Here is a 56,060-nt window from a genome sequence, read left to right on the forward strand (position 1 = left end):
TGGCACTGGTGCTGTCGTCGGTGGCGTTCAACGGGCTGTACCTCGCGGCGGCCGTCCTCATCAGCGACTACCGCACCTTCATGGTGCTCACCAGCGTGTCGGTGCCCGTCCTCGTCTTCGCCGCGCCGTCGCTGTCCACCTCGCAGCAGCTGCCCACCGTCCTGCGGTGGATCTCGACGGTGAACCCGGTGTCCTACGCCGTCACCGGCATGCGTGACGCCGCGATCTTCGGCCTGGGCAAGGCCTGGCCCTCCCTGGTGGTACTGGCCGTCGTCGCGATCGTCGCCAACTTCGTCGCCGGCCGGGCGCTGTTGCGGCGCACCCGGAACCTCTGACCGGAACCTCTGACCGGAACCTCTGAACCGAAGGAGTTCCCCACCGTGCAGACCGACGACGAGCCCCTGGCCTGGCTCGCCACCCGAGAAGACCGCTCCGTACTGCGCCTCCCGGGCACGGACCGGGCCCAACCACCGAAGGCCACCTGGGAGATGGCGACCCGTGCGGCGGCGAAGGTGGGGGTCACCCGGGTCGCCGACATCACCCGGCTCGACTCCATCGGCATCCCGACCTTCCAGGCCGTCCGGCCGCTCTCCAGGACGCTCGCCGTCTCCCAGGGCAAGGGGATGACCTCCGAACTGGCCAGGCTGTCGGCGGTGATGGAGTCGGTCGAGACCTGGCACGTGGAACAACCGGCCCCACCCGTGGCGACCGCGACCCCGCGCGAGCTCCGTACCCAACTGGGCTACGAGGTCTCCGCCTTGGCGCCCTCCGCGCCGAGCCTGTTGCACGACGGGCTGCCGCTGGACTGGCTCGCGGCCAGATCCCTGGTCGACGGAGCGCGGACCCTGGTCCCTGCGAGCGTCGTCCGGCTGACGCTGGAGGAGCACACCGACTGGCACCCGCCGGTGTTCTTCGAGTCGACGAACGGCCTGGCCAGTGGGAACACCCGGATCGAAGCCGCCCTGCACGCGCTCTGCGAGGTCATCGAGCGCGACGCGATGACGGCGGCGGTCGCCGCGGGCGGGGAGATGGGCGTACGTGTGGACCCGCGGTCCCTCGGGTCGCCGGTGGCCGACGAACTGTGCGAGCTGATCGAGCGGGCCGGCGTCGCCCTGGAGGTGCGCCTCGTACCGTCGCCCACCGGGCTGCCGTGCTTCCTGTCCTGGGTCGCCTGCGACGAGTACCCGGCGCCGATGTTCGGCTTCGGCTGCCACCTCAGCCCGGAGATCGCGCTCACCCGGGCCGTCTCCGAAGCCGCACAGGCCAGGCTCGCGTACATCTCGGGGGCCCGGGACGACCTCCGGGAGGACTTCGGGCAGGTGGACACCGGCCTGCTGCGCAGCGCTCCGTCCGGCCCTGGGGCCGATATCGGGAGCCTCGTCGAGGCCCCTGTCCCGCACGGCAGTCTGGCCGGCGCCCTCGCCCACGCGGTGCACCGGGCAGCCGCCGCCTTCTCCCATCCGCCCCTCGTCGTCGACCTGACGCGCGAGGAGATCGGGGTCCCGGTCGTCAAGGTCGTGGCTCCAGGCAGCCGCATATGCCCGGAGGTGCTGTAGTGAGCGGGTCCAGGGTGATCGTCTATGCGGGGCCGACGATCTCGGCCGCCGAGGTCCACGCGGTGCTCCCGGAGGCGGAGGTACGGCCGCCCGCGGGCCGGGGCGACCTCCTCGCGGACCAGTGGCACCCGGGAGACGTGGTCGTGGTCATCGACGGCTACTTCCGGGAACGGCGCTCCGTCGGCCACAAGGAGATCCTCCAGGTGCTCACGGAGGGCGCGGAGGTGATCGGCGCCGCGAGCATGGGCGCACTGCGGGCAGCGGAGCTCGCCCCGTGCGGCATGCGGGGCCTCGGCCGGGTCTTCACGATGTACGCCTCGGGCGAGATCGACGGGGACGACGAGGTGGGAGTCCTGCACGGTCCGGCCGAGATGGGGTACCCGGCACAGACCGTGGCCCTGGTGAACCTCCGCTACGGCTGCGAGGAGGGCGCCGAGGAGGAGTTGGTCCCGCCCGGCGCCGGACGGCGGATCGTGGCGGCGGCCGCGGCGCTGCCCTTCACCCACCGGGGCTGGAAGGACATCGAGGGGATGCTGGAGCAGGAGGACCACGAGGCCCTGTGGACGCTGGAGGAGATGATCGGCTCGGGCGTCTGGGACATCAAACGGCTCGACGCCATGGCGGCGCTGCGCGGGATCGCGAGCCGGGGCGCCGTGACACCCGGTCCGGTCGCGCCCGAGGTGCACTTCACCGGTATCAGCCGGACCCAGTCCCTGGTCCGCCGGACCCGCCGGGAGCACTCTCCGGGCCGGTGGATGTCGGACCTCGACGTACTGGACGCCGTCCGGCTGTTCGACGAGGGCTACCCCGCGCTGCACGAGGAGGTGCTGACCGGTCTGCTGGAGGAACTCGCCGGCGACAGGGGCATGACGCTCGAGGGGTACGCACGGGCCAAGCTGGGGCTCGACGGCCGTTCGCCGCTGCCGGACTCCCTCGCCCGCTGGTTCACGGAGCAGGAGCTCGCCGCGCTGCCCGCCGTGGACCGGGTCCGGCTCCTCATGGTGCGTGTGTGGCCGGTATGGCAGTCGGTCGACTGGCGGCCCGCGGTCCTGGCACGCCTGCGGGAGTCCGAGCGCTGGGACGAGTGGTGCGCCCTCGTCCGCCGGGCCGACGAGGCCGCCGAGGAGACCCGGCCCAGACTCGTGGTCCCGCCGCCGCCGATGTGCGCGAAGCTCTTCCTGCGCCACTGGCAGGGGCGCGGCACCTCACCGGATGTCGAGATGGCCCGCCGGGGGTTCACCGGCCTCGACGGGCTGGGCTGGGCGGTCAAGAGGTTCTTCGCCCTCGACGTCCTGCGCGGCCGTGAACGCCGCAAGGCCGCGGCGCGGTGACCACGGGCGGGTGACTGCGGCCGGGTCGCTGGGGAGCGGCGTCGCCGACGCGGGCGCCGGTGAGGCGCGGTCTGCGCCGAGCGGGGCGGAGCTCGCGCGCCGGTACTGGACGCAGTCCGAACTCGCCGCGCTGGCGCGCCGGATGGGCCTGCCTTCGTCCGGGAGGTCGGCCCCGGATTCCACTTCGGCGCCGTCATGCGGGAGTACGTCGCCCAGGGCGCGGGGCGCACCCTCGCCGAGGCGGTCGCCCATTGGCACGCCGGCCGGGAGCGGACGGCGGCCCCTCAGGAGATCGGGGCCCGGTTCGCGCTGAACCGGTTCCTCGGGGACTGGCGCATCAGCCAAGCCCTGGACGCCTGGCGCGCCCACTGCTCCCGCCCCCGGACGGCGGCCGTCACCCCCGGGCCGTGGTGGGCTCCGGCTCCGCGGGCTCCGGCAGGCGCCGGGCCAGGGCCCAGGCCAGCAGGGGGAGCGCGGCCAGCGGGAGCAGGGCAGTGCGCAGGGAGGCGGCGTCGGCGGCCGCGCCGATGAGGGGGCTCGCGAGGCCGCCCACGCTGACGGTCAGGCCCAGGGTGACCCCGCTCGCGGTGCCCATGCGGGTCGGCAGGTAGTCCTGGCCCAGGGTGACTTGGAGGGAGAGCGGCACGTACAGCGCGGCGGCGGCCAGGGTCGCGCAGGCGTACACCAGGGGCAGTGGCAGGAAGAGGATGCCCGCGACGGCGGGCACGGCCGCCGCGTAGGAGCGGTGGACGGTGGTGACCCGGCCCCAGCGGGCGGCCAGCCGGGCGCCGAGGAGGGTGCCGCCGGCGCTGCCGGCGAAGAGGGCGAACAGGGCGGCCGCCCCGGCGGTTTCGCCGCCGCCGCGCTCACGGACGTAGAGCGCGATGAAGGTGCTCAGGCCCATGAAGACCACCGAGCGTACGACGACCACCAGGGAGAGCCGGAGGAAGGCCCGCCAGTCGTCGGAGGGCGGCCGGGGCGGAGCGGGGGCGGCAGCCGCCCGGTTCTCAGCCGCACGCTCCGAGGCCGAACGTTTCGCGGACGGCGGCCGGTTGAGGAACACGCCGAGCGCCGCCGGCGCGGCCAGTGCCCACCATCCTGCCGAGCCCGGCAGCGACAGCGCGCCGACGACCAGCAGCGGGGCGCACGCGAAGCCGATGTTGCCGCCCAGCGCGAACCAGCTCATCGCGCCGTGCCCGGGGCCACCCACCGTACGGACCATCCTGGCGGCCGCCGGATGGTAGGCGGCGACGCCCAGCCCGGACAGGGCGACGGCGGCGAGCGTGGCCGCGTACCCGGCGTCGAGGCCGACCAGCGCCACGCCCAGCCCGGCGGCGGCGGTGGCCAGCGGGATCAGCCACGGCATCGGCCACCGGTCGGTGAGCGCCCCGAACAGCGGCTGGACTACGGAGGAGAGCAGCGAGGCGGCCAGCACGATGCCGGACGCGGCGGCGTAACCGTACGAGCGCTCGGCGACGAGGAAGGGGACGAGCGCGGCGACGGAGCCCTGGTAGACGTCCACGCAGGAGTGGCCCGCGGAGAAGGCGGCCGTACGGAGCCGGGCCGGGCCGGGCGCCGGCGTCGGCCCGTGCGCCGGCTTGGGCACAGGAGCCGGCGCGGGCTCGGCCGTGGGCACGGATGTCGTGGGCAGGATCGGTCTCATGGAGGTCACCGCTCGAGAATCGCTCTCGCGGGGGGCGGCCCGCTTCCGATAAATTGCCGGGTGATGCAGAAAATCCGCCACACTCCCCGCGCGGCGACGAGCATCCGCGAACTCGACACCCACAACGGCATCGATCCGCACCGCCACGACGACCACCAGATCTGCTACGCCGGTTCCGGGGTGCTGTCCGTCACCACCGACGCCGGGACCTGGGTGGCCCCGACCACCCGCGCCCTGTGGATCCCGGCCGGCACCGTGCACGAGCACCGCGCCTTCGGCCGCGTGGACCTGCACTGCGTCGGCCTGCCCACCCACCTCAACCCGCTCTCGCTCCGCGCCCCCGCCGTGCTCGCCGTCGGCCCGCTGCTGCGCGAGCTGATCCTGGCCTACACCCGGGCCCCGCAGGACGGCAGCGCCGAGCGCCGCCGGATGCTGTCGGTGCTGCTCGACCAGTTGCGGGCCTCGCCGCTCCAGCCGCTGCACCTGCCCGCTCCCGCCGATCCCCGGCTGGCCGCGGTGTGCGCGCTCCTGCACGCCGATCCTGGGGACCAGCGCGGGCTGGCCGAGCTCTCCGCGCAGGCCGGGGCCGGGGCGGGGGAGCGGACCCTCAGCCGGCTCTTCCGCGCCGAGCTGGGCATGACGTTCCCCCAGTGGCGGACCCAGCTGCGCCTGCACCACGCGCTGCGGCTGCTGGCGGTGGACACCCCCGTGACGGCGGTCGCCCACCGCTGCGGCTGGTCCTCGGCCAGCGCCTTCATCGACGTGTTCCGCCGGGCCTTCGGCCACACCCCGGGCGCACACGCCAGAGGAAGCTGACCCGCCTCCGGACCCGCCTCCGAACCCTTCGTCTGGCCGTCCGCGTCCCGCCGGGTGAGCATGAGAGGAGTCAGCCGATTCGGGGACAGGCGGTTGGGAGACACCCATGGCGCACACCCCGACGACCGACGTACTGATCGTGGGCGCCGGTCCGGTAGGCCTCAGCGCCGCCGCGGAGCTGGTCCGGCGCGGCGTGAGCTGCCGCCTCGTCGACCGGCTGCCGGCCCGCCTTCCGTACGCCAAGGCGGTCGGCATCCAGCCGCGCACGCTGGAGATCTGGGACCGGATGGGCCTGGCGCGTACCGTCATGGAGGCGGCCGTCCCCCTGCACGGCCAGTTGCTCTACGTCAACGGCAGCGAACTCGCCCGGATCGAGCTCGCACTGCCCCCCGAAGTGCCGTACCGGTTCGCCGCGCTGCCGCAGTACGAGACCGAGCGCATCCTCGAAGAGCACCTCAACGCGCTGGGCACCGTCATCGAACGCGGTACCGAGCTGCTGTCGTTCACCCAGGACAGCGGCGGTGTCACCAGCCTGCTGCGGACCGCCTCCGGCGGCGAAGAGGAGCTGCGCACCCGCTACCTGATCGGCTGCGACGGAGCGCACAGCACCGTCCGCAAGGGGCTGGGCCTCTCGTACGAGGGCGGGGCGTTCGCCGAGGAGTACATGCTGGCCGACGTCGTGACCGACTTGGACCTGCCCGACGGCTACGGCCTGCGCTCGCTGCACCAGGCCGCCGACGGGTCCACCGACGACGTACTGGTCTGCGTACCGCTGCCCGGCAAGGGCCGCTACCGCATGTCGATGGTGGTCCCGCCCGAGCTCTCCGCGGCGGGACAGCCGGCCGGGGGCGCCGTGGCCGGCGACGGCGTGGAGCACGGCCTGGAGGGAGGCGGCCGGGTTCCCGAGCTGTCCCACATCCAAGCCGTCGTCGACCGCCTCGCCCCGAGCCCCGCCACGGTCTCCGGGATGCGCTGGTCGTCCGTCTTCCGCATCAGCCACCGCATCGTCGACCGTTACAGCGAGGGACGCGTCTTCGTCGCGGGCGACGCCGCGCACATCCACCCGCCCACCGGCGCCCAGGGCATGAACACCGGCATTCAGGACGCCTGCAACCTGGCCTGGAAACTCGCCCTGGTCCTGCGGGAGTCGGCGGGCCCCGCCCTGCTCACCACCTACGACGCCGAACGCCGCCCGGTCGGCGAAGAGGTCGTCGGCCGGACCGTGCGGCACGCGACGCAGGGCATGCAGAGCGATCCGGACGATCCGCGCACCCTCATGCTCCGCGAGGCCCAACTGCTCGTCGGCTACCAGGACGGGCCGCTCGCCGGCAGTCCGTCCGGGCCGGCCGGCGCGCCCCAGCCCGGCGGCCGCGCCCCGGACTGCACCGGGCTGACCCTGCCCCTCGCCGCCTACCCCTCGCGCCTGCTCGACGTCCTGCGCGGCCGTGCGGAACACGTGGTGCTCCTCTACGGGGCCGACGGCGCGGCCCTGGCCGAGGCCACCGAGCAGGCCCGCGCCGCGGGGCGGGCGCTGACGCGGAGCGGCACGGACGGCGGCGCCACCGGTCCGCAGATCGTGGCCGTGCTCGCCCGCGAGGCCGCGGCCGGCGGGTCCGCCGCCCTGCCCGTCCCCGGATACCGGGACGCCGACGGGGAGTTCGCCCGGCTGTACGGCGCCGACGGCCCGACCGGTTTCCTCGTACGCCCCGACGGGTACCTCGGCGCCCGCTTCCCACTGGCCGACACGGCAGCGGCCCTGACCGGCTACCTCGCCTCACTGTCCGCCGCATCGGCCTGATCCCCGACGGGCTCACCAGCCGCGCGCGTACCGCAGCAGCACCACCCCGTTGCCGAACGCGCGGGTTTCCTCCAGCCGCAGCGGGACCGGGGCGTCGGTGGGCGGGAAGAGGGGCTTGCCGCGGCCGATGCGTACGGGGTGCACGTAGATCCGGTACTCGTCCACCAGGTCGTGGCGCAGGAAGGAGGCGGCGAGGTCCGCTCCGCCCAGGGTCAGATCGCCGCCGGGGGCGGCCTTGAGGGCGGCGACCTCCGCCGGTACGACGTCGCGGACCAGGGTGGCTCGGGGGTCGGCAGGGCCGGTCTCCAGGGTGCGCGAGTACACGTACTTCTCCGCGGAGTGCCAGAAGCCGGCGAACCGCGAGACGTGGGCGGTCGCGGCGGGATCGGCGCCGGCGGTGGCCCAGTAGGCGTCCATCATCTCGTAGGTGACCCGGCCCATCAGCATGCCGCCGGCCGAGCGGAGTTGGTCGTCGATGTACTCGAGGAGATCGTCGTCGACGCGATGCCAGTCGATCTGCCGCTGCGGCCCCTCGATGAAACCGTCGAGGGAAACCGACATCATCAGGATGATCTTTCGCATGCCGGCCCACGCTACGCGCCCTCCATACTGGACGGCGTGAAGACCGAAGCCGACACCGACACCGTCCTGTGCACCGTCGAAGGCCGCACCGGGGTGATCACCCTCAATCGCCCGAGGGCCCTCAACGCCCTCACCCACCCCATGGTGCTCCGCATCGCCGAGGTCCTGACCGGCTGGGAGCGGGATCCGGGCGTGGAGCAGGTGCTCATCCGCGGCGCGGGTGAGCGGGGGCTGTGCGCCGGCGGGGACATCCGGGCCATCCACGACGACGCCAAGGCCGGGACGCGGGACTCGGCCGCCTTCTGGCGCGACGAGTACCGGCTCAACGCGCACATCGCCCGCTACCCCAAGCCCTACGTGGCCCTCATGGACGGCATCGTGATGGGCGGCGGAGTCGGCGTGTCCGCGCACGGCAGCATCCGCGTGGTCACCGAGCGCTCCCGCGTCGCCATGCCCGAAACCGGCATCGGCTTCGTCCCGGACGTCGGGGGTACGCACCTCCTGGCCCGCGCCCCCGGCCTGCTCGGCACCCATCTCGCCCTCACCGGCTCCGCGGTGGGCGCCGCCGACGCGGTTCTGTGCGGGCTCGCCGACCACTTCGTACCCGCCGGCCGGCTGCCGGAGCTGACCGCCGAGCTCGCCGGGGCCCCGGCCCGGGAGGTGCTGGGGCGGTACGCCACCGATCCCGGGCCGGGGGTGCTGGCCGAATGGCGGGGCTGGATCGACCACTGCTACGCCGCCGCCACCGTCGAGGAGATCGTGGAGCGGCTGCTCGAGTACGGGGACCCGGCCGCCAAGGAGGCTGCCGAGACGATCCTCACCAAGTCTCCGACGGCCCTGAAGGTGACCTTGGAGGCAATGCGACGGGCCGCCGTGCTCGGCGGGCTGGAGCCGGTGCTGGAACAGGAGTTCCGGGTCTCCTGCCATGCCCTGACCTCACCGGACCTGGTGGAGGGCATCCGGGCGCAAGTCGTCGACAAGGACCGCAGCCCGCGCTGGTCCCCGGCCACCCTCGGTGAGGTCACCGAGCAGGACGTGGCGCGCTTCTTCGCCCCGCTCGCAGGGGAAGGAACCGCCATCACCTCCGGGTGAACCCGGTGGCGGCCCAGGGATTACCCGCCGTTGGACGCGGCGGCGTCGGCGGCCGGGGTCTCCACCCAGTCGACCACCTCGATGATCACGCCGTTCGGGTCGGCCACCAGGAACACGCGCTCGCCCCAGGGCTCCACGCGCGGCTCCATGACGATCGGGACGCCTGCGGCGCGCAGCCGCTCGTACTCGGCGGGCAGGTCGGCCACGGTGAAGGCGAGCAGCACCCCGGCGGCGCGCTGCTCGCGCAGGTCCTCGGGGAGCACCTCCAGGCCGCGCCGAATGAAGATCACGTTCGGGCCGTCGGGGTGGGAGAGGGAGGCGAAGCCGTCGACGGCCATCGTCTCCTGGAATCCGAAGTGCTTGGTCAGGAACGCGGAAGAGGTGGTGACGTCCTCGACGGTGAGGCAGACGGCGGTGTCGGTGATGCGCATGGGTTCCTCCTGGTGTCCTGTGCTCGGAGTTTTACTGTACACCGTATTCTATACGGCGTACAAAGGTAATTGAGTGGCTGCCCACGGGCGGCGGGAAGGGGCCCGAAGTGACCACGGACCGGAGCGGCGCGGGAGACCCCGTCCGCACGTTGGAGCTGCTGTGGCGCGAGCCGGGGCAGGGGGCGCCCAGCGGGCGGCGCGGACCCCGGCAGGGGCTGACCGTGGACGCGGTCGTCGACGGCGCGATCGCGCTCGCCGACGAAGCGGGGGCCGAGGGCCGGCCGGGGCTGGCCGCACTGACGATGCGGGCGCTGGCCCAGCGGCTGGGCGTCACCCCCATGACCCTCTACACGTACGTCCCCGGCAAGGCCGAGCTGCTCGACCTGATGCTCGACGCCGCGTACCTGGCCATGGACCGGAGCGAGCCGGACGCGAAGGGGGCCTGGCGGGAGGGGGTCACCCGGATCGCCGAGGACAACCGCGCCCTGTTCCTGCGGCACCCGTGGATCGCCGAGCTGTCCGTCACCCGCCCCCCGCTGGGCCCCGGCGTGATCGGCAAGTACGAGCACGAGCTCGCGGCCTTCGACGGCATCGGCCTCACCGACGTGGAGATGGACGCGGCCCTGAACCACCTCCTCGGCTTCGTCCACGCACAGGCGCTCGCCGCCGCCGACACCGCCGCGCACAACGCCCGCCAGAGCGACCAGGATTGGTGGGAGCTCAGCGCCCCGCTGCTGGAGCGGGCCATGGACCCGGAGCGCTACCCCCTCGCGGGGCGGGTCGGCAGCACGGTCGGCGGGTACAGCCCCGGGACCGTATGGGACTTCGGTCTGCGCTGCGTCCTCGACGGGATCGCCCGGCTGCTGGAGCGGGGCTGACCCTCCACCCCGTGGAGACGACCTAGCGGTAGCCGGTGGGGTCGGCCGGGAGCCCCGGGTCCTGCACCTCGACCATGTACCGCCAGGCGTCCGGTCGGCTGCCGTCCACGTCCGTGAAGCCGTAGACCCCGGCGAGCTGTCCGCTGGAGAGCGACTGCCCGTTCCAGCGGGACAGCTCAGGGTCGGCGGCCAGCGCCGCGACCGCGCGGCCGACGTAGAACGGGGTCTCCGAGATGCCGAAATGCGGGACCGCGGTCAGTGCGTCCCGCCAATTCGCCTCGGTGACACCGAAGTTGTCCAGCATTATCTCCGAACGGAGCCAGCCCGGGGTCAGGGCCACCGCCGTCGCGCCGCGCGGGCCCACCTCGTGTCCGAGCGCGAACGCCATGCGCAGCACCGCCGACTTGGCGATGTCGTAGAAGAACGAGACCCGGTAGCGGCTCGCGTTGTACTCCGCCGTGCCGTCCGTCATCTCCACCACCAGCCCGCCCGGCTCGCGCAGCAGCAGCGGGAGCGCGTAGTGGCTGGTGACCGCGTGGGTCTCCACCGCCAGCCGCAGCAGCCGCAGCCCGTTGTCCAGATCGTGTTCCCAGACCGTGCTCTCCCACTCGAAGAGCCGCTCGCCGCCCCAGATGTCGTTCACCAGCACATCGAGACGGCCCCGCTCGGAGCCGATCCGCCCGATCAGGGCCTCGACCTGCTCGGGCACCAGATGGTCCGCGACCACCGCGACCCCCTGTCCGCCCGCCGCCGTGACCAGCTCGGCCGTCTCCTCGATCGTCTCGGGCCGGTCGTACTCCGAGCGCCGGCCCCGCGTACTGCGCCCGCTCACGTACACGGTCGCGCCGCGCGCCCCCAACTCGACCGCGATGCCCCGGCCCGCGCCGCGGGTCGCCCCGGCGACCAGGGCGACCTTGCCTTCGAGAGTCCGCTGTACCTCTGTCATGGCCGCGACCCTACGGCGCTCAGGCGCGGCGGGGGTGGTGCGACGCGCCTGCGCCTTCGAGAGCCGGAGCAGGCGCGCTCTTGAACAACCCGGCCCCGAGGCCGCACTGTTGGTCGAGTCGTATCCATATGGTCAGGAGACCGGTTTGTCCACCGATCCCGCGCGGGTACACGCGCACATGCAGCCCTCGGCCCACCCGGACCCGTCCGCGCAAGCGGTCCCGTACGTGATCGACCCCCTCGGTGGCTGCCCGCACGCCCTCAACGCCCGGCTGCGCGCCCAGGGCTCCGTAGCCGAGGTCGTGCTCCCCGGAGGCGTCCCCGGCGCGGTCGTCCTCGGACACGAGGCGCTGAAGGAGTTCCTCGCCCACCCCGATGTGGCCAAGGACGCCAAGCACTTCCCCGCCCTGCGCGACGGCACCATCCCCCCGGACTGGCCGCTGCGCGTCTTCTCCAACGCCCAGGGCATGCACACCTCCGACGGCGCCGACCACCGCCGGCTGCGCTCCCTGGTGGGCAACGCCTTCACCGTCCGCCAGGTGGAGCGGCTGCGCCCCCGGATCGAGGAGCTGACGGCCGGGCTGCTCGACGACCTGCAGCGGGCGGCGGAGCGATCCCCGGACGGGGTGGCGGACCTGCGCACGCACTTCGCGCTCCCGCTCCCGATGAGCGTGATCTGCGAGCTCCTCGGGGTGAACCCCGAGCACCGGGGGCGGCTGCACGAGCTGTCCAACACCGTCATCGTCGCCACCGACACCACCCCGGCCGAGGTCATGGCGGCCGTACGCGAACTCCTCGAGCTGATCGCCGCCATCGCCGCCAGCCGCCGGGCCGAGCCGGGCGAGGACCTGACGAGCGCGCTGATAGCGGCCCGCGACGGAGCCGGCGACCGGCTCAGCGAGGCCGAACTCCTCGGCACCATGCGGCTGATGCTGGTCGCCGGCCACGAGACCACGCTCAACCTGATCAACAACGCCGTACGCGCCCTGTGCACCCACCGCGACCAGCTCGCACTGGTCCTGGAGTCCAAGGCCAGCTGGTCGGACGTGGTCGACGAGACCCTGCGCTTCGACGGCCCGGTCAGCTGGTTCCCGTTCCGCTACCCGACCCGCGACCTGACCATCGACGGCACCGTGATCCCGCAGGGCACACCGGTCCTGGCCGGGTACACGGCGGCCGGCCGCGACGAGGCCTTCCACGGCCCGGACGCCGACCGATTCGACCTGACCCGCCCCACCGCGGCCCGCAACCTCTCCTTCGGGCACGGCGCCCACTACTGCGTCGGGGCGCCGCTCGCCAGGCTGGAGGCCACCATCGCCCTGGAAGCCCTCTTCACCCGCTTCCCGGACCTGGACCTGGCCGTCCCCGAAGCCGGACTGCCGCACCAGCGCAGCTTCATCGGCAACAGCGTCGAAGCGCTGCCCGTCCGCCTGGTGCGGGAGTAGCTCGGGAGTAGCTCGGGGACGGCTCGGGGGGTGGCTCGGCTACGGGGCTTCGCCGGGCGGTGAGATCTCCGTGCTGAGCCAGCCCAGTGCGTCGGGGTACATCCCGATCCAGGTCTGGAAGTTGTGTCCGCCCTGCGGGCGGACCAGGGTCTTGAGCCGGATCCCGGAATCCTTGGCCGCCTTGGTGAAGGCGGTCAGCTGCTGCGGCGGGCTGTCCTTGTCCTGCGCGGACGTGGCCAGGAACAACCCGACGTCCGTGTTCTTGGTGTGCTCGACCAGCCACATCGGGCTGTTGCGCTCGCGCAGCACCGGATCGGACAGTACGTCCGGGTCGCCGGTCAGCGGGTCCGGGTCCAGGGCCGCGCCCGCCCGGAACACCTTCGGGTACTGGAGCGGCAGCTTGGCCGCGCAGAAGGCCCCGGTCGAGATGCCCATCAGCCCCCAGCCCTTGGGCTCGGGGAGCGTACGGAAGTTCTTGGCGACCAGGTCCGGCACGTCCTGCGCGAGCCAGCTGGCCAGCTTGCGCTGCGGGGTGTTCGTGCAGTCGGTGTTCACCCCTCCGGGATACAGCTCGGGGATCACCAGGATGAAGGGGTGCGCCGCGCCGAGCTGGACGAGCTGCCGCAACGCGCCGGGCATGTCACCGAGGTCGATCCAGGAGCGGGGCGAGCCCGGAAAGCCGTGCAGCAGCATCAGCACGGGGAACCGGGTCTTGTCCGCGCCCGGTGCGTCGTACTCCGGGGGAGTCCACACGATCACCTGGCCGGCGAGCTTCGAGTGGGAGCCGCGGAAGTACGTGGTGCGGGTACCGTCACCGCCGAGGGTGAACTCGGCCCGCCCCACCGGCGGCCCGGTCATGTCGGAGGGGTTCTGCCCGACGTCGGTGCCCAGCAGGTCGTCCCACGAGGAGTAGAGGCCGTAGCTCCCGTTGATCCAGGTGGCGATCACGCAGATGGCGGTGAGCTGGCACAAGCCGATCATCACCAGGCGGGTCGGCCAGCGCACCCAGCCGGGACCCGGGACCCGGTTCCACAGGAGCAGCGCGGCGAGCATCGCGAGCACGGTGACGACGATCAGCGTGACGAGGAACGACGTACTGGTCAGCTCCACTGCGCCGGCTCCTGACGTGCGACGGAATGATGGAGAATTCCGGACAATACGCCAAATTTATGATGCGCACCGCCCCGGGGAGGGGCGGCGCGCATCGTGTCGGGCCCGGCGTCGGACCGGGCGTCGGACCTGTCGTCGTAGGGCGGGCCGGTGTCGGATGAGGAAGCGGTACCGGCGGACCAGCGCGGTCCGGCGCCAGGCCCGGCCGAGCCCGAAGTGGTTGCCGCGGCGGTCGTGGCCACGACCGCACCGGCCACCGCGAGGATCCAGTGGTCGTCGGTGAGGGGGTTGGCCGAGGGCGGCATCGTGACGAGCCACATGAAGCCCATCGTCATCGCGCAGGCTGCGGCGGCGGGGGTGAGCAGAGCGGCCATGACGTGCACCCTTGTCCGCTGCCAGAATCTTGTGAAAGCATTCACAAATTACGCGCTAACCCGGGGGTCGGACGACCTCCCAGGTCAGGACCTTGGTTCTGGGGTAGATTCACCGCCTGTTCACCGCCGTGATTCCGGGGATTTCGGGGATTTCGGGCGGGCTGGTGTCGTATGAGGCATGATCGACGGGGATATGCGGAAGACGCGGAAAACAACGAAACGCCGGATTCGATCCGGAGTGCGGGCCGGCCTGACGCCGATGGCGCAGGCGCGTCCCGGCTACCAGGTCAAGCTGCTGGTCGACCCGGACCGGGTGCTCGACGCCGACGGCCTGCCCACCGCCGCCGCGGCGGACGCGCTGTCGCTCGGCGCGCCCGGCCGCTTCGAGGTCGCGCAGTACATGGATGACGCCGGACGCAGCCTGAACGGGCAGGGCTGGATCGTCCGGATCCGGCGCCACGACGACGAGAACCGGATCCGCCTCGCCTACAAGGCCCGCTTCGAGATCGAGGGCGACGGCGCGGACCCGGCCGCGGTGCGGCGCGTGATGGACCTGGCGGCCGGGCGCAACTTCCGCGCAGGTGAGGGCAATTACTCCGTCCAAGTCAACCTGAGCCACACCCGCGCCACCCTCGACTTCACCAACAAGAAGTGCCGGCCCGTCCCTGGCCTGGCGCCCGGTGAACTCCCCGGACTCGACGCCTCCCGCGCCCTCGTACTGGACCGCCTCCCCGGAAAGCTCGCCAAGTGGGATGCGAAACCTGCTGGTTGGGCAGAGTCCGTCACCGCTTCATCACGACTCCACGGTCCCGTAAAGCAGGCCAACTACCCTGGCCGGATGCTCGATCACCCGATGGAGACGCAAGTCAGCCGGCTGCGGACCGCCTCCGGCGAGCTGACCTGGTTCACCGAGATCACCGCCAAGGGGCGCACCCTGCGGGACGCGGTCGAGCTGCGCTCCGACCTGATGGGCAAGCTCCGCGCCGAGGGCTGGCTACTGGAGCGGGACGCCTTCAAGACCGACCTCATCCTCGGCCCGTGACCACCTCCGCGTCCGCGCCGATACGCGTGGCCCACTTGGCCGACCTGCACATAGGTTCCGCCTTGCAGGGGCTGGCGCAGTACCCCGGGGCGCCCGCGATAGACCGGAGCGCAGCCCCGTACGAGGCCCTGCGCGTGGCCGTGCGCCACATTGTCGAAGGCGGCTACCACGCGGTGCTCATCGCCGGGGACGTCTTCGACCGCCGACACGCCGACGCCCGGGCACTGGCCGCCTGCCAGGACGCGCTGGCCGCCTTCCACGAAGCGGGCCTGCGCACGGTGGTGGTCTCGGGCAACCACGACGCCCAGACCCCGCTGCCCCACAAACTGAACCTCCCGCCCTCGGTGCGCTGGCTCGCCGCCGACGCCCCCGAGTCGGTGGCCTGGCCCGACCTCGGCATCACCGTCCACGGCCAGTCGGTGGCCGAGCCCGACGAGCGCCGCGACCTCGCGGCCGGCTATCCGCGCGCGATACCCGGCGCCGTCAACATAGGGCTGCTGCACACCAGCCTGCACGGCGCCTGGAGCCGCCGGATCTGCGCACCGGCCGACCCGCGGACCCTGGCCCGCGCCGGATACGACTACTGGGCGCTGGGCCACGTCCACCACCGGCTGATCCCCGGCGCCGGGGCTTTCGCCGTCTACCCGGGCAACACGCACGCCCGCGGCCCGGGAGAGCCGGGCGGCCGCGGATTCACCGAACTGCTCATCGAAGGACCCGCATCGGGTCCCGCGCCGGATGCCGGACCGGATCCCGGACCGGGTTCCGCAGCGGCTCCCGGCCCCGGCGGTGACCGCCGCCGCATCACCATCCGCCCGGTGGACACCGCCCCCGTGCGCTACGAGACGCTCCACCTCCCGTACCCGGCGACCGCCGAGGCCGAGCTGAGGGACCGGTTCGCGGCCCTCGCCGAGCCGCCCGCGGGCGGCTGCGTCGTCTGGACCCTCAGCGCCGCCACCCCGCCCGGCCTCCTCCACGAGGCCCGCGCCCTGGCCGGCCCGGCCGCGATGGTCTGCCCCGCCGAGGGCTGAACCCGGTTGAACCCCAGACCCGCCCTACCCCCGGACCCGGACCGTCACCGCGTGCCACCCGGTGGCCCCGTCCGGGACGGTTCCGGCGCGGTCCCCCGTCTGCACGGCGCCGGTACGGTCCGTGGCCCGGACCTCCAGGGTGTGCCCGCCCGCAGCCGCCTCCCAGAGCCACACCCACTGGCGCCAGGTGTCGTCCCCGTCCGCCTCCCCGAGCCGGGCCTCCCGCCACGGACCTGCGTCCACCCGTACCTCCACCCGCGCGATGCCCCGGTGCTGCGCCCACGCCACTCCGGCGACGGCCACCCGGCCCGCCGCGACCCCGGCGAAGGAGCGCGGGGTGTCGATGCGCGACTGGGTCTTGACCGGAGCCCGCCGCGCCCAGGACCGGCGCACCCAGTACGCGTCGTAGGCGGTGAAGGTGGTCAGCCGCAGCTCGCGCAGCCACTTGCACGCGGAGACGTACCCGTACAGGCCCGGCACGATCATCCGGACGGGGAATCCGTGCCGGAACGGGAGCGGCTCACCGTTCATCCCGACCGCCAGCAGGGCCTCCCTGCCGTCCATCACGGCCTCCACGGGGGTGCCGATGGTCATCCCGTCCACCGAGCGGGCCACCAGCTGGTCGGCGCGGCCGCCCTGCGACGGCGGTCGCACCCCCGCCTCGCGGAGCAGATCGGCGAGGCGCACGCCAAGCCAGCGGGCATTGCCCGCGTACGGGCCACCGACCTCGTTGGACACGCAGGTGAGGGTGGCGTCGTGCTCGACCAGGGGGCGGGTCAGCAGCTCCCGCAGATCGAGGGTGAGGGGCCGGGAGACCCCGTCCCCGTACACGCGCAGCCGCCAGGTGTCCGCGTCCACGCGCGGCACGACCAGCGCGGTGTCCACCCGGTAGAAGTCCCGGTTGGGGGTGACGAAGCGGGCGGCCCCGGGAATCCGCAGGTCCGACCCGGCCGGTACGGGCGGGGCCGGCACGGCGGGCGGTGGCAGGACGAGCCCGGCCCGCGAGGCCGTGGCTCCCGCGTCCCCGAAGGCGCCGAGCCGCCGCGCGGCGTAGGCGGTCCCGGCCGAGAGCGCCAGGGCGGCGACGGCGAGACGGCCGAAGCCGCGCCGGTCGACGGCTCCGGGCGCGGCGGCTCCAGGGGATTGCGGATGGGGCCGTCGTGCGGCTCTGACCAGCACATACAGGATTGCGGCGGCCGTGAGGCCGCCCGACAGCGAGGGCAGGGCGTCCTTCCACGTGGCCTCCGGGCGGCTGATCGCGGCCACCGCTCCGAGCGCGCCGAAGGCGGCCGCGAGCGCCGTGCCCGCGGGCAGGTGGCGTACGGCCAGCAGCCCGGCCGCGATCGCCACGGCGGCCAGCGCGGCGCCGATGCCGAGCGTCAGGGCCAGCTTGTCGTCCGTACCGAACTGGCGGATCGCCCACTCCTTGAGGGCGGCCGGGGTGCGGTCGACCACGGCGCCGCCGACGGCGGTGACCGGGGCGGCCTCGGGCCGGACGGCCGTCGCGGCCAGCTGGGCCAGAGCGAGCCCGGCGAGGGCCGCGAGCAGTCCGCTGACGGCGCCGAGCGCGTACCGCCCGGGCCTGCCCGGGTCGGCCCGCCCCGTTTTCGCGCGGATCATGTGGACTCACCACCCGCCCCGCTCGGTGCGTATGTGTTCCCCCGGTTCCAGCGTGCTCCGAACCGGGGGTCCGCGCCTCAGGCGAGCAGGTGGCCGGCCCGCTGCGAGGCTCGCCGGGCCATGGCCGCGAGCCGGCTCTCCGGATCCGCCGGGGCGGCCGCGCGGTGGCCGGCGCTCTGGCGGCGCTTGCGGAGTTCCACGATCCCGGCGGTGAGCCGTTCCCGCGGGTCGGAGCGGTGCGCCAGATCCTGCTCCCGGTACGCGGGCAGATCCTGCTTCCGGTCGGCGGGCGGACGTAACCGGCCGGTGGCGGGCTCGGTTGCCCGGCCGGTGTGGAGCTTCGGGAGCTCCAGCGTGGCGCGGGTGTGGTTCGGGTCGGTCGCGGACATGGCGGGCGTCCTTCCGGCGGTGGCGGCGTCGGAAAGGGCGGTCACCGGAGGATGGCTCCGCTGACCGCCCCTGATCCGTTTCCGTCAGTTTCCTTCAGTGAACCCAGTGCCGCGCTCGAGTGGCGGCCGGTCGGCCCGGTTGTCCCTCATGCGGGTGGGGAGCTTCCCGCGGGAGGGTGAGGGAGAGGTCCTCCGTGTATTCCCACCACCTTTGTGGTGTAGGTCAGTCGACCTCGGGCAGGGTGGCGGCGATGGCGGTCGCCAGGACGTACGGGTCGCCGCTCGGCCGGGCCGGGTGGCGGGTGGTGAGGCGGGCCCAGCCGTCCTCGAAGGCGTGCCAGTCGATCGCCTTCGGCGCGGCCTGCCGCGCCAGCGCCTCATCCAGCGAGGCGAAGTAGGAGGACCAGCGCCGGGCGTACAACTCGCTGATCAGACCGCTCCATTCACGGTTGGCGTAGTCGTGCAGGTGGCCGCCCTCGCTGGTGCTCTGGTGCCCCCACACGCTGAGGACCGAGCGGGCGTCGTACTCGTACCGGTCCTGCTCGGCCTCGTCGGCGCCGTGCGCCCGGGCCGCCGACAGCCAGGAGCCGAGCAGGAAGTTCGGATCGGAGCCGACGAGCTCGTCCAACTGCTTCTCCCGGTGAGCCCAGTCGGCGGTCAGTTCGCGGAACAGCGCCAGGTCCTTGGCCTCGTAGGCCGCCTTGATCCGGGGCAGCAGCACCCGCGAGTGGTTGGCGAGGGCCTGGCGGGCGGTGTCCACCAGGTCGAACCGGTAGGCGCTGGAGCCGCGCAGTCCGGGGTCCACCTTGAGGAGGTGGACCAGGGCCCGGCGTACCGAACCCGCCGGATAGCGCATCCCCTTGGGGCTCCAGTAGGCAGATCCCGCCGCCGTCAGGCTCGGCCGGGCCGAGAACAGGCTGTCCTGGGACTCCGACCAGAGCCCCGAGGAGGTGCTGTACGGCCCCTTGCGCAGCTCGTCCCACGCCGCGGCGGCCTCGGCGTCCGGGGCCCCGTACCGGCGGCCCGCGAAGTCCGCGAACCACTTCTGCTGGTCGACGGGGCCGGGCTCCCAGGCCAGGTCGGTGAAGAGGTCGAAGGCCGCCGGGTTGGTCCCGGTGGCCTCCGGCAGGTAGGCGATGCCGGTCAGCGCACTGTCCGGCTTCGCGCGCCAGGACTGGAAGCGGTCGATCCACACCGAGGTGTTGGCGCCGATCGTCGTGTGCCCGCCGAAGTTGTAGATCGAGCCGATCGCGTACGGGGCCCCGCCCCAACGGGTCTCGCGGTCGAGCCGGTTGTACCGGTCGGAGAGCCCGTCCAGGATCAGCAGCTTCGAGGTGTCCACCCCGGAGAGGAGCTCCTTGGTCGGGTCGTCCTGCCAGCCCAGCACCGCCCACAGCGCGCCCGGGTGGGCCGCCCACAGGGCCTGCTGCACCGCCCCGGCGGCCGCCTTCACATCCACCGAACCGGTCAGCCCGCCCTCGTGCAACGGGCTCATCCGGTACATGGAGCTGTCCCCGAACACCGCACGCTGCTCGGCGTAGTACGCGGCGGCCAGTCGCGCGAAGGGCGGCGAGACCGGGTCCAGCCAGTCCGGCCGGTCGAAGCCCGCCCAGCCGCCCTGCGGAACCGTCGCCGCGCCCGGGTTGCGCTCCGCGAAGGACGGCGGCACGGTCCCGAAGTAGCCCGGCAGCACCGGGGTCATCCCCAGACTGCGCAGCTGGTCGGCGATCCTGCCGCCCAACTCGGCTCGGCCGCGCATCAGTTCCTCGGACACCGGGCCGCCGAAGCCGCTCAGGTTCTGCAGCAGCCACCAGCTCTGGTGACCGGGACCGGGGATCCACTTCCGCAGCTCCTCGGCGGTGTAGCCGAACCGCTGGAGCGCACGGTAGTACGGGTACTCGGCGCCGACCTGCACGAACACCTCGTTGATGCCGTGCAGTGCGAGCAGGTCGATCTGCCGCTGGTGCTCCTCGAAGGTGCGGTACGGGCCGCTGTACCCGTCGTCGGTGTCGTTGAGCGCGTACCGGTGTGCGACGAGCGCGCTGCGGGTGACCGGGGCGGGCACCGCCGGCAGCTCGGCGGGCAGCATGCCGATGCTGTCGCCGGGCCAGCCGATGTCGGCTCCGGCGACGTGCTGGAGGTACCAGCCGACCCCGGTGAGCAGGGTGGCGCCGGTGGAACCCCGGACGGTGATCGCGCCGGCCGTACCGGACACGGTGAAGCCGTCCGGCCCGGCCCCGGGGTCGGACACCAGGGTGAACTGCCCGGCGTGCCGCGGCAGCAGCCGCCGCAGGGAGGCCCGCGCGGGCGCGGCGTCGAAGGCCTGCGGCCGGGGGGCGGGCGCCGCCTGCGCGGCGGGTGCCGCGCCGGCCCGGGCGGGAGACCGGGTGGCGGGAGCGGATGGCTGGGCGGCGGGAGCCGTCGCTCCGGGGGCGGCTCCGGCGACCGCCAGGGTGAGCAGGGCCGCGGGCAGTGCGGCCAGGGTGACCCGGCGGCGCACCTGCCCGGCCCGTCCGCGTGGTGGGATGGGGACCGGCATGCGCTTCGTCCTCGTCTCGGCCGGGTCCGGCGGTGGGGCCGGCTCGCTCGGCTCTGTGGGTGGGTGCTTCCTCGTCTGGTTCCCCATGCGGGCGGGCCGTCAGACCGGCAGGGCCCACGCCTGGTCGACCTGGTGGTCTCCGCAGGGCGTCAGCCGCAGCCGCTCGACGGGCGTGCCCGGGTCGGCGGGGGCCGCCGCCGGGGCCGGCGCGGTCAGGCAGAGCCCGCTCGCATCCTCGACCAGCGCTCCGTCGCGGCGGGGGGTCCAGCTCTGACCGGCCTCGCGGCGCCGCGGTCCGTCCGAGCAGTCGGCCAGCTCCACGAGGTGCTCCTCGCCCGCCGACAGGCACTCGCCGGCCAGCCGCAGGCTGCCGTTGCGGCCCAGGGTCCAGCGCTGGTCGGGTGCGCCCGTACAGGCGCCCATCACGACGGCGCCGACACCGGTGGTGTTCGCCCCGTCGGCGCAGGCGGCGCCCTGGCCGGAGCCCCGGCCGGCGATCTGCCCGGTGGGCACGGCTTCGGCGCAGCCGCTGCGCGGAGTGAGCCGCCAGACGCCCGTGTCGTGTGCGGCCAGGGTTGCGGTCAACGTGTCGGACACCTCCCCGGTTTCACCGTTCCACAGGTTCTTCGCGTCGACGGTGCAGGAGCCGAGGCCGATCTCGTCGAGCGGTACGCGGATGTCGCGGGCGGCGCCGGACCGGTTGAGCACGGCGACCGCCCGGTCCCCGTCCGCCAGCGGACGTACCAGGATGTCGGAGGTGGCGTTCGAGGAGACCACCGCGCCCTGACGGCCCATGGGGTCCTGGTCCAGCGCGATCAGATCGGTGTTGCCGAGGGCGGCGAGCCCGTCCGGGGTGAGCTCGGAAACCTGCGAGGACAGGATGAACGGCGCGGCCATCATGGCCCACAGTCCCACTTGGCTGCGGCTCTCCGCCGCGGTGAGTCCGGGGGCGCCCGCGATCAGGAAGTCGGGATCGTTCCAGTTGCCGGGGCCGGCGTACCGGCCGAGCCAGCGGTTGTAGCCGTAGTTGCCCATGACCGAGCTCCAGCGCGAGGTGTCCGGGGCGGCGGGCTTGTAGACCTTGATGTCCCGGCCCTCGCGCCACAGCTGGCCGGTCTCGCCGACCCAGTCGATCACCTTGTGCCAGTCGGAGCCGCCCCACTCGCCCTGCTGGAAGTAGGCGGGGGCCGAGGCGGACAGCGCCATGGCCCGGCCGCTGTCGCGCAGTGCCTTCGCGACGGAGTTGTAGGCGTCCCGGTAGGCCTGTTCCTTGGTCTTCCCCTCGGGCACCCAGAGGTTGCAGCCGTCCATCTTGACGTAGTCCACCTCCCAGGAGGCGAACTGCCGGGCGTCGCGGGCGTAGTGGTCGGGTCCGCCGCCGTCGGGGGAGCCGCTGCCGGGGTAGCGCTCGCAGGTGAGGGAGCCGGCGTCCTGGTAGATGCCGAACTTCAGCTTCCTGTCGTGCAGGTACCTGCCGAGCCAGTCCATGCCGTGCGGGAACTTCTGTGTGTCTACGACCAGATTGCCTTCCGCGTCGCGGCTCCTGGTCATCCAGCAGTCGTCGATGGTGACGGTGTCGTAGCCCTTGGCGGCCAGACCGGTGGCCACGAGCGCGTCCGCGTTCGCCACGACCTTGGCCTCGTCGATGTCGCACATGTAGTGCGCCCAGTTGTTCCAGCCCATGGGCGGGGTGAGCGCGAGCGGGGTGTCCGAGGTCGCGGTCGGCTCGGCCGCCGCCGGGGCGGGGCAGAGCGCGAGGGCGAGCAGGGCGGCCGCGGTCAGACAGGGGAGCGACGCACGCAGGCGAGGCGGCACGGAGTCTCCTTGACGTGGGGGCTGTCGAGGGCTCAGTGCAGCGGTGTGACTACCCGCTGTCAACATAAGTCGAGGGTTATCGGTCAATGACCAGCAATATGGGTGTAGTCGAGCGCGCTCGAAGGGGTTGATACGCCGTACGAACCGGCGTACGTGACACTGGCTGATACGCTGTATCTCATGCCGAGGAGATCAGCCGCCCTGGACCGTGCCACACCCGCGACGATCGCCGCCGCCGCCCTGCGGATCCTCGACGAGCAGGGGCCCGCCGCGCTCAGTTTCCGCGCGCTCGCCGACCGGCTCGACGTCTCGCACGCCACCGTCCAGCGCCGCTGCACCGACCTCGCCGGCCTGCTCGACCTCTGCACCGAACACCTCGCCGCCCAGCTGCCCGAGATCCGGGCCGACGTGGGCTGGGCCGAAGCCACAGAGCAGCGGTTCACCGCCCTCTACCGGCTCCTCGCGGACCACCCCGGGTTGATGATCCTGCGAGGCGGCCGCCCCTGGCTCGGCCGCCAGCTGCTCGCCCGGCTCGTGGAACCGGCCCTCGCCGACAGCGTGGCCGCCGGGATGACCCCCGCCGAGGCGATGACCGCCTACCGGCGGATGTACCTGCTGACCCTGGGCAGCGCCGCCTTCGTCGACCACCGCGACCCGGCCGCCGCCACCGCCGCATCGCGCGGCGCACTGGCCGCCCTGGATCCCGCCGAGTTCCCCGTGCTCTCCGGCGGACTGGCCGACGTACTGCCCGCCCTGACCGACCACGAGGTGTACTACGGCGCCCTGCGCCAGCTGATCGAGGCGGCCCGGCCCGCCGGAGCCTGAGGGCGGGCCGGGGGGTCAGAAAGGGCGGGCCCGAGAACGACAGGCCCGACCGGCAGTTCCGTACGACAGCGGCGTACGGCAGTTCCGAACGACAGTGCCGTACGGCTTCCGAACGACAGGAGTGCGGGTTCATGGAACAGCAGCTCGACTACGCCGCGGTGCGCGCCGCGGCCGGCCGGATCGCCGGGGCCGTGCGGCCCGTCGCCGTCATACCGGCGGGCGACGGGATCTCGTACGCCCTGGAGTACCTCCAGCACACCGGCTCCTTCAAAGCGCGCGGAGCCCGCAACTTCCTCGCCGCCCACCGTGCCGCCGGCACCCTCCCCGCGGCCGGGGTCACCATCGCCTCCGGCGGCAACGCCGGCCTCGCCTGCGCCTGGGCGGCCCGGGCCGAGGCCGTACCCGCCACCGTGTTCCTGCCGGCGACGGCCCCGCGCGTGAAGGTGGAACGGCTGCGCGGCTACGGGGCCGACGTGCGGCTCGTGGGTGACCGGTACGCCGAAGCACTCGCCGCCTGCCGGGAGTTCGCCGCCGGGAGCGGGGCGCTGAGCAGCCACGCGTACGACCACCCGCTGATCGCGGCGGGCGCCGGGACCCTGCTCGACGAGATCCGCACCGCCCTGCCCGGCCTGGACACGGTCGTCGTCGCGGTCGGCGGCGGCGGGCTGTTCGCCGGCATCGCGACCGCCGCGCGGCAGTACGGCGTACGGGTCGTCGCGGCCGAACCGGAGAACTGCCGGGCCCTGAACGCCGCCCTCGAAGCCGGCCGGCCGGTGGACGTCCCGGTGGACTCGGTGGCCGCCGACTCGCTCGGGGCGACCCGGGTCTCCGCGGACGCCCTGGCCGCCGTACGGGAGCGGAACGCCGTATCGGTCCTGGTCCCCGACGCGGAGATCACCGCCGCCCGGCGCGCGCTCTGGGAGGAGCACCGCATCGTGGTCGAAGCGGGCGCGGCCACCGCCCTGGCGGCCGTACGCGCCGCGCCCGGTCCGCTCGGCGAGCGGGTCGCCGTGGTGCTGTGCGGGGCCAACACGGACCCGGCGGATCTGGGCGGCGCACCGTCCTGAGGGCGGCGCCCCGGCCCACCCTTCAGGCGGAGCCGTCCTCGCGGACCACGACGACCGTGCTGGCCGCGTACTGCACCACCTGCTGGCTGACCGAGCCCAGCAGTGCGCCCTTGATGCCGCCGTAGCCGCGGGTGCCGACCACCGTCAGCGCCGCTTCCTTCGAGGCGTCGACCAGCACCCGCGCGGGCGAGCCCTGTTCGACCCGCCGGAAGACCGGGACGCCCGGCGAGGTGCCGACCGACTCCGCCACGGTGTCGGCGAGCTTCTGCCGGGCCGCGTCCTCGGCGTGGACCAGCTCGATCTGCTCGGCCGGGCTGACGCCGAAGGGGTTGGTGTTCCACTCCCAGCTCATGACGGCGTGCACGCGGCCGCCGATGGCCTTCGCCTGGGCGACGGCCCAGCGCAGGGCCTCCTTCGAGTGGTTCGAACCGTCCACGCCGACGACGATCAGAGGCTCGATGTTCTGGCTCACGATGGTTCCTCACGTTTCGTCCGAATGATCGTTCCCGTCCCTGTATACACGCCGCACCCGGTCCGACCTCGAACGACGATCGTCGCGCGGACCGAAGACTTTGGAGAACAGCACGGGCCGCTCCCGGTTGCGAGAGTCGGGGGGCGGACGGGAGCCGTCCGGCGGATTACAGAGGGACGGGGGGTTCGAAGTGGCGCGACGCAGGGGATGTCTGATCGGCTGTGCGGTGGCCGGGGTCCTGGGGATCGCGGTGCTCGTGGCGCTGGTCTTCGGCATCGGCAAGATCGTGGACGTGGCCGACAAGACCCTCGTGGACCCCAAGGTGTACGAGGCCGTCGAGGCCGGCGAGGCCGAGACGGAGGTCCGCGCCAAGCTGCCGTCCGGCGAAAGCTTCGTCACCTCGGCCCTCAAGGACGGCGGCCCCGCCGAGCCCGCCGGCAGCCAGTGCTCCTGGTACCTGTCCAGCTCGGGGAACGGCGACACGGTGCTGCGCTTCTGCTACAGGGACGGCAAGCTCGCCGAGAAGGCCGACTACCGCGTCAAGTAGGGCCTTCGGCCCCTGCCCGCCGGGTCCGTCCCGCCGGAGGGCGGACGCATGCAGACCAACTCCGCCGGTTCCATCCCCGCCGGCCCCGTCCTGCCCGCGGTGGACGGCTCGGAACACGGCCTGAGGACCGTGGACTGGGCCCTCGACGCCGCCCGCGCGCGCGGAGCGGCGCTCCACGTGGTGCACGCACGGCCGGACGCCCCGCGGGGCCACGCCCCGGGGGAGGCCCCCGTACCGCCGCCCGTCCGGGACGGCGATCCGGTGCTGGACGCGGTACGGGCGAGGCCGGAAGGGCGGGAGCAACTGCCGCCCGTCACCTACGTCTCCCGCGACGCGGCCCCCTCCGCCGCCCTGGTCGAACTCGCGGCGGGAGCGCGGCTTGCACGCGCTGTGCCCGGTGGCGGTCGTTCCCGTACGCCCGTAGGAGACGGCCGCTGCGGACTCCCCTCCCGTGTTTATGATCAGGTCGGCCTGACGGGCCAACAGGGGGAGTGATCGATGGTCATGTTCAGCCATGCGTGGAGCGCGATGGGAGTCGTCGTCCTGATCGGGACGGCGATGGCAGGGTGCACGGCCGGGGGAGGGGCCGGGAGTTCTCCCGGCCGCCCGTCGGGCAGCGCCTCGGGTGGCCCCGCGCAGGCGCTGACTCGGGCTCAGGCCGAGGAGGTCTTCGAGACCTACGTACGGGAGAACGCCGCGGCCGACGAGAAGGGCGACACCGAGGCGGTCGCCCGGGTGGAAGGCGGCCGACTGCTGGAGGAGAGCCGAGCCGAGGCCCGGCTGCACCGGGCCAGGGGAAGCAAGGACAAGCCGCTGCGGTACGTACGGCCGGTGTTTCTGCTCCCACAGGCGCCGCACGGTGCACCGGCTCCTCGGGGGTTTGCCGTGCTGAGCAAGTGGGAGGGAAGGGAGACGGACCGGTCCTCCGTCCTGCACTACTTCACGCGCGGCGAGGACGGCGGGAGCTGGAAGGCCGTGGCGGCCACGTGGGTCGTCACCGAGCCCCCGCCGGCGAACTCGAGCGCCAAGCCGACTCCGTCTCCGGAGCAGGGGAAGATCAAGGTCCGGCCGAAGGTGCTGCCGGCGCTGGCGCAGGACGGGTCCGGGCCCGTCGAGGTGTCGCCGACCGCCGCAGCGGACAGGGCCGTGTGCAGGCGCTACGCGGATTACCTGAGCTTCACCGTCCCTGCGGGGAAGCCGGACAGCCCCCACTTCGAACGGGGCGACTTCACCGACAAACTCGTCGGCTACTTCAACGACTGGGACGAGAAAGAGCTCCTGCGCAGCTTCTCCTACGAGCCGGCCGGAGAGGAACTGCCGGTGCTGCGGCTGAAGAACGGCGGCTCCTTGGTGACGTGCACCCTCGACGGAACGTTCCACGACAGGGGCCGCACCCCGGGAAACTGGATCGAGCCGGCGGCGGGCGGCGACTCCGAGGCGCTGCTGGGCGGCGCCGCCCGCAAGTGGGCCAGCATCGAGGAGCGGTGGAGTGTGACCGCGGTCCTGGAGGTTCCCGAGGACGGCGGCCCCGCGACGGTGCTCTCCACCGATGCCTACAACGCGACGAAGCTGTCCGTGCAGGGTGTCGAGTGGAAGTGACCTCCGGGAACTGAGCGAGCGGCAGAGATCCCGGCCCGGGCGTGCACGGAGAAGCCCGGCCGCGCACGGGGAAGCCCCGGACCGGCCGTCGGCTGCTCCGGGGCCTGCGGACCGTACGCGGGCGGACGGTTCAGTCGGGCAGCCGTTCGCCCGTCGCCGTGTGGAACAGGTGGATGTCCTCCTGGCGCGGGATGACCCGGATGGTCTTGCCGCGCAGGCCTCTTCGCGGCCGTAGCTCCGTACGGTGAGCGGCTCGCTCTCGCCGTTGCCCAGGGGGCGGTCGTACATGGTGCGCGGGGAGTCGCACCGCTGGAGGATGTGACCGCGCCCGTTCCAGGCCGTCACCGTCCGCCTCCACCGGGCCTGCCCCCCCGCGGGGTGCCCCACTCCGGCCGATCGCCGGGGCCGGGGCACCCCGGCCCCGGGTGGGCCGTACTCGAGCGGGTGCCGTATCTTCTGGCTGCCCGCCTCCGTCGGCGGGCTTCTTCATGTCACCGTGCACCCGTGGGGGGTCCCTCGTCATGTCTTTCGCCGCCGCGAAACTGCCTCCGCTCGGCGCGCCTCCGGCGCGCTCGCGGCTCCGCTCGCCCAAGGGTCTGGCAATGGCGCTGACCGTATTGCTCGGCCTGTGCGCCGCGACCCGCCTGCTGGCCGTGGCTGCCGGGGTCAACCGGTACCTGGCCCTCGACAGCTTCACGGAGTTCATGCGGGCTGGAGGCTCCTCGCAGCTGGTTTACATGTCGATGAGCCTGGTCCTGATGGTCATGGTCCCCACGGCGGTGGTCTTCATCGTCTGGTTCCACCGGGTCCGGGTGAACGCCGACGTGTACGCGGCAGGGACGTTCCGAGGGGGTCCGGGCTGGGCCATCGGCATGTGGTTCGTCCCGGTCGTGGGCTGGACCGTCCTGCCCTGCCTCACCGCTCTGAAGGTGTGGGCGGCCGGCGCGTCGAGGCTGTCCGGCACCGCCGCCCTGACCTCTGCCGTCCCCGTCGTCGCCTGGTCCGGAACCTTCGGCGCGGCGATGCTCGCGTCCGCGGGCGCCGGCCGGCTCGAGGGCGCCGCCGTCGGCCAGGCCGAGCTGCGCGACGCCGTGCTCGCCGCAGCAGCGTCCGACCTGCTCTTCGCCGTGGCGGCCGTCCTGGCCGTCGTGTTCGTACGACGCCTGTCGGCCATGCAGTCGGCGACCTGAACCCGTCTATGGCCCCGGAGCCGGAGCCGGAGCCGGAACCGGAACCGGGTCAGGGGCCGCCGCGGAGGTTCAGGCCGCGAGGAAGGCGGTGGCCGCCGCGGTGAACTCGCCAGGCGCGGTGGCGTGGATCAGGTGGCCGTAGGGGAGGGTGATCAGGCGCGCGTCGGGGATGCGGCGGACCAGTTCGTCGATCGAGGCGGGCGCCAGGTGGCTCGTGGGGCCGCCGTACACGACCAGCGTCGGGGCCGTGATCCGGGCGAGGTCCGCGAGCCAGGCGGGGTCGGGGGAGTCGAGCTGGGGCCGGACCGCGAGCACCATCGCCCAGTCGAAGGCGAGTTCACCCTCGGGCCGTACGGGTGCCACGGGCTCGCGGGGGAGCGGCGCGGGCACGTCCTCCAGGACGAGGCGGCGGATCCGGTGCGGCTGTGCGGCGGCGGTCAGACAGGCCACGACGCCGCCCATGGAATGCCCGACCAGGTCCGCCCGGGCCAGTCCGAGCGCGTCCAGGAAGCCCAGTACGTCGTCCCGCATGAGCGGAAGCGAGTACGTGGAGGGCCACGCACTGGCGCCGTGCCCTCGCGGGTCCAGCGCGTACACCCGCCGCTCCCGCGAGAGTTCGTCCCGTACGGGCGCCCAGTCCGCGGCGCTCTCGCCCAGTGCGGGGAGCAGGAGCACCGCCGGTCCGTCCGCCGGGCCCGTGACCTCGTAGGCGAGGCGCACCCCGTCGTTCACCGTCACGGTGTGGTGTTCGGTCGTCCGCGTCATCCGCCCGACGGTACCGCCGCCGGTACCGCCGCCGGTCCCGGGGGCGGCCCGGGGGCCTTGAGTGCCCGGTGCGCTGCCCGCCGGCCGGTCGGTCCGGGCCGGGTTCCTCGCCCCGCGCCCGGTGCCGGGCGCCGGCGACCGGCACCGGGCGCGGGGCAGTGAGCTCCGCCACACGTCCCCGCGGGCCGGGGCGTCGGTCCCGGGCGTGGCGGGCGGGCCGGGCGGGAGGGTCCCGATCCCGATTGTGCACTTAGTTGCAAAATAAGCGGGCGCTCGCTAGAACAGGTTCATCACCCCCGCGCGAGGAGGCGCCCCCCATGAGTTCCCAGAGCCGGTACCCGCACCTGCTGAGCCCCCTGGACCTCGGCTTCACCACCCTGCCGAACCGCGTGATCATGGGCTCCATGCACACCGGCCTCGAAGAGCACGAGCGGGGCTTCGAGCGTCTCGCCGCCTTCTACGCCGAGCGCGCCCGCGGCGGCGCCGGCCTGATCGTCACCGGCGGCATAGCCCCGAACGACGCCGGCCGCCCCTTCGAGGGAGGCGCCCGCCTCACCACCGAGGAGGAGGCCGCCGAGCACCGGGTGATCACCGACGCGGTGCACGCCGAGGGCGGGAAGATCGCGATGCAGATCCTCCACTTCGGCCGCTACGCCTACCACAAGGACCTGGTCGCCCCCAGCGCCCTGCAGGCCCCGATCAGCCCCTTCGTCCCGAACGCGCTCACCGACGCCGAAGTCGAGCGCACCATCGAGGACTTCGTCCGCGCCGCCCGCCTCGCCAAGCTGGCCGGCTACGACGGCGTCGAGATCATGGGCTCCGAGGGCTACCTGGTCAACGAGTTCATCGCCGCCGCCACCAACAAGCGCACCGACCGCTGGGGCGGCGCCTACGAGAACCGCGTGCGCTTCCCGCTGGAGATCGTCCGGCGCACCCGCGCGGCCGTCGGCGAGGAGTTCATCCTCGTCTACCGCCTCTCGATGCTCGACCTGATCCCCGGCGGCTCCACCCTCGACGAGGTCATCCACCTCGCCAAGGAGGTCGAGGCGGCCGGCGCCACCATCATCAACACCGGCATCGGCTGGCACGAGGCCCGCATCCCCACCATCGCCACCTCCGTCCCGCGCGGCGCCTACACCTGGGTCACCAAGCGGCTGATGGGCGCGGTCTCCGTCCCCCTCGTCACCAGCAACCGCATCAACACCCCCGAGATCGCCGAGGAGTTGCTCGCCGACGGCCGGGCAGACCTGGTCTCGCTCGCGCGCCCCTTCCTCGCCGACGCCGACTTCGTCGCCAAGGCCGCCGCCGGGCGCTCCGAGACCATCAACACCTGCATCGGCTGCAACCAGGCCTGCCTCGACCACACCTTCAGCGGCAAGATCACCAGCTGCCTCGTCAATCCCCGCGCCTGCCACGAGACCGAACTCATCCTGTCCCCGACGCAGTTGAAGAAGCGCGTCGCGATCGTCGGCGCCGGCCCGGCCGGCCTTGCCTGTGCGGTCTCCGCCGCCGGACGCGGCCACGCCGTCACCCTCTACGAAGCCTCCGGCCACATCGGCGGCCAGCTCGACATCGCCCGCCGCATCCCGGGCAAGGAGGAGTTCGAGGAGACCATCCGCTACTACGGCACCCAGCTCGCCGAGCACGCGGTCGAGGTCAAGCTGAACACCCGAGCCGACGTGGAGACCCTGCGCGGCTACGACGAGGTCGTCGTAGCCACCGGCGTCACCCCCCGCATCCCCGACATCGAGGGCGTCGACGGCCCGGGCGTCGTGAACTACCTCGACGTCCTGCGCGACGGGGCCCCCGTCGGGCAGCGCGTCGCCGTCCTCGGCGCCGGCGGAATCGGCTTCGACGTCGCCGAGTTCCTCACCGACAGCGGCGAAGGCGCCTCCCAGGACCCCGAGGTCTACTTCCGCCACTGGGGCGTGGACACCTCCTACACCGGCCCCGGCGGCCTCACCGCCCCCGAGCGCCCCGCCCCGCCGCGCCAGGTCCACCTGCTCCAGCGCAAGAGCACCAAGGTCGGCGCCGGCCTCGGCACCACCACCGGCTGGATCCACCGGGCGGAGCTCAAGCACCGCGGTGTCGTCTCCGTCGCGGGGGCCGCGTACGACCGCATCGACGGCGAAGGCCTGCACATCACGGTGGAGGGCGAGCAGCGCCTCGTACCCGCCGACACCGTGGTGCTCTGCACCGGCCAGGAACCGCGCCGCGACCTGTACGAGGCCCTGCGCGCGGCCGGCATCGACGCGCACCTGATCGGCGGCGCCGACGTGGCCGCCGAACTGGACGCCAAGCGGGCCATCCGGCAGGGCACGGAACTGGCCGCCACGCTCTGAAAGGACCGGCCGCGAAAGGGTGTTGTGGCGGCCTCGGCCGGGCCGCCACAATCATCCGGTGACGACGCTGACACCGGCAGACGCGGACAAGATCCTCCACGACAACTTCGCCCCCTGGGTGCTCGCCCTCGGGCTCACCGTCCAGGAGACGGGCGAGCGGCACGCCGTATTGCGGCTGCCCTGGTCCGACGCCCTCGCCCGGGACGGCGGGGGCCTCAGCGGCCAGGCCCTGATGGCCGCCGCGGACACCGCCACCGTCATCGCGATCTCCGCCGCGCGCGGGGCCTACGGTCCTATGGCCACGGTCCAGCAGTCCACCAGCTTCCAGCGGCCGGTGGTCGGCGCCGACGTGCTGATCGACGTGCGGATCACCAAACTCGGCAAGCGGATGGCCTTCGCCGACATCACCATGACACCCGAGGGCGGCCAGGAACCGGCCGCGAAGGCCTCCACCGTCTACGCCCTGCTGGGGTGAGCCGCCCGCGCAGCGGACTGCGCCACAACCGCCCCTTCACCGTCTTCTGGTTCGGCCAGGCCCTGTCGGTGCTGGGCGGCTCCGTATCGCTGCTCGCGCTGCCGCTGCTCGTCCTCGAAGTCACCGGGTCCCTGGTCGGGATGGGCCTGATCACCGCCGTCTCCGGGGTCTTCGCCATCGCGACGGGAACCTTCGCGGGCCACGTCGTGGACCGGGTGGACCGCCGCCGGCTGATGATCGGCTGCGACCTCGCGCGGGCCCTGCTGATGGGCTCCGTACCGCTGATGTGGTCCTTCGGCGGCCCCCGGATCTGGCTGCTGTACCTGGTGACCGCGCTGGTCAGCGTACTGAAGACGCTCTTCGACGTGGCCTACGTGACCGCCGTGCCCGCCCTGGTCGGACCCGATGACCTGATCGCCGCCAACGGACGGCTGATGGGCACCTTCGCCCTCGGCACGCTCCTCGGGCCGGTCGTGGCCGGCTTCCTGGTGGCCGGGGTCGGCGGCGCCTGGGCGCTGGCCCTGGACGGCGCCGGCTTCCTGGTCTCGGCGGCCAGCCTGGGGTGGGTCCGGTTCGCCGCACGGGAGAAGGCGGCGCCGGGACCGGAGGGCACCTCGCTGCGCGAGGTGTTCGTGGTGGGCTTCCGCTTCCTGTGGGGGCACGCCCTGCTGCGGCCGCTGACGGTCCTGCTCACGCTGCTGACCTTCGTCACCGTGGGCGCCACCGACCTGCTGATCTTCCGCCTGCAGAGCGACCTCGGCCGCGACGCGGCGACCGTCGGCTACGTGATCGCCGTGAGCGGCGCCGGCGTCGTGTGCGCCTCCTTCGCCGCCGGTCCGCTGCGCCGGACCCTCGGCTTCGGCCCGTGCTGGCTCGGTTCGACCGCGCTGATCGGCGTGGCAGTGGCGGCCGTCGGGACCGGCCGCAGCGTGCCGCTGATCGCGGCGATGGCCGCCCTCCTCATGTTCGGGCTGACGGTGGGCGGCATCTGCTCCATGACCCTGCGCCAGGAGGTCACCCCGGACCACCTGCTCGGGCGGGTCACCTCCGCGTTCTGGACGGTGCACAACGCCTCGGGCCCGGTGGGCGCCGCCGCGCTCACCGCCCTCGCGGCCCGGCACGGGATCCCCTCGACGAGCCTGGCCGCCGGCGCCCTGTGCCTGCTGATCGCCGCATCGGGTCTGCTGACCCCGCTGCGCGGCAGCCGTCCGGGCCCGTCGCGGGAGCCGGTGGCGGGCTCGGGCAGGGCCCCGTTGGAGCCCGGTGTCGGCGAGCCACGCAGACAGCCGGGGCCGGGCCGACGCGGTTGAGGGCCTGCGCCAGGTACCACGGCGGCGGCCCGGGACCACAGAGGCGGCCCGGGACCACGGCGGCCGCCCGGGGCGCAGGCCCCTGACCGGGTGTGCCTGATTCGGGCGGTCGGGCTCAGTGCTGTTCTTCGCCCGCGACGAGGAGTTCGCCCACTTCGTCCGCGAGGGCGGAGCGGGCGGGGGCGGCCAGAGCGGCGTCGGTCACGAACCAGTCGGCCTGGTGGAGGGCGGCGAAACCGCTGAGCCCCACCACCCCCCACTTGCTGTGGTCCGCCACGACGGCGACCCGGCGTGCGGAGGCGACCAGAGCCCGGTTGGTCTGGGCCTCCATGAGGTTGGGGGTGGTCAGCCCCGCCCCCTGCGCCACCCCGTGCGCGCCGAGGATGAGCAGGTCCACGTGGAGGGAGCCGATCGCCAGATCGGCGAGCGGCCCGACCAGAGCGGCCGAGGGGGTGGGGGAGCCGCCGGTGAGCAGCAGGGTGGGGGCGCCGGCCCCCCGGTCACGGCCGTCGGCCCACACCAGTTCCGCCACCGGGAGGGAGTTGGTGACGATCGTGAGCCGCGGTACGCCGAGCAGCCGGGCGGCGACGGCGTGCGCGGTGGTGCCGCCCGAGACGGCGACCACGCTGCCCGGTTCCACCAGGGTCGCGGCCGTGTCCGCGATGGCGGCCTTGGCCTCGCCCTCCAGATCCGACTTGGCCTCGAATCCGGGCTCGTGCCCGCTGGCCCCGGCCGGGGCGACGGCTCCGCCGTGCACCTTCTCCACGGCGCCGCGCCGCGCGAGGGCGTCCAGATCCCGGCGGACTGTCATGTCCGAGACGCCGAAACGGTCGACCAGCTCCGCCACGCGTACCGCGCCCTCGCGGCGGACCGCCTCGAGGATGAGAGCGCGTCTCTGGTGGGCCAGTTGGGCAGCCTGTTCGGCCACGGGTCGCTCCCGGGAATCGGCGAATCCGGTCAGAAGGCAGCAAGATAACACGGCAATGTTGTTGAAGTATGAGGAAAATCGGGCCCAAGGCTGGTGGATCCTGTTGGAAAATGTTTATTCTCGGGGGGTGAAGAAGACCCTCGCGAAACTCGCGGACGGCCGCGAACTGATCTACTTCGACACCGACGAAGGTGCCGTGCGCGACGCGCCCGACCTGCGCCCACTGGACCCGGTGGACAGCCGGCCGGAGCTGCGGCGGGACGCGGCCACCGGTGACTGGATCACGATCGCCTCCCACCGGCAGGGCCGGACCTACCACCCGCCCGCCGGCGAATGCCCGCTCTGCCCCTCACGGGACGGCCGGCTCAGCGAGATCCCCGCCGCCGACTACGAGGTGGCCGTCTTCGAGAACCGCTTCCCCTCCCTGGCGGGCGAGGCCGGACGCTGCGAAGTCGTCTGCTTCACCCCGGACCACGAGGCCGGCTTCGCCGACCTCACCCCGTCCTCCGCCCGACTGGTCCTGGACGCCTGGACCGACCGCACCGCGGAACTCTCCGCCCTCCCCGGCGTCGAGCAGGTGTACTGCTTCGAGAACCGGGGAGCCGAGATCGGGGTGACCCTCGCCCACCCGCACGGCCAGATCTACGCCTTCCCCTTCGTCACCCCGCGCACGGCCAAGATGACGGCCGCCGCGGCGGCCCACCGCGCGGCCACCGGCCGGAACCTCTTCGAGGACCTGCTCGCCGGGGCCCGCGCCGCCCCGCAGCGGGTGGTGACGGCCGGGGAGCACTGGACCGCCTTCGTGCCGTACGCCGCCCGCTGGCCCTACGAGGTCCACCTCTACCCGCACCGCCGGGTCCCCGACCTCACCTGCCTGACCGAGGCCGAACGGGCCGAGTTCCCGGAGATCTACCTCGATCTGCTGCGCCGCTTCGACCGGCTGTTCCCCGTACCGGAGCAGCCGCAGGGGCCGGCCCCCACCCCGTACATCTCCGCATGGCACCAGGCGCCCCGTACCCACGGGGAGGAACTGGCCCTGCACCTGGAGCTGTTCACCATCCGCAGGGCACCCGACAAGCTCAAGTTCCTCGCCGGGACGGAGTCCGGGACCGAAGCCTTCATCAACGACGTGGCCCCCGAGACGGCCGCGCGGCGACTGCGGGAGGCCCTGGCGTGAACCGGACCGTTCGGCGAGGCGACGAGGACGGCTGCCGGGCGAGCGGCGACGGGGGACGGGCCGAGCAGGCCGCGGACGCCTTCGGGAAGCTCTTCGGCGGCTCCCCCGACGGGGTCTGGGCGGCGCCCGGCCGGGTCAACCTGATCGGGGAACACACCGACTACAACGACGGGTTCGCCCTCCCCATCGCCCTACCGCAGACCACTCTGCTCGCCGCCCGCGCCCGTACGGACGGGCGCCTGAGGCTGCACAGCGCACAGGGCGACGGCCGAATCACGGAACTGGCCGTGGCAGCCCTGGCGCCCCCGGCCGTGCCGGGCTGGGCCGCGTACCCGGCCGGAGTGGTCTGGGCCCTCGCCGAGGCGGGACACCCGGTCGGCGGCGCGGATCTCCACTTCGACAGCACCGTGCCCACCGGCGCCGGCCTTTCCTCGTCCGCCGCGCTGGAGTGCGCGGTCGCCGTCGCCTACGACGAGCTGTACGGACTGCGGCTGCCCGGGCCCGAACTCGCCCGGATCGCCCAGCGCGCGGAGAACGCCTTCGTCGGCGTCCCCTGCGGGATCATGGACCAGATGGCCTCCGTGTGCTGCACCACCGGGGCCGCCCTGCACCTCGACGCCCGTACCCCGGAGCGCCACCGGCAGGTACCCCTCGACCTCCCGGGACAGGGGCTCGGGCTGCTCGTGATCGACACCCGGGTCTCCCACGACCTGGGCGACGGGGCGTACGCCGCCCTGCGCGCCGGCTGTGAACGGGCGGCCGTACTGCTCGGGCTGCCCGCCCTGCGGGACCTGCCCGCCGGTGACCTCCCCGGGGCCCTGGCCGTCCTTCCGGCGGAACTCGTACCGCTGGTCCGCCACGTGGTGACCGAGAACGGCCGGGTCGTCGAGGCCGTCGCCCGGCTGCGCGACGGCGGGGCGGCGGCCCTCGGCCCGATCCTCACGGCCGGTCACGCGTCACTGCGCGACGACTACCGGGTCTCCTGCCCGGAGACCGACCTCGCGGTGAGCGCCGCGCTGGACGCCGGGGCCCTCGGAGCCCGGATGACGGGAGGGGGCTTCGGCGGCTCCGTCATCGCACTGGTGGAATCGGGAAGCGAGGCCGCGGTGGGCGACCACGTGACGGCAGCCTTCGAGGCTGCCGGCCACCGGCCCCCGCGCCTCCTCACCGTCACCCCGGCCGCGGGCGCCCACCGCCTGGCGCCGGAGCCCGGGCGCCGGTAGCCCGGCGCCGGGAAGCCGGTGGACCCGCCACGCCGAGCAGGACGACAAGCAGGACGCTGGAAGACGGCCGGAGTGCGGCTGACCGGAATCGCGAAGCGTTGTAGGGTGCCCGGAACGCCCTTGACCTGCGTAACGCGGGCAGGGAGCAGACCTTCCGGGAGTTGTCTCATGCTTCGTACCATGTTCAAGTCCAAGATCCACCGGGCCACCGTCACCCAGGCCGACCTGCACTACGTCGGTTCCGTGACCATCGACGCCGACCTCCTCGACGCGGCGGATCTGCTGCCCGGCGAGCTCGTGCACATCGTGGACATCACCAACGGGGCACGGCTGGAGACCTACGTCATCGAGGGCGAGCGCGGTTCGGGGGTCATCGGGATCAACGGAGCCGCCGCGCACCTCGTGCACCCCGGTGACCTGGTCATCCTCATCAGCTACGCGCAGGTGGACAACGCCGAGGCGCGGTCGTTCGAGCCGCGCGTCGTGCACGTCGACGGGGAGAACCGCATCATCGAGCTGGGTGTGGATCCGTCCGCCCCCGTTCCGGGAACGGACCAGGAGCGCAGCCCCCACGCCGTGGCTGTCTGAGGGGAGTCGAGGCGATGTCGCAGAACGGGTCGGTCAAGTTCGTGGACGACCGTGCGTCCGGGAGGCTGCGGGCCGTCGAGGACGGGGTGGTGGCCGGAACCATCGCCTACTTCGTGCTCGCCGAGGCCCCGCACGCCCTCGTCGCGGTCCACACCGTTGTCGAGCCGGGGCACGAGGGCCGCGGGATCGCCGGGAGCCTGGTGAAGACCTTCTACGGGATCGCGGCCGACGAGGGCGTGCCGGTCGTCCCGCTGTGCCCGTATGCCGCCGCCTGGGCCGCCAAACATCCCGAGCAGGCGCCCGAAGCGCCGGCCGGGGTGGTGGCCGCCGCCAAGGCGCAGCTCGCATCGGACCCCGGCCTGTGGTGACACCGCCCGCACGGGGCCTGACCCTGCTGCACACCTCGCCCGTGCACGTGCCGGTCTTCGACGCCCTGCGCGACCGCCACCACCCGGGCGTCGTCCTGCGTCACCTGGTGGCGGCGGAACTGCTGGAGCGGGCCCGTGAGCTGGGGCCCGAGTCGCAGGCCCCGGCCGTGCGGGAGCTGCTGGCGGGCTCCGAGGGGCCCGTCCTGGTCACCTGCTCCACGATCGGGGCCGTCGGCGAATCGCTGGCACGGGAACTGGGCGTCCCGGTGCTCCGCGTCGACCGCCCGCTGGCCGCCGACGCGGTCCGTAGCGGGCCGCGGATCCTTGTACTGGCCACGGTGGAGTCGACGCTGGCCCCGACGGCGGAGCTGCTGGAGGAGGAGGCCGGGGAGGCCGGCCGGCCGGTGTCGGTCCGTACCCGGCTGGTCGACGGGGCCTGGGACCGTTTCGCGGCGGGCGACGCCGCCGGCTGTCACGGGCTCGTGGCCGCCGCGGCGGACGCCGTCACCGACGCGGACGTGATCGTGCTCGCCCAGGTCTCCATGGCGGGCGCGCAGGACCTGGTCACGACGGCCGTGCCCGTCCTTTCCAGTCCCGCGTCCGGGCTCGCGGCAGCCCTGGAGAACCAGCCCAGCGGGTAGCGGGACCGGGTCTGGGGCAGGGTGGAGGTATGACACAGCCTCCCGTGCCCGACCCGGCCCCGGTGCCCGGTCCGTTCCCCGATCCGGCGCCCCTGCCCCGGCCCGAGCCCCCGACGCCCGGTCCGGTGCCGGAACCCGATCCGGTTCCGCCACCGCCCGGCCCCGCGCCGCAGCCCGCGCCCGAGCCACTGAGCTGATCCGGAGCCGCCGCCGCGGCCGCCCGGAGCCCCGGGCCGCCGCGGGCGTCGGCCTGTGCGTCGCGCGTCAGTCCGTACGGACTTCGGAGCGGTCGCCGCTCCACAGCGTGTGGTACGAGCCCTCGCGGTCGGTGCGCCGGTAGGTGTGCGCACCGAAGAAGTCGCGCTGGCCCTGGGTCAGAGCCGCCGGGAGCCGCTCCGAGCGCAGGGCGTCGTAGTACGCCAGCGAGGCCGCGAAGGCCGGCATCGGAATGCCCTGGCGGACCGCCGCCACCAGCACCTCGCGCCAGTCGTGCTGCGCGGCGCCGATCTCCTCGGCGAAACCGGCGTCGGCGAGCAGGCTCGGCAGCTCGGGCCGGGCGTCGTAGGCGGCGCGGATCCGGTCCAGGAAAGCGGCCCGGATGATGCAGCCGCCGCGCCACAGCGAGGCCACGGCGCCCGGGTCCACGCCCCAGCCGTACTCCTCGCTGCCGGCCTGGATCTGGTGGAAGCCCTGCGTGTACGAGACGATCTTCGAGGCGTACAGGGCCTGCTCGACCTGGGCGGCGAAGGCGTCCGCGGCTTCGGCGGAGAGCGGCTCGGCCTTCGGGCCCGCCAGGCCCCGCGCGGCCGTGCGCAGCTCCCCGTGGCCCGACACCGCGCGGGCGAAGACGGCCTCGGCGATGCCCGACACCGGCACGCCCAGGTCGAGGGCGATCTGCACGGTCCAGCGGCCGGTGCCCTTCTGCTCGGCGGCGTCGGCGACCACGTCCACGAACGGCCGACCGGTCGCGGTGTCCGTGTGCGCGAGCACCTCGGCGGTGATCTCGATCAGGTACGAGTCCAGCCGGCCCTTGTTCCAGGCGCGGAAGGTCTCGGCGATCTTCGCGGGTGAGTAGCCGGCCACCTCGCGCAGCAGGTGGTAGGCCTCGGCGATGAGCTGCATGTCGGCGTACTCGATGCCGTTGTGCACCATCTTGACGAAGTGCCCGGCGCCGTCGGGGCCCACGTGCGAGGTGCAGGGGGTGCCGTCGGCGGCCTTGGCGGAGATCTTCTCCAGCAGTGGGCCGAGCGAGGCGTAGGACTCCTCGGAGCCGCCGGGCATGATGCTCGGGCCGAGCAGCGCGCCCTCCTCGCCGCCCGAGATCCCGACGCCCACGAAGTGCAGGCCCTGCTCGCGAAGCTCCTTCTCGCGGCGGCGGGTGTCCTCGAAGTGGGCGTTCCCGCCGTCGATGATCACATCGCCCGGCTCCAGCAGCGGGGCGAACTCGCGGATCACCGTGTCCGTCGGCTCACCGGCCTTCACCATGATGATCAGACGGCGCGGGCGCTCCAGCGCGTCCACGAACTCCTTCGCGGTCCCGGCGGCGACGAAGGAGCCCTCGTGGCCGAACTCCTCCACGAGCGCCGTGGTCTTGGCGGTGGTGCGGTTGTGGACGGCGACGGTGAATCCGTTGCGGGCGAAGTTGCGGGCGAGATTGCTGCCCATCACCGCGAGGCCGGTGACGCCGATCTGGGCCGTGCTGCTGGTCATGTGCGTGCGCTCCTGAGTGCGTCGACAGTGCATTCGATGTGCGGAGGAATGCAGGAGTTCCGACGCTACATCGGTGGAGATCCTTGGCGGTGTCCTACATTCGGCGGGAAATCAACTTCCGCCCGAACGCTTCTTGTTGTGCGCCTTGTCATGTTCCGGTCGCGGCGTTAGGTTGCGAGGCTCCTGATGTCTTCGATGGGGGCTCCCATGGGTGTACGGGGCCGGCACCGCCGGTATCAGCCGAGCAGCATCAACCGCGCTTCGCTCGTCGTCACCGCCGGCGGCGCCGGGATCGCGCTGCCACTGATCGGCGCGGGCGCGGCGCACGCCGCCTCGGTGGACACCTGGAACAAGGTCGCCGCCTGCGAATCCACGAGCAGCTGGCACATCAACACCGGCAACGGCTACTACGGCGGACTCCAGTTCAGCCAGAGCACCTGGCGCGCCTTCGGCGGGACCGCGTACGCCGCCCGCGCCGACCTGGCCACCAAGGCGCAGCAGATCGCCGTGGCGGAAAAGGTGCTGAAGGGTCAGGGGCCGCAGGCCTGGCCGGTCTGCGGGAAGAAGGCCGGACTCAGCCGCAGCGGCCCGGCGCCCGCTCTCGGCGCGGAGGGCAAGGCCGCCGCCCCGGCGAAGGCGGCTCCCAAGGCGGCTCCCAAGGCCGATCCGAAGGCGGCCCCGCAGGGCACGGCGGCCCGTCCCGCCGCAACCCCCGTGCTGCCCGACTCCTACGTCGTCGCCTCCGGGGACTCGCTGTCGGCGATCGCCACCGAGCGCAGCGTCGAGGGTGGCTGGCAGTCCCTGTATGCGACCAACCGGGCCACCGTGGGCGCGGATCCGGACCTGATCTTCCCCGGACAGCGGCTCAACCTGCGCATCACGGCCGCGCCGCCGGCGCAGGACCCGCAGAAGCCGCCGCGCACCGCCGAACCGGTCAAGCCCGTCGAACCGGCGGCGCGCACACCGGAGGCGAAGCCCTCGCAGAAGCCGCGGCCGGAGCCCGTGACGGTCCAGCCGCAGTCACCCTCGGGAGCGTTCAGCGCCCCCGTGGACGCGGGCCTCGGCACCGCCTACCACGTCTCGGGTTCGTCCTGGTCCAGCGGCTACCACACCGGCGTCGACTTCCCGGTGGCCACCGGGACGACCGTCAAGGCCGTCGGCAGCGGGCAGGTCGTCTCAGCGGGCTGGGCCGGGGCGTACGGGTACCAGGTCGTCATCCGGCACACCGACGGCCGGTACTCCCAGTACGCGCACCTCTCGGCGCTCTCGGTCAAAACCGGCTCGGCGGTCTCCGGCGGACAGCGGATCGGCCGCTCCGGCTCGACCGGCAATACGACCGGGCCGCACCTGCACTTCGAGATGCGCACGGGACCCGGCTACGGCACCGACATCGACCCGCTGAAGTACCTGCGCGCCCACGGCGTCCACATCTGAGGCAGGGGCCGGGGCCGGGACCGGAGCCGGGGCAGTGGCCGGAGCCGGTCCCGACCGTACGAGCCCACGCGCTTCCCGGGGCGCGAGGGTGAGCAGGACCAGCCCGGTCGCCGCCGCCGCCGCGCTCACCAGCGCCGCGGCGGCGCCGGCCGCCCCGTAGCGGAAGCCCTCGTCGAACAGTGCGATGCCGACCGCCGCCGCGACCACCGGGTTGGCCACCGTCAGGGTGGCCAGCGGCGCGGTCAGCCCGGCGCCCCGGTAGGCCGCCTGCGACAGCAGCAGCCCGGTGGCGGCCAGCGCGGCGATCGCGGCCAGTTCCGGCCACAGCGTGACCAGGGCGTCCGGGGCGAAGCTCTCGGCCACCGACTTCGTGGCCGCCGACTTCGTGAACGTCGATCCCATCCCGAAGGCCGCCCCGGCCGCCGAGGCCAGCAGGACACTGCGCGCGCTCACCCGCCGCACCCGGCGCGAGGCGAGGAACAGCACGGCCACCAGGACCCCGGTCGCCGTCAGGAGAAGATCCTGCTCGCCGCCCGACAGGGACTGCTCGTCCCGCCCGCCCCCGCCCGTCAGGGCCAGCAGCCCGGCCAGCCCGGCCGTGGCCAGGACGGCCCCGCGCCAAGCGGCGGCGCCCGCCCGGCGCCGTACGAAGACGGCCGCCAGCGGGAGTGCGAAGACGATGGTGAGCGCCCCGAGCGGCTGCACCAGGCTCAGCGGCCCGTAGGCCAGCGCCACCACGTGCAGCAGGGCTCCGAGGCCGTTCAGCGCGATCGCCGCGTACCAGGCGGGCCGGCGCACCGGGGCGTACGAACCGCCCGTGTCGGCGGACGCGACCCGTTCCTGCACGATCGCTCCGGCCGCGTACGCCACGGCGGACACGAGGCAGAGCAGGACCGAAAAGGCGAGGGCACTCATAAAAGTCACAATGCCCGAGTCCGGAGAGCTATTCCTCCCCCTACAGGCGGGGCCGCATACGACCGTGGTCGTACTCCGTACGCAGTAGTCGGGGACGGGGGAGTGCGTTTGTCTTCCCGCGTGAGGGATCCGTACACTAGCCCTTTTGGGGACTTCCGCAGCCGGCGGACGCGGACGACTGATCAAGGAACGACAGCGGTATGACGGTGACCGAAGACAGCCAGGAGCAGGGCCACGCCTTCGGGCCGGGTATCGACCCCGACCGCCTGGCGCTCTGCCTCAGCGTGCTCGACGAGCTCGACAAGATCGACGTCGACCACCCTGACGCGATCACCGTGCGCCGCGCCACCGCCGGTGTGTACCGGACGGTCAAGCAGCGCCGCCGCCAGGACCGCCGCGCGGCCAAGACCGCCAACGACAAGGCCGTCACCGAGGCGACCGCGACCGGCTCCGCCGAACGCATCGACGACGAGACCCAGGGCAACGCCCTGAGCGCCGCCACCACGGGTCCGATCGCCGGAATCCTGCAGCGTCCGCGCTCCTGCTACGTCTGCAAGACCCGTTACGTCGAGGTCGACGCGTTCTACCACCAGCTCTGCCAGGACTGCGCCGCCTTCAACCACGCGCGCCGCGACGCCCGCACCGACCTGAGCGGCCGCCGCGCCCTGCTCACCGGCGGCCGCGCCAAGATCGGCATGTACATCGCGCTGCGGCTGCTGCGCGACGGTGCGCACACCACGATCACCACCCGCTTCCCCGGTGACGCGATCCGCCGCTTCAAGGCGATGCCCGACAGCTCCGAGTGGCTGCACCGGCTGAAGATCGTGGGCATCGACCTGCGCGACCCGGCCCAGGTCGTGGCACTGGCCGATTCGGTGGCCGCCGAGGGCCCGCTCGACATCCTGATCAACAACGCGGCGCAGACCGTACGCCGCTCCCCGGGTGCCTACAGCGAGCTCGTGGCCGCCGAGGGCGCCCCGCTCCCGGCGGGAGAACTGCCGAGCTCCGAGGTCATCGGAACCTTCGGCAGCGGCAGCGTGGACCGCGTGGCCGCGCTGCCCACCGGCAAGGGCGAGAAGCTCAGCGCCCAGGACATCACCGAGCTCGCGCTGGTCTCCGGCTCGGCCTCGCTGGAGCGGATCGCCGCGGGCACCGCGATCGACGCGGGCGGTCTGGTCCCCGACCTGCACGACACCAACAGCTGGATCCAGACGGTGTCCGAGGTGGATCCGATCGAGCTGCTCGAAGTGCAACTGTGCAACTCCACCGCGCCGTTCATCCTGATCAGCAAGTTGCGTCCGGCGATGACCGCCACCGAGGCCGGCCGCCGCTACGTCGTCAACGTCTCGGCGATGGAAGGCGTCTTCAGCCGCGGCTACAAGGGCGCCGGCCACCCGCACACCAACATGGCCAAGGCCGCGCTGAACATGCTCACGCGCACCAGCGCCCAGGAGATGTTCCAGAAGGACCAGATCCTGATGACGGCCGTCGACACCGGCTGGATCACCGACGAGCGCCCGCACCCGGACAAGATCCGCCTCGCCGAGGAGGGCTTCCACGCCCCCCTCGACCTGGTCGACGGCGCGGCCCGGGTCTACGACCCGATCGTTCGCGGCGAGCTCGGCGAGGACCTGTACGGCGTCTTCCTCAAGGACTACGCGCCCGCCAACTGGTAGGCCGCGTCCCCGCATCCAGCGCGCGCCCCCGCTCCCCCTCCCAGAGGGGGAGCGGGGGCGCGCGTCGTTGAGGCGGTCGGCCGTAGGCCCCCGCGCCGTGACCAGTTCCAGCGCCGGGCGCAGTCCTCCGGTACGCCCGCGTCCAGGCCCGTCGCCCGACCGCGTATCACCCGTATGGCGCCGTCGAGCGGATCGGCCGTTTGCGACGCCCCGCCGTGCGAGGTGATGGACTCGTGGCGAAAGCAAGCTGCCGGAGTGGATTTTACCTTTCCATCGAGCGGGGGTGCGCTCATATGTGTACTCTGATCGCCATGAGGGCCCCAACACGGGCCTCGCTCCACCAAGGCGCCACCGCGTCCGGTAATCCTCTCTTCCCGCACCGGCGTGCGGTTCGCCCGCCGGGTTACGCGACACAAAGGAGTGCGCGGTGACACCAGAACTAACGAAGACCGATAAGGCGCTGAAGGAACGAACGGGGTCGCGGAGCAGCAAGCGCCCCGAGACCCTCGGCAATCTGGAGGTCTGGGCCCGGTCCGCTCCGATCCGTCTCGCCGGCTACGAGGACGACCTCGCGGAGCCGCACATCCTGCCCGGCATCGACTAGTCCCGCCCAGTCCGCCCGTCCGCCCGGTGTGCACCCCGGGAGGGCGGGCGGCGGCGTGCGCCGGCTCCTCCGAGCAACCGGCAGAATGTGCGCCCGATGCCGTACACGGCCCCGGAGTTCCCCGGATCCGTACGCCGTCGGCGTCATCGCCGAGAGCGATCAAGGGTTCCGCGCACCACCGGTCCCGTCCAGGCTGACCTGCATGAAGCTTCTGATGCTGGGTGGAACCGAATTCGTCGGGCGCGCGATCACCGAAGACGCCCTGAACCGCGGTTGGGAAGTCACCGTCTTCCACCGCGGGCACCACGCACCCCCGGCCGGCACCACGGCCTTGCACGGGGACCGCACCGCCCCCGGCGGCCTGGACGCCCTCGCCGAGGGGAAGTGGGACCTCGTCGTCGACACCTGGGGCGGCGCCCCCACCGCGGTGCGCGACAGCACCCGGCTGCTCGCCGGCCGGACCGGCCGGTACGTGTACATATCCAGCCGCTCCGTGCACACCTACCCCCTCCCGGCCGGTACGGACGAGGACGGCCCACTGGTCGAAGGCTCGCCCGACGCCTCCTGCGTTTCCTACGCCGAGGACAAGCGCGGCAGTGAGATCGCCGCCGTGGAGGCCTTCGGCGACCGTGCCCTGCTGGTCCGCGCCGGACTCATCATCGGCCCGTACGAGAACGTCGGCCGGCTGCCCTGGTGGCTGAACCGCACCGCCCGCGGCGGCCCGGTGCCCGCCCCCGGACCCCACGGCCTCGCGCTCCAGTACGTGGACGTGCGCGACCTCGCGCACTGGACCCTGGACGCCGCCGAGGCCGGGCTCGGGGGCCCGTACAACCTGGTCTCCCCGGTCGGCCACGCCACGATCGGCAGCTTGCTGGAAGCCTGCGCGGCGGTGACCGGCGGGCGGGCGGAGCTGCGCTGGACCGATCCGGCGCGCATCGAGGAGGCGGGCGTACAGCCCTGGACGGAGCTCCCGGTCTGGGTGCCCGTGGGGGAGATGCACGACTACATGTACGGCGGCGACGTCACCAAGGCGCTCGCGGCGGGCCTGAAGTGCCGCCCGGTCCAGGAGACCGTCGCCGACACCTGGGCCTGGCTCCAGGAGCTCGGCGGAGTCGCTCCGCAGCGCGCCGACCGGCCCTCCCCGGGCCTGAGCGCGGAACAGGAGGCCGCCCTACTCGGGCTCTGACCGGGCGGCCGAGTCGAGCCGGGTCGGCGGCAGGTACTCGCGCACCAGCGTGCGGTGCCACCACGCCCCGGTCTCGCGCAGTTCCCGCCAGGTCGTGAACCGGTAGCGGTACACCCGCGCCCGGACGTAGCGCGGCGGCGCGTCCGGGAAGGGGTTGTACCGGATCAGCCGCAGGGTGTCCCGGTCACCCGCCAACAGCCGCTCTACGAACGGCCCGAACCAGTCGCGGGCATAGCCGGGGGAGAGCGCCGCGAACCACATGAGCCAGTCCAGGCGCAGGTGGTACGGGGCGAACTGGCGGGGAAGCCGGCGCACGTCACCCGGCTTGCCCTTGAACCCGTACTCCCGCCACGCCCCGTCCTCCCGGGGTCGCCGGTCCGCGGTGCCCTCCACCACCACCTCCTCGCGGATCCGGCCCACCGTGCCGAAGGCCCCGTAGGTGTTGACCAGGTGGAGGGGATCGAAGGACCGGTTCATGACCTGGCCGCGCGAGACCATGTTGGCCACCGGATGCCGGCTCAGCACCAGCACCAGCGCGGTCACCGCGCACACCAGCACCAGGTACCAGAGCGGCCCCTGCCGGGAGGCGGCCGGCGGCGGCCCGCCCGCGAGTCCCCGGAAGTCGACGGCCGGCAGCGCCGCCGTGATCGTGATCCAGTTCAGCCAGGCGAAGTTCCCCGACACCACCAGCCACAGCTGGGTCGCCACGATGATCCCGGCGGCGTACGAGGCCACCGGCTGCGGGGTGAACAGCAGGACCGGCAGGATCAGTTGGGTCACGTGGTTGGCGGCGCACTCCACCCGGTGGAGCGGCTTGGGTAGATGGTGGAAGAACCAGCTCAGCGGACCGGGCATCGGCTGCGTCTCGTGATGGAAGTCCAGGCAGGTGAGCCGGCGCCAGCACGGGTCGCCCCGCATCTTGATCAGCCCCGCGCCGAACTCCACCCGGAAGACCACCCAGCGCAGCAGCCACAGCACCAGCACCGGCGGCCCGGCCCGCGCGTTGCCGAGGAAGACGGCCAGGAAGCCGACCTCCAGCAGCAGCGACTCCCAGCCGAAGGAGTACCAGGTCTGCCCCACGTTCACGACGGACAGGTACAGCAGCCACAGCAGCGCCCACATCGCCATCGCGGCGCCCAGCGGCACGGCGTCCCCGGCTCCGGCGGCGAGCGCCGCCGCCAGGGCAGCCCCGGCCCAAGCGCAGGCGGCGAAGAACCGGTCGGAGTAGTGGAGGTGGAACAGGCTCGGGGCACGCCGGAAGGGCACGTACCGCACGTAGCGCGGCACGGGCAGCATGCCGTGCGCCCCGATCAGTGCCCGGAACTGCAGGGCGGCCCCGGCGAAGGCGACGAGGTAGACGCCGGCCAGGGCCCGCTGGAAGATCAGCCGTCCGAGCCAGTATCCGGGCGCCGTGAACCAGTCCATCCCCTCCAGTATCGGGCCGGCCGGGCGTCCGTGGCGAGGCGGCGTACGCACCGCCCGAGCCGACGGGCGTAGACCTGCTGGAGGAAGGGAAGGACCGGGCCCGCCACGCGGGTGTACCAGCTCCCCGGGCGGCTGAAGGCACTCACCTCGAACCACACCGAGCCGTCCGCCTCCATGTCCACCACGAAGGACTCCTCACCGCGCGCGGGATGCCCGGTCAGCGTTCCGTAGGCGAAACCGGTCCGCCGGGGCTCGTACGCGGTCCAGATCACCTCGCACGGGGCGTCGATCCGCGCCGGGCCGATCCCGATCCCCACCACGACCCGGTCGCCGGGCCGGACGGGGCGGGCTCCGGCCGTGACGAGCATGCCCGAGGTGCGGTGCGCGCGGAAGGTGGTGACGGCGGCCCCGGCAGCGTCGAAGGCTGCCTGCCCGTGCCCGATCCGGATGCGGTGGTGGGTGATGTTGTATCCGGCGGGCAGCGGCTGCCGGGCCGTGGCGCCCCGGTCGGGGTAGTTGAAGGTGCTGTGGCCCGCACTGGCGCGGCCTTCGCTGATGAGGCGGGTCATGCCGGGATCTCCGTTCGGTCGGGCAGGGCGGCCGGTGCGGGCGGCCCGTTCTGCTGGGCGTTCAGGCGGCGCCAGGCCAGTAGCGAGCACAGGGCGAAGCCGAGGGCGTTGCCGAGGCCGTGGGTCGCCGCCATCCAGGTCAGGGTGGGGTGCACGATGCCGGTGGCCTCGCCGAGGGCCCACCACAGGGCGAGCAGCATGGTGGCCACCAGCACGGCCGCGGAGGCCGCGAGCAGCGCGCCGGTGAGCCGGTCCCGCTCGCGGGCCCCGGGGCGAACGCCCCGCCAGGTCAGCAGGGCCACCGCCCACATCCCGCCGGTCAGTGTCACCGCGCCCACCAGCTCGGCCCAGTCGTCGATGAAGTAGCCGAGGAGGACGAGCAGCGTCCCGGCGGGAACGCTGTACGCCGCCCAGCGTGCGAGGGCTCCGGTGGCGGTGGCCCGGCACACCAGTCCGGCGACCAGGGCCGCGGCGAAACCGGCGAAGTGGAAGTGGGGCACCGTCAGGGCCAGGATGTCGAGGTCGAAGCCGAAGAGCCGGTATCCGGCGCGTTCGGCCACCAGGGCGGTCCCGGCGACCGAGGGCGCCGCCAGTGCGGTGAGCACGGCCACCTCGGCGGGTCCGAAGGCCCGCCAGGGAGGGCCGGTGCGGTCCCGCCGGGCCAGGGTCCGCGCCGCGAGGACCAGGGCCTGAGCCGCGAGGGCGAGTGTGGCGGCTGCGTAGAGTGCGCCGAGGGCCGCGGCCGGGGCTCCCCGCGGCAGCCACAGGCAGAGCGCTCCGGGGGCCGCGAACAGCGGCCAGAGCGCGGCCGTCCGCCGGAACCGGACCGGATCGATCAGGCGCAGGCCGGCCGGGACGACGTAGAGCATGCCCAGGGTGACGATCGGATTCACCAGCACGATCATCGCGGATCCCCCCTTCAGGAAACGAACGCCTTGAACGCGTTCAACTCACGATCGTGAGCCTAGACGTTCTGTTGAACATGTTCAAGAGAGTCTCTAATCAGTGGTCTCCGGTTGCGGCCACCCCGTACATACGGCAGACAAGAGGCATCAACCGGGGCGAAAAGGGAGATTCAACGTGTACGCACCGACACCTCGTCAGGCGCCGCGTCGTCACGCACCGGCCCGTGCGGCCGTCCTCACCCTCCTCGGACTCCTCGCCGCGGCCTGCGGGGCCGCCGGCGGTGAGGGACCGGCCAAGGGCCCCGCCGCCGAGAGCCAGGACGTCCACCTCCAGCCCGTGGCCTCGGCCGGCCCGGACCCCTTCACCACCTCCTCCGCCACCGGCGAATCGGCTCCCGTCCAGCCCCCGCTGCCCAACGCTTCCGGCCAGGGCATCCGGACCGTCAACGCGGCCACCCCCGGCCTGTACGGCGGAACCCAGCGGCTCGGCAGCTGCGACGTGGAAGCGCAGGTCCAGTCCCTGACCGCCGACGACGCAAAGGCCCGCGCCTTCGCCGAGGCCTCCCAGGTGGAGCAGGAGCAGATCCCCGAATTCCTGCGCGGCCTCACCCCGGTCGTGCTGCGCGCCGACACCCGGGTGACCAACCACGGATTCGCCGACGGCGCCCCCGACGCCTTCCAGTCCGTCCTGCAGGCCGGCACCGCCGTCCTCGTGGACGGCCACGGAATGCCCCGCGTCCGCTGCGCCTGCGGAAACCCGCTGCTCGCACCGCGCGCCGCCAAGGGAGCACCGGTGCTCAAGGGCGACCCCTGGACCGGCTACCGGCCCAACCAGGTCGTGGTCATCGAGCCGACCGCGCAAGTGATCAACAACCTGGTCATCGTCAACATCGCCGACAACACCTGGATCGAGCGCAGGACCGGCGACGACGGGGCCCAGGACCGCCCCCCGCAGACGCCGCCCCCCTTCGACCCGGCCGCCGGGATCCCCAGCGGGCCCGCGACCCCGCCCGGCGCCTCGCCGACCGTTCCCTGCCCGACCCCGGACAGCAACAGCCTCGCCCGCACCGAGCCGCCGCCCTCCGGCCCTCCGGCCCCCGGCCGCAGCCCCGCCCCGAGCGCGGCCGACTGCCCGCCGAGCCCCCCGCAGACGGCCCCGAACACCCCGGTGGCCCCCGACCAGCCCTCGTCCGGCATCCCCTCGGGCCCGCCCACGGCCCCGCCGCCCGGCACGGACCAGCCCTCGGACGTACCCGGCGACATCCCCACCGACATCCCCTCCGACCTGCCCGGCCAGAACCCGAGCGACCCGGGGGCCCTGGTGGGCCCCGACGGAGTGTCGCCGCAGCCGAGCGATCCGTTCGGCCCCGAAGACCCGTACGCGGACCCGTACGCCGACCCGTACCCGGTCCCCGAGCGGCAGCCCTCGGCCCCGTACGACGGCCAGTCCCTGGAGAGCGCCTGACCTGGGGGGCGCCCGATCCGCCGGTGTGTCATGGTGGACCGGTGCCGACCGCCGTATCGCTGCCGGACGACTGGCCCGCACACCCGGACCGGTCGCTCTCGCTGAACCGCATGGGCAGTTTCGACTGGGACCTGGTCACCGGTCTCATGCACATGGACTCGGCCGCCCTCGAAGTCTTCGACACCGCCGTCGAGGAGTACGACGGCCGGCCCGAGTCCCTCTCGCCCCGGGTCCCGCCCGCCGAGAGCATCCGGCTCGACGCACTGGTCTCCTCGGCCCTCAAGAGCGGGGTCGACAGCTACGGCGCCTACTTCCGCATCCGCTGCCACGACGGCCGGTTGCGCTGGACGCACACCCAGGGCCGGGTCATGCGCGGCCCGGACGGCCGCCCGTACCGGATCATCGGCATCGTCCGCGACGCCACCGAGGAGCTCAGCCATTCGGCGGAGCGCCTCGGACTCGACGAGGAGCGGCGCCGCCAGACGTCCGTGGTCGAGAGCACCACCGCCGCGCTCGCGCACGCCCGTACCGTCCAGGACGTCATCGACGCGCTCGGTGACGCCCACGGCCTGGAACGGCTCGGGTCGATGGGCATGGTGATGGGACTGGTCGAAGCCGGCCGCATCCACCTCGTGGCCGAGGGCCCCGCGGGCAGTTTCGTCCCCGGCACCCGCTACACCCGCATCGACGAGCAGTACCCGATGAGCGAGGTGGTCCGCTCGCTCCAGCCGCGTTTCCTGGACTCCGCAGCCGAGTTCGCCGCCGGGTACCCCGGGCTCTGGGCGAAGATCTCGTCCATGCACATCTCGGCGGCCGCCTACCTGCCGCTGATCGCCCAGGCCCGCCCGATCGGCGCGATCGGCCTGCTCTACCGCGACAAGGACGGCTTCACGCAAGAGGAGCGCAACCTGCTCGTCGCGCTCGGCAGCAGCATCGCGCAGAGCCTGCAGCGGGCGATGCTGCTGGAGCAGGAGCACGACCTGGCGGAGGGGCTCCAGCAGGCGATGCTGCCGCGCCGGATCCCCTCGGTGCCGGGCGCCGAGATCGCCGTACGGTACCGCTCGGCCCGGATGGGCCGGGACATCGGCGGCGACTGGTACGACGTCATCCCGCTGCCCGGCGGCCGGGTCGGCGCGGTCATCGGCGACGTCCAGGGCCACGACACCCACGCGGCGGCGGTCATGGGCCAGCTGCGCATCGTGCTGCGCGCCTACGCCGCCGAAGGGCACTCACCGGCCACCGTCATGGCCCGGGCCTCCGTCTTCCTGCACGAGCTGGACACCGACCGCTTCGCCACCTGCACGTACATCGAGGCCGACCTCTCGACCGGGGTGCTGCAACTGGTCCGGGCCGGCCACATCGACCCCCTGCTGCGCACCCGGGACGGGGGCTGCGAGCGCCTCGCGCTGGAGGGTGGGATGCCGCTGGGGCTGTCCGCGGAGTTCGGTCGGCTGGAGTACCCGGTGACCACGGTCGAGATGGGACCGGGGGAAACGCTTCTGCTCTGCACGGACGGCCTGGTGGAACAGCCCGGAGCCGACCTGGACGACGGCATCGAACTGCTCGCCTCCCTCATCCGCACCGGCCCCACCGACCTGGCCCTGCTGGCGGACCGGCTCTGCGAGGTCGTGGACGACCGGGGCGGCGACGACGACATGGCGCTGCTGCTGCTGCGCCGGGACGCCGTGGAGGCCCAGCAGGCCGGCGGCCGGCTCCAGCAGCACGTGGCCCCCGGCGATCCGGAGGCCCTCGTATCGGCCCGCCACATGATCGGCGCGGCGGTACGGGCCTGGGGCGCCCGGGACCGGGCGGACGAGATCGAGCTGATCGCGGACGAGCTCATCGTCAACGCACTCATGCACACCGACGGCCCGGCCATCGTGACCCTGCGCGTGCTGACCGGCCCCCAACGCCGGCTCCGCGTGGAGGTCGAGGACCGCTCCAGCGCTCTGCCGCGCCGCAGGGAGGCGGGCGACTCCGGGGTCTCCGGGCGCGGCCTGATGCTGGTCGACCGCCTCGCGGACGTCTGGGGCGTGGAATCGCGGGGGAGCGGCAAATGCGTCTGGTGCGAGTTCACGATGCCGTGACCGCCCGGTACGCCCCGAACCGGACCCAGCGCGCCGGCCGCAGCCGAAAGTCCGTTGCGGGGGAGCGGCCGGGACCCCGATGATCGGTGGCGATGACCGACGCCACGGATGATTTCCGCACACTGTTGAAGTCCGGCGATCTGCCGGCCGCCGTACGATCGCTGCGCCCGCACGCCGAGACCCTCCCCCTCGCCGAACTCGCCCGGGCCGTCCGGGCCCTGGGCGAAGCCGCCGGGTTCAAGGACCTGGCCAAGGCGGCAAAGACCGCCGCCAAGCGGCCCGAGGACCCCAAGGCCCTCTACGACCTCGGCTACGCCTGCGTCGAGCGCGGCATCGCCTTCCTCGGCATAGCCCCGCTGCGCGCCGCGCTCGCCCGGGTCCCCGGCTCCCGCACCCTGCTCGCCGAGCTCGTCGCCGCCCTGGCGGACGGGGAACGGCACGCCGAGGCCGCGGCCCTGCTCGCCGCCCGCGGGGACCTGCTACCCGCCTGGCCCGAGACCTACCTGCTCGCGCACCACACCCTCCTCGCCGGGGACCTCCCCGGGGCCCGTGCCGCCGCCGGCCGGCTGACCGCGCCCGAGGACGACACCTGGAGCTGGGCCCACGCCCGCCAGCGCCGGATCCTCGCCCGCGCCGAACTCGCCGCCGCCGCCGGGCCGCTGGACTCCACGGACCTGCGCGGCTGGCAGTTCGCGCTCACCGGGACCCTGCTCGCCACCCTCTCCCCGTACGGCTACGACGCCGGCATGAGCGGCCGCTTCGCCTTCCTCGGCGACACCCACGACACCTGCCGCCGCGGCCTCGCCCGCCTCGCACTGGCCCTGGACGCCACCGGACGGCGCCCCGCCACGGTCTCGCTGCTCCCCGGCCGGTCCGACCGGATCCTGGGCCTCGCCGCCGCGACCGTGCTCGCGCTGCCCGCAGTGCCGTACGAGCCCACCCGGACGGACACCCTCGTCGTCGCCTACCAGCTCGGCGAGGAGGACCTGGCGCTGCAGGAGCGCACCGACGGGCAGATCGTGTACGAGCACGCCACCCGGTGGACCGGCCCGCCGCCGGTCAGCGCCGACTTCAGCGCGCTGCAGGCACAGTTCGTCACGGAGCCGTGGAAGGAAGACACCCGGCCCGAGGAGGAGATCGCCCGCGACATCGCGGCCGCCGACCCCACCGCGGACGAGGGCGACGGGGCGACCCCGCCCGATACCGACGAGGCCTTCCGGGCCTACGCCGCGGCCCTCGCGCCCGGCTGGCTCACCGGCCCCCGTGACCGGATCGGCTCCGCGGGCCCGGTGCCCAGCTCGCGCTTCGCCTGAGGCCACGGCAGGCTGGGGGCATGCCCGAGCTGCCCGAAGTCGAGGCCCTGAGGGAGTTCCTCGAAGAACACCTCGCCGGGCGGGTGGTCGAGCGCGTCCTCCCGCTCGCCGTGAGCGTGCTCAAGACGTACGACCCGCCGCTGACCGCACTCGAGGGACAGCGGGCCGGGGCCACGGCCCGCCACGGCAAGTTCCTCGCCCTGCGGATCGGCGAGCTCCACCTCGTCACCCACCTCGCCCGGGCCGGCTGGCTGCGCTGGATGGACACCGTTCCCGCGCAGCCGCCGCGCCCCGGCAAGGGGCCGCTCGCCCTGCGCCTCGTCCTGCAGGGCGGAGGCGGGTTCGACCTCACCGAGGCCGGGACCCAGAAGCGGCTCGCCGTGTACGTGGTCCGCGATCCGCAGGAGGTCCCGGGCATCGCCCGGCTGGGTCCGGACCCGCTCGCCGAGGCCTTCGACCGCGCGGCCTTCGGCGAGCTGCTCGCCGGGGAACGCCGCCAGATCAAGGGCGTGCTGCGCGACCAGAGCGTCATCGCGGGGATCGGAAACGCGTACAGCGACGAGATCCTCCACCACGCCAAGGTCTCGCCCTTCAAACTGGCCGCCTCATTCGACGAGGCGCAGGTGGACCAGTTGTACGAGGCCCTCCAGGACACGCTGCGCGCGGCCGTCGAGCGGGCGCACGGGGTGGCCGCCGGACGGCTCAAGGCCGAGAAGAAGAGCGGGATGCGGGTCCACGGCCGTGCGGGCGAGACCTGCCCGGTGTGCGGGGACACCGTCCGCTCGGTGTCCTTCGCCGACTCCTCGCTCCAGTACTGCGCCACGTGCCAGACCGGTGGGAAGCCGCTCGCGGACCGGCGGCTGTCCAAGCTGCTGAAGTAGGCCCCCGGGCCCTTCGCGGGAGGGCCCGGCCGGCCGGGCTCCGGTTAAACTCCGGCCCATGTCCGAGGAGCAGGAGCCGCAGCCGCCCCGGCGCGAGGTCGTCACCGGGGTCCCGCGCGGCAGCCGCCGGCCGCCCGCGCACACCCCGGCCCGCTCCGAGATCTCCGAGCAGACCACCCTGGGCGCCACCTATGTACGGTCCCTCATGCGCAGCCAGCTCCGCGCCGGACTCGGCGCCCTGGCCGCGCTCGTCCTCCTGGTGGGGCTGCTGCCGCTGCTGTTCCTGCTGCCGCGGGTCGCTTCGGGCCCGCTGGTCTGGGTCGCGCTCGGGGTCCTGGTGTACCCGGTGCTGTGGTGCGTGGCCCGTGCGTACGTGATCCGGGCCGAGCGCAACGAGGCCGATTTCACCGGCCTGGTCACCGATCCGACGGAGCTGCCGGGGCCGCGCCGGCCGGAGTAGCGGGCCGGGGGTACGGGAGTTCGCCCGTGCTCGGCACTCGGGGTCAGAACAGGTGCATCGCCAAGTGCCCGAGCGGCAGGCCGAGTTGCCAGGCAGGAGTCCAGACCCGGGCGTTCTCGTCCAGGCCCGGCGGGGTGTCGGCGTGGCCGTGGCGTCCAGGGTCGAGGTTGGTGGCGAACAGCTCCGTGCGGTCCAGCCAGCGCCAGGCCGCCCGGGCCAGTTCCAGGTCGGGGTCCTCGCCTTCGCCGCGTTCGCGGGCCTCCTCGCCCAGCGCCAGGAACCGGGTGTGGACCCAGTCGCGCCAGGGGTGGCCGTACGCCGTCAACGACATCCACTCGTCAAGTTGCGAGACGACCCGGATCCCGGAGAGCTCGCCGGCCGCGTCCGAGAGGTAGATGGTCAGCGCGAGCGTGTCGCGTCCGGCGCGGAACTCCAGGGTGCTGACCGGGATCAGCCGGCCCGTGCGCAGCAGTTCGTCGGCGATGTACTCCGCGTAGAGCCATGCCATGGGCACCGCGAGCCCACCGTCACTGGTGCCGTTCGTACCCTCGGGCTGCACCGTCCCACCTTCTCCCGCATACGTCGTCGAGCCTTCCCGCCGTCAGCGCCGAGCCTTCCTTGCGCGGCTCGGGGAGCGGGGGATGTTTACTCAACTTGAACGCTCCAATGCCGATTTCGATGCGGTTCGTGTCCGGTTCGTGGGCGTTCAGGCCATTCTTTGACGCGTTTGCTGTGAGTCGGGCCGTGTGGGCCTCCTCGTGACGCTCAGGCGCCGAGTCCGTACCCGTAGCCCTGAAGGCCTTTTCGCAAGGCGCGCAGAGCGTAGTGCGTACGGGACTTGACCGTCCCGGCCGGAATGCCGAGCTCCGCCGCGGCCTCGGCCACCGAGCGGTCCTGGAAGTAGACCTGCACCAGCACGTCCCGGTGTTCCGGCCCCAGCGATCCCACGGCCCGCCGTACGTCGATGGCCGTCACCGATCCCGCCACCGCGTCCCCCGGCGCCGGTGCCTGCTCCAGCCCTTCCGGGTCCACCTCCAGGGGCCTGGACAGGCGCGCCCGCCGGGCGTCGATGGCGAGGCGCCGGGCCACCGTGAACAGCCAGGGGCGCAGGGACTCGTAGCCGCTCGCCAGGACCTCCGGATGCTGCCAGAGCCGTAGGAGCGTCTCCTGCACGAGGTCCTCGGCGCGCTGGGCGTCCCCGGCCGTGAGGCCCAGCAGGAATCCGAACAGGGCCCGGCCGTGTTCGCGCTGGAGTCCGGCCAGTGCTTCGGGGTCGGTGCGTCGGAGCGTGGGGGCAAGGGGCACGGGTGGCTCCTTCCGGGGGCCGGTGGGGGGTCCGTTCTAGGTCGACGGATCCACCCTGACCTGCACCGGGCCGCCCGGGAACCGTCCCGTCCGGACGGTGCGCCCAAGCACCCGGGTCATCCGGTGGGCGGCTGCGCGGGGCGGTGAACGG

At 73.3% G+C, this 56,060-nt stretch carries 52 protein-coding genes and 1 pseudogene (1 of these 53 running past the window's edge); 33 read left to right on the forward strand and 20 right to left on the reverse strand.

Features of this window, described 5'->3' with window-relative positions:
• The 3 genes in view from OTB20_RS20950 to OTB20_RS20960 are tightly spaced (at most 45 nt apart) and all read left to right on the forward strand, a layout consistent with a single transcriptional unit that may run on beyond the window.
• Positions 1-335 carry the end of an ABC transporter permease gene (locus OTB20_RS20950; RefSeq protein ID WP_267819614.1) on the forward strand. 475 nt of this gene lie to the left of the window's left edge, so 335 of the gene's 810 nt are visible here — the last part of the coding sequence; the start codon falls outside the window, past its left edge; the stop codon is at positions 333-335.
• 45 nt (positions 336-380) lie between these two features.
• Positions 381-1,556 (forward strand): YcaO-like family protein, encoded by a 1,176-nt coding sequence (locus OTB20_RS20955; RefSeq protein WP_267819616.1) that lies wholly within the window; start codon positions 381-383, stop codon positions 1,554-1,556.
• Positions 1,556-2,887: a TfuA-like protein gene (locus OTB20_RS20960; protein ID WP_267819618.1), complete on the forward strand. Its 1,332-nt coding sequence runs from the start codon at positions 1,556-1,558 to the stop codon at positions 2,885-2,887. The genes OTB20_RS20955 and OTB20_RS20960 overlap by 1 nt, the downstream gene beginning before the upstream one ends.
• A gap of 394 nt (positions 2,888-3,281) precedes the next feature.
• On the opposite strand, the gene OTB20_RS20965 is transcribed toward OTB20_RS20960, so the two are convergent.
• Positions 3,282-4,559: an MFS transporter gene (locus tag OTB20_RS20965; protein WP_267819621.1), complete on the reverse strand. Its 1,278-nt coding sequence runs from the start codon at positions 4,557-4,559 to the stop codon at positions 3,282-3,284.
• 54 nt (positions 4,560-4,613) lie between these two features.
• Between OTB20_RS20965 and OTB20_RS20970 the strand changes: the two genes are divergently transcribed.
• Positions 4,614-5,366, forward strand: coding sequence for an AraC family transcriptional regulator (locus OTB20_RS20970; RefSeq protein WP_267819623.1), 753 nt, complete (start codon positions 4,614-4,616; stop codon positions 5,364-5,366).
• Between the two features lie 106 nt (positions 5,367-5,472).
• Positions 5,473-7,164: an FAD-dependent monooxygenase gene (locus OTB20_RS20975; protein WP_267819625.1), complete on the forward strand. Its 1,692-nt coding sequence runs from the start codon at positions 5,473-5,475 to the stop codon at positions 7,162-7,164.
• A 12-nt stretch (positions 7,165-7,176) separates the two neighbouring features.
• Here the strand turns inward: OTB20_RS20975 and OTB20_RS20980 are convergent, their stop codons facing one another.
• Positions 7,177-7,746: a dihydrofolate reductase family protein gene (locus OTB20_RS20980; RefSeq protein ID WP_267819626.1), complete on the reverse strand. Its 570-nt coding sequence runs from the start codon at positions 7,744-7,746 to the stop codon at positions 7,177-7,179.
• Positions 7,747-7,782: 36 nt separating this feature from the next.
• Here OTB20_RS20980 and OTB20_RS20985 point away from each other — a divergent pair, with 36 nt between their 5' ends.
• Complete coding sequence (locus tag OTB20_RS20985; protein WP_267819627.1) at positions 7,783-8,838, forward strand: enoyl-CoA hydratase/isomerase family protein; 1,056 nt, start codon at positions 7,783-7,785, stop codon at positions 8,836-8,838.
• Between the two features lie 20 nt (positions 8,839-8,858).
• Here OTB20_RS20985 and OTB20_RS20990 read toward each other — a convergent pair whose 3' ends face one another.
• Positions 8,859-9,269, reverse strand: a complete 411-nt coding sequence (locus OTB20_RS20990) for a VOC family protein (protein ID WP_267819628.1) — start codon at positions 9,267-9,269, stop codon at positions 8,859-8,861.
• Positions 9,270-9,376: 107 nt separating this feature from the next.
• On the opposite strand from OTB20_RS20990, the gene OTB20_RS20995 reads away from it, so the two are divergent.
• A complete protein-coding gene (locus tag OTB20_RS20995) occupies positions 9,377-10,147 on the forward strand; it encodes a TetR/AcrR family transcriptional regulator (protein ID WP_267819629.1) in 771 nt (256 codons plus the stop codon).
• Between the two features lie 22 nt (positions 10,148-10,169).
• Here OTB20_RS20995 and OTB20_RS21000 read toward each other — a convergent pair whose 3' ends face one another.
• A complete protein-coding gene (locus OTB20_RS21000; protein ID WP_267819631.1) occupies positions 10,170-11,093 on the reverse strand; it encodes an SDR family oxidoreductase in 924 nt (307 codons plus the stop codon).
• 178 nt (positions 11,094-11,271) lie between these two features.
• Here OTB20_RS21000 and OTB20_RS21005 point away from each other — a divergent pair, with 178 nt between their 5' ends.
• A complete protein-coding gene (locus OTB20_RS21005) occupies positions 11,272-12,537 on the forward strand; it encodes a cytochrome P450 family protein (RefSeq protein WP_267819738.1) in 1,266 nt (421 codons plus the stop codon).
• A 39-nt stretch (positions 12,538-12,576) separates the two neighbouring features.
• On the opposite strand, the gene OTB20_RS21010 is transcribed toward OTB20_RS21005, so the two are convergent.
• Positions 12,577-13,647: an alpha/beta hydrolase gene (locus tag OTB20_RS21010; protein WP_267819632.1), complete on the reverse strand. Its 1,071-nt coding sequence runs from the start codon at positions 13,645-13,647 to the stop codon at positions 12,577-12,579.
• Complete coding sequence (locus OTB20_RS21015; protein ID WP_267819633.1) at positions 13,638-14,021, reverse strand: hypothetical protein; 384 nt, start codon at positions 14,019-14,021, stop codon at positions 13,638-13,640. The genes OTB20_RS21010 and OTB20_RS21015 overlap by 10 nt, the downstream gene beginning before the upstream one ends.
• A 259-nt stretch (positions 14,022-14,280) precedes the next feature.
• Here OTB20_RS21015 and OTB20_RS21020 point away from each other — a divergent pair, with 259 nt between their 5' ends.
• Together OTB20_RS21020 and OTB20_RS21025 are read left to right on the forward strand one after the other, a co-directional pair.
• Positions 14,281-15,063 carry a hypothetical protein gene (locus OTB20_RS21020; RefSeq protein WP_267819636.1) on the forward strand — a complete coding sequence of 261 codons (783 nt, stop codon included), beginning with the start codon at positions 14,281-14,283 and terminating at the stop codon, positions 15,061-15,063.
• Entirely contained in the window at positions 15,060-16,094 is a 1,035-nt protein-coding gene (locus OTB20_RS21025) for a metallophosphoesterase family protein (RefSeq protein ID WP_267819637.1), read from the forward strand. Before OTB20_RS21020 ends, OTB20_RS21025 begins: the two co-directional genes overlap by 4 nt.
• A gap of 24 nt (positions 16,095-16,118) precedes the next feature.
• Here OTB20_RS21025 and OTB20_RS21030 read toward each other — a convergent pair whose 3' ends face one another.
• The 4 genes from OTB20_RS21030 to OTB20_RS21045 all read right to left on the reverse strand — a co-directional run bounded on the left by OTB20_RS21030 (position 16,119) and on the right by OTB20_RS21045 (position 22,457).
• Entirely contained in the window at positions 16,119-17,714 is a 1,596-nt protein-coding gene (locus OTB20_RS21030; protein ID WP_267819639.1) for a molybdopterin-dependent oxidoreductase, read from the reverse strand.
• Positions 17,715-17,791: 77 nt separating this feature from the next.
• The gene (locus OTB20_RS21035; RefSeq protein WP_267819641.1) at positions 17,792-18,103 is read right to left on the reverse strand and encodes a hypothetical protein; all 312 of its coding nucleotides are present in this window, start codon (positions 18,101-18,103) and stop codon (positions 17,792-17,794) included.
• 223 nt (positions 18,104-18,326) lie between these two features.
• Entirely contained in the window at positions 18,327-20,642 is a 2,316-nt protein-coding gene (locus OTB20_RS21040) for an alpha-N-acetylglucosaminidase (protein ID WP_267819643.1), read from the reverse strand.
• Positions 20,643-20,741: 99 nt separating this feature from the next.
• Positions 20,742-22,457, reverse strand: a complete 1,716-nt coding sequence (locus tag OTB20_RS21045) for an alpha-galactosidase (RefSeq protein ID WP_267819645.1) — start codon at positions 22,455-22,457, stop codon at positions 20,742-20,744.
• Positions 22,458-22,637: 180 nt separating this feature from the next.
• Between OTB20_RS21045 and OTB20_RS21050 the strand changes: the two genes are divergently transcribed.
• Both OTB20_RS21050 and OTB20_RS21055 read left to right on the forward strand, forming a co-directional pair.
• Complete coding sequence (locus OTB20_RS21050; RefSeq protein WP_267819647.1) at positions 22,638-23,282, forward strand: TetR family transcriptional regulator; 645 nt, start codon at positions 22,638-22,640, stop codon at positions 23,280-23,282.
• 131 nt (positions 23,283-23,413) lie between these two features.
• Positions 23,414-24,349 carry a serine/threonine dehydratase gene (locus OTB20_RS21055; RefSeq protein ID WP_267819649.1) on the forward strand — a complete coding sequence of 312 codons (936 nt, stop codon included), beginning with the start codon at positions 23,414-23,416 and terminating at the stop codon, positions 24,347-24,349.
• A gap of 22 nt (positions 24,350-24,371) precedes the next feature.
• On the opposite strand, the gene OTB20_RS21060 is transcribed toward OTB20_RS21055, so the two are convergent.
• Positions 24,372-24,821 (reverse strand): universal stress protein, encoded by a 450-nt coding sequence (locus tag OTB20_RS21060; RefSeq protein ID WP_267819651.1) that lies wholly within the window; start codon positions 24,819-24,821, stop codon positions 24,372-24,374.
• A 190-nt stretch (positions 24,822-25,011) separates the two neighbouring features.
• On the opposite strand from OTB20_RS21060, the gene OTB20_RS21065 reads away from it, so the two are divergent.
• The 4 genes from OTB20_RS21065 (at position 25,012) to OTB20_RS21080 (ending at position 28,157) form a co-directional block, all read left to right on the forward strand.
• Complete coding sequence (locus tag OTB20_RS21065) at positions 25,012-25,368, forward strand: hypothetical protein (RefSeq protein WP_267819653.1); 357 nt, start codon at positions 25,012-25,014, stop codon at positions 25,366-25,368.
• A 48-nt stretch (positions 25,369-25,416) separates the two neighbouring features.
• Positions 25,417-25,863 (forward strand): universal stress protein, encoded by a 447-nt coding sequence (locus OTB20_RS21070; RefSeq protein ID WP_267819655.1) that lies wholly within the window; start codon positions 25,417-25,419, stop codon positions 25,861-25,863.
• A gap of 3 nt (positions 25,864-25,866) precedes the next feature.
• Entirely contained in the window at positions 25,867-26,967 is a 1,101-nt protein-coding gene (locus OTB20_RS21075; protein ID WP_267819657.1) for a hypothetical protein, read from the forward strand.
• Positions 26,968-27,569: 602 nt separating this feature from the next.
• Positions 27,570-28,157, forward strand: a complete 588-nt coding sequence (locus OTB20_RS21080; protein WP_267819659.1) for a DUF4328 domain-containing protein — start codon at positions 27,570-27,572, stop codon at positions 28,155-28,157.
• Positions 28,158-28,226: 69 nt separating this feature from the next.
• Here OTB20_RS21080 and OTB20_RS21085 read toward each other — a convergent pair whose 3' ends face one another.
• Positions 28,227-28,922 carry an alpha/beta fold hydrolase gene (locus tag OTB20_RS21085; protein ID WP_267819661.1) on the reverse strand — a complete coding sequence of 232 codons (696 nt, stop codon included), beginning with the start codon at positions 28,920-28,922 and terminating at the stop codon, positions 28,227-28,229.
• Between the two features lie 317 nt (positions 28,923-29,239).
• On the opposite strand from OTB20_RS21085, the gene OTB20_RS21090 reads away from it, so the two are divergent.
• From OTB20_RS21090 to OTB20_RS21100, 3 genes are read left to right on the forward strand one after another with little or no spacing between them, the layout of a single operon-like run.
• Positions 29,240-31,264 (forward strand): NADPH-dependent 2,4-dienoyl-CoA reductase, encoded by a 2,025-nt coding sequence (locus OTB20_RS21090; protein WP_267819663.1) that lies wholly within the window; start codon positions 29,240-29,242, stop codon positions 31,262-31,264.
• A 58-nt stretch (positions 31,265-31,322) separates the two neighbouring features.
• Positions 31,323-31,739, forward strand: coding sequence for a PaaI family thioesterase (locus OTB20_RS21095; protein ID WP_267819665.1), 417 nt, complete (start codon positions 31,323-31,325; stop codon positions 31,737-31,739).
• A complete protein-coding gene (locus OTB20_RS21100) occupies positions 31,736-33,049 on the forward strand; it encodes an MFS transporter (protein WP_267819667.1) in 1,314 nt (437 codons plus the stop codon). The genes OTB20_RS21095 and OTB20_RS21100 overlap by 4 nt, the downstream gene beginning before the upstream one ends.
• Before the next feature lie 115 nt (positions 33,050-33,164).
• Here the strand turns inward: OTB20_RS21100 and OTB20_RS21105 are convergent, their stop codons facing one another.
• Positions 33,165-33,977, reverse strand: a complete 813-nt coding sequence (locus tag OTB20_RS21105; protein WP_267819668.1) for a DeoR/GlpR family DNA-binding transcription regulator — start codon at positions 33,975-33,977, stop codon at positions 33,165-33,167.
• 127 nt (positions 33,978-34,104) lie between these two features.
• On the opposite strand from OTB20_RS21105, the gene galT reads away from it, so the two are divergent.
• The 5 genes from galT to OTB20_RS21130 all read left to right on the forward strand — a co-directional run bounded on the left by galT (position 34,105) and on the right by OTB20_RS21130 (position 37,974).
• A complete protein-coding gene (gene galT, locus OTB20_RS21110) occupies positions 34,105-35,154 on the forward strand; it encodes a galactose-1-phosphate uridylyltransferase (protein ID WP_267819670.1) in 1,050 nt (349 codons plus the stop codon).
• Positions 35,151-36,377, forward strand: coding sequence for a galactokinase (galK, locus tag OTB20_RS21115; RefSeq protein ID WP_267819671.1), 1,227 nt, complete (start codon positions 35,151-35,153; stop codon positions 36,375-36,377). The genes galT and galK overlap by 4 nt, the downstream gene beginning before the upstream one ends.
• Before the next feature lie 168 nt (positions 36,378-36,545).
• Positions 36,546-36,965: an aspartate 1-decarboxylase gene (panD, locus tag OTB20_RS21120; protein WP_267757012.1), complete on the forward strand. Its 420-nt coding sequence runs from the start codon at positions 36,546-36,548 to the stop codon at positions 36,963-36,965.
• Positions 36,966-36,979: 14 nt separating this feature from the next.
• Positions 36,980-37,333 (forward strand): GNAT family N-acetyltransferase, encoded by a 354-nt coding sequence (locus OTB20_RS21125; RefSeq protein WP_267819672.1) that lies wholly within the window; start codon positions 36,980-36,982, stop codon positions 37,331-37,333.
• The gene (locus OTB20_RS21130; protein WP_267819673.1) at positions 37,330-37,974 is read left to right on the forward strand and encodes an arylsulfatase; all 645 of its coding nucleotides are present in this window, start codon (positions 37,330-37,332) and stop codon (positions 37,972-37,974) included. Before OTB20_RS21125 ends, OTB20_RS21130 begins: the two co-directional genes overlap by 4 nt.
• Positions 37,975-38,238: 264 nt before the next feature.
• Here the strand turns inward: OTB20_RS21130 and gndA are convergent, their stop codons facing one another.
• Entirely contained in the window at positions 38,239-39,684 is a 1,446-nt protein-coding gene (gene gndA / locus OTB20_RS21135; RefSeq protein ID WP_267819675.1) for an NADP-dependent phosphogluconate dehydrogenase, read from the reverse strand.
• 207 nt (positions 39,685-39,891) lie between these two features.
• Here gndA and OTB20_RS21140 point away from each other — a divergent pair, with 207 nt between their 5' ends.
• Positions 39,892-41,118, forward strand: a complete 1,227-nt coding sequence (locus OTB20_RS21140) for a transglycosylase family protein (protein ID WP_267819676.1) — start codon at positions 39,892-39,894, stop codon at positions 41,116-41,118.
• 123 nt (positions 41,119-41,241) lie between these two features.
• Here OTB20_RS21140 and OTB20_RS21145 read toward each other — a convergent pair.
• Positions 41,242-42,033, reverse strand: a pseudogene (locus OTB20_RS21145) (DMT family transporter); the annotation flags it as partial.
• Between the two features lie 200 nt (positions 42,034-42,233).
• On the opposite strand from OTB20_RS21145, the gene OTB20_RS21150 reads away from it, so the two are divergent.
• The 3 genes from OTB20_RS21150 to OTB20_RS21160 all read left to right on the forward strand — a co-directional run bounded on the left by OTB20_RS21150 (position 42,234) and on the right by OTB20_RS21160 (position 45,499).
• Complete coding sequence (locus tag OTB20_RS21150; protein WP_267757007.1) at positions 42,234-43,709, forward strand: SDR family oxidoreductase; 1,476 nt, start codon at positions 42,234-42,236, stop codon at positions 43,707-43,709.
• 427 nt (positions 43,710-44,136) lie between these two features.
• Positions 44,137-44,313, forward strand: coding sequence for a hypothetical protein (locus OTB20_RS21155; RefSeq protein WP_267819745.1), 177 nt, complete (start codon positions 44,137-44,139; stop codon positions 44,311-44,313).
• A 202-nt stretch (positions 44,314-44,515) separates the two neighbouring features.
• A complete protein-coding gene (locus tag OTB20_RS21160) occupies positions 44,516-45,499 on the forward strand; it encodes an NAD-dependent epimerase/dehydratase family protein (RefSeq protein WP_267819677.1) in 984 nt (327 codons plus the stop codon).
• Here OTB20_RS21160 and OTB20_RS21165 read toward each other — a convergent pair.
• From OTB20_RS21165 to OTB20_RS21175, 3 genes are read right to left on the reverse strand one after another with little or no spacing between them, the layout of a single operon-like run.
• On the reverse strand, positions 45,485-46,924 hold the full coding sequence (locus tag OTB20_RS21165; protein ID WP_267819679.1) for a lipase maturation factor family protein: 1,440 nt from the start codon (positions 46,922-46,924) through the stop codon (positions 45,485-45,487). The genes OTB20_RS21160 and OTB20_RS21165 overlap by 15 nt on opposite strands.
• On the reverse strand, positions 46,882-47,493 hold the full coding sequence (locus OTB20_RS21170; protein WP_267819681.1) for a DUF1990 family protein: 612 nt from the start codon (positions 47,491-47,493) through the stop codon (positions 46,882-46,884). The genes OTB20_RS21165 and OTB20_RS21170 overlap by 43 nt, the downstream gene beginning before the upstream one ends.
• Positions 47,490-48,398 (reverse strand): YndJ family protein, encoded by a 909-nt coding sequence (locus OTB20_RS21175; RefSeq protein WP_267819683.1) that lies wholly within the window; start codon positions 48,396-48,398, stop codon positions 47,490-47,492. Before OTB20_RS21175 ends, OTB20_RS21170 begins: the two co-directional genes overlap by 4 nt.
• A 175-nt stretch (positions 48,399-48,573) precedes the next feature.
• On the opposite strand from OTB20_RS21175, the gene OTB20_RS21180 reads away from it, so the two are divergent.
• From OTB20_RS21180 to OTB20_RS21200, 5 genes are all read left to right on the forward strand, one after another.
• A complete protein-coding gene (locus OTB20_RS21180; RefSeq protein WP_267819684.1) occupies positions 48,574-49,863 on the forward strand; it encodes a DUF6777 domain-containing protein in 1,290 nt (429 codons plus the stop codon).
• Positions 49,864-49,886: 23 nt separating this feature from the next.
• Positions 49,887-51,950 carry a SpoIIE family protein phosphatase gene (locus OTB20_RS21185; RefSeq protein WP_267819685.1) on the forward strand — a complete coding sequence of 688 codons (2,064 nt, stop codon included), beginning with the start codon at positions 49,887-49,889 and terminating at the stop codon, positions 51,948-51,950.
• 92 nt (positions 51,951-52,042) lie between these two features.
• Positions 52,043-53,263, forward strand: a complete 1,221-nt coding sequence (locus tag OTB20_RS21190; RefSeq protein WP_267819687.1) for a hypothetical protein — start codon at positions 52,043-52,045, stop codon at positions 53,261-53,263.
• A 20-nt stretch (positions 53,264-53,283) separates the two neighbouring features.
• Positions 53,284-54,144 carry an Fpg/Nei family DNA glycosylase gene (locus tag OTB20_RS21195; protein ID WP_267819688.1) on the forward strand — a complete coding sequence of 287 codons (861 nt, stop codon included), beginning with the start codon at positions 53,284-53,286 and terminating at the stop codon, positions 54,142-54,144.
• Positions 54,145-54,202: 58 nt separating this feature from the next.
• Positions 54,203-54,604, forward strand: coding sequence for a hypothetical protein (locus OTB20_RS21200; RefSeq protein WP_267756997.1), 402 nt, complete (start codon positions 54,203-54,205; stop codon positions 54,602-54,604).
• A gap of 43 nt (positions 54,605-54,647) precedes the next feature.
• Here the strand turns inward: OTB20_RS21200 and OTB20_RS21205 are convergent, their stop codons facing one another.
• The gene (locus tag OTB20_RS21205) at positions 54,648-55,112 is read right to left on the reverse strand and encodes a hypothetical protein (protein ID WP_267757042.1); all 465 of its coding nucleotides are present in this window, start codon (positions 55,110-55,112) and stop codon (positions 54,648-54,650) included.
• A 257-nt stretch (positions 55,113-55,369) separates the two neighbouring features.
• Positions 55,370-55,909, reverse strand: a complete 540-nt coding sequence (locus OTB20_RS21210; protein WP_267819690.1) for a sigma-70 family RNA polymerase sigma factor — start codon at positions 55,907-55,909, stop codon at positions 55,370-55,372.
• Between the last annotated feature and the right edge of the window lie 151 nt (positions 55,910-56,060).

This window comes from Streptomyces sp. H27-H1 (assembly GCF_026627445.1).
In the GTDB taxonomy this organism is placed as follows: domain Bacteria; phylum Actinomycetota; class Actinomycetes; order Streptomycetales; family Streptomycetaceae; genus Streptomyces.

Bases quoted from the DNA above. Each gene is read 5' to 3' on its own strand.
- panD (WP_267757012.1), top strand. From the start codon at position 36,546: ATGCTTCGTACCATGTTCAAGTCCAAGATCCACCGGGCCACCGTCACC.
- OTB20_RS21085 (WP_267819661.1), bottom strand. From the start codon at position 28,922: ATGACGCGGACGACCGAACACCACACCGTGACGGTGAACGACGGGGTG.
- OTB20_RS21160 (WP_267819677.1), top strand. From the start codon at position 44,516: ATGAAGCTTCTGATGCTGGGTGGAACCGAATTCGTCGGGCGCGCGATC.
- OTB20_RS21070 (WP_267819655.1), top strand. From the start codon at position 25,417: ATGCAGACCAACTCCGCCGGTTCCATCCCCGCCGGCCCCGTCCTGCCC.
- OTB20_RS21020 (WP_267819636.1), top strand. From the start codon at position 14,281: ATGGCGCAGGCGCGTCCCGGCTACCAGGTCAAGCTGCTGGTCGACCCG.
- OTB20_RS21015 (WP_267819633.1), bottom strand. From the start codon at position 14,021: ATGGCCGCTCTGCTCACCCCCGCCGCCGCAGCCTGCGCGATGACGATG.
- OTB20_RS21140 (WP_267819676.1), top strand. From the start codon at position 39,892: ATGGGTGTACGGGGCCGGCACCGCCGGTATCAGCCGAGCAGCATCAAC.
- OTB20_RS21040 (WP_267819643.1), bottom strand. From the start codon at position 20,642: ATGCCGGTCCCCATCCCACCACGCGGACGGGCCGGGCAGGTGCGCCGC.
- OTB20_RS21080 (WP_267819659.1), top strand. From the start codon at position 27,570: ATGGCGCTGACCGTATTGCTCGGCCTGTGCGCCGCGACCCGCCTGCTG.
- OTB20_RS21005 (WP_267819738.1), top strand. From the start codon at position 11,272: ATGCAGCCCTCGGCCCACCCGGACCCGTCCGCGCAAGCGGTCCCGTAC.
- OTB20_RS21090 (WP_267819663.1), top strand. From the start codon at position 29,240: ATGAGTTCCCAGAGCCGGTACCCGCACCTGCTGAGCCCCCTGGACCTC.
- OTB20_RS21055 (WP_267819649.1), top strand. From the start codon at position 23,414: ATGGAACAGCAGCTCGACTACGCCGCGGTGCGCGCCGCGGCCGGCCGG.
- OTB20_RS21150 (WP_267757007.1), top strand. From the start codon at position 42,234: ATGACGGTGACCGAAGACAGCCAGGAGCAGGGCCACGCCTTCGGGCCG.
- gndA (WP_267819675.1), bottom strand. From the start codon at position 39,684: ATGACCAGCAGCACGGCCCAGATCGGCGTCACCGGCCTCGCGGTGATG.
- OTB20_RS21125 (WP_267819672.1), top strand. From the start codon at position 36,980: ATGTCGCAGAACGGGTCGGTCAAGTTCGTGGACGACCGTGCGTCCGGG.
- OTB20_RS21050 (WP_267819647.1), top strand. From the start codon at position 22,638: ATGCCGAGGAGATCAGCCGCCCTGGACCGTGCCACACCCGCGACGATC.
- OTB20_RS21170 (WP_267819681.1), bottom strand. From the start codon at position 47,493: ATGACCCGCCTCATCAGCGAAGGCCGCGCCAGTGCGGGCCACAGCACC.
- OTB20_RS21205 (WP_267757042.1), bottom strand. From the start codon at position 55,112: ATGGCATGGCTCTACGCGGAGTACATCGCCGACGAACTGCTGCGCACG.
- OTB20_RS21175 (WP_267819683.1), bottom strand. From the start codon at position 48,398: ATGATCGTGCTGGTGAATCCGATCGTCACCCTGGGCATGCTCTACGTC.
- OTB20_RS20975 (WP_267819625.1), top strand. From the start codon at position 5,473: ATGGCGCACACCCCGACGACCGACGTACTGATCGTGGGCGCCGGTCCG.
- OTB20_RS21165 (WP_267819679.1), bottom strand. From the start codon at position 46,924: ATGGACTGGTTCACGGCGCCCGGATACTGGCTCGGACGGCTGATCTTC.
- OTB20_RS21035 (WP_267819641.1), bottom strand. From the start codon at position 18,103: ATGTCCGCGACCGACCCGAACCACACCCGCGCCACGCTGGAGCTCCCG.
- OTB20_RS20980 (WP_267819626.1), bottom strand. From the start codon at position 7,746: ATGCGAAAGATCATCCTGATGATGTCGGTTTCCCTCGACGGTTTCATC.
- OTB20_RS21000 (WP_267819631.1), bottom strand. From the start codon at position 11,093: ATGACAGAGGTACAGCGGACTCTCGAAGGCAAGGTCGCCCTGGTCGCC.
- OTB20_RS21200 (WP_267756997.1), top strand. From the start codon at position 54,203: ATGTCCGAGGAGCAGGAGCCGCAGCCGCCCCGGCGCGAGGTCGTCACC.
- OTB20_RS21030 (WP_267819639.1), bottom strand. From the start codon at position 17,714: ATGATCCGCGCGAAAACGGGGCGGGCCGACCCGGGCAGGCCCGGGCGG.
- OTB20_RS20970 (WP_267819623.1), top strand. From the start codon at position 4,614: ATGCAGAAAATCCGCCACACTCCCCGCGCGGCGACGAGCATCCGCGAA.
- OTB20_RS20990 (WP_267819628.1), bottom strand. From the start codon at position 9,269: ATGCGCATCACCGACACCGCCGTCTGCCTCACCGTCGAGGACGTCACC.
- OTB20_RS21195 (WP_267819688.1), top strand. From the start codon at position 53,284: ATGCCCGAGCTGCCCGAAGTCGAGGCCCTGAGGGAGTTCCTCGAAGAA.
- OTB20_RS21075 (WP_267819657.1), top strand. From the start codon at position 25,867: ATGGTCATGTTCAGCCATGCGTGGAGCGCGATGGGAGTCGTCGTCCTG.
- OTB20_RS21190 (WP_267819687.1), top strand. From the start codon at position 52,043: ATGACCGACGCCACGGATGATTTCCGCACACTGTTGAAGTCCGGCGAT.